This window comes from Pantoea sp. ME81, from assembly GCF_903970985.1.
Classification (GTDB): Bacteria; Pseudomonadota; Gammaproteobacteria; order Enterobacterales; family Enterobacteriaceae; genus Pantoea; species Pantoea communis.
This window is the reverse complement of the sequence record NZ_CAJCKS010000029.1, coordinates 1-44,359: the sequence shown is the minus strand read 5'-3', so window position 1 is coordinate 44,359 and position 44,359 is coordinate 1. Positions and strand designations below refer to the sequence as shown.

Annotated in this window: 45 protein-coding genes, 1 other RNA gene and 1 other annotated feature; of the genes, 25 read left to right on the top strand and 21 right to left on the bottom strand. The window is 55.4% G+C overall.

Annotated features, from left to right (window positions below):
- Positions 1 to 758 (top strand): HMP-PP phosphatase (cof, locus tag H7A81_RS07935; protein WP_182057193.1); only part of this gene is annotated, 758 nt, incomplete at its 5' end.
- Positions 759 to 792: 34 nt separating this feature from the next.
- Here the strand turns inward: cof and H7A81_RS07930 are convergent.
- A complete protein-coding gene (locus H7A81_RS07930) occupies positions 793 to 1,827 on the bottom strand; it encodes a PLP-dependent cysteine synthase family protein (protein WP_182057192.1) in 1,035 nt (344 codons plus the stop codon).
- A gap of 115 nt (positions 1,828 to 1,942) precedes the next feature.
- Here H7A81_RS07930 and H7A81_RS07925 point away from each other — a divergent pair, with 115 nt between their 5' ends.
- The 5 genes from H7A81_RS07925 to amtB all read left to right on the top strand — a co-directional run bounded on the left by H7A81_RS07925 (position 1,943) and on the right by amtB (position 7,887).
- Positions 1,943 to 2,404, top strand: a complete 462-nt coding sequence (locus H7A81_RS07925; RefSeq protein WP_034828126.1) for an Lrp/AsnC family transcriptional regulator — start codon at positions 1,943 to 1,945, stop codon at positions 2,402 to 2,404.
- A 24-nt stretch (positions 2,405 to 2,428) separates the two neighbouring features.
- A complete protein-coding gene (locus H7A81_RS07920) occupies positions 2,429 to 4,198 on the top strand; it encodes a SmdA family multidrug ABC transporter permease/ATP-binding protein (protein WP_182057191.1) in 1,770 nt (589 codons plus the stop codon).
- Positions 4,191 to 5,966 carry a SmdB family multidrug efflux ABC transporter permease/ATP-binding protein gene (locus H7A81_RS07915; RefSeq protein ID WP_182057190.1) on the top strand — a complete coding sequence of 592 codons (1,776 nt, stop codon included), beginning with the start codon at positions 4,191 to 4,193 and terminating at the stop codon, positions 5,964 to 5,966. The genes H7A81_RS07920 and H7A81_RS07915 overlap by 8 nt, the downstream gene beginning before the upstream one ends.
- A 259-nt stretch (positions 5,967 to 6,225) precedes the next feature.
- The gene (gene glnK, locus H7A81_RS07910; protein ID WP_007886947.1) at positions 6,226 to 6,564 is read left to right on the top strand and encodes a P-II family nitrogen regulator; all 339 of its coding nucleotides are present in this window, start codon (positions 6,226 to 6,228) and stop codon (positions 6,562 to 6,564) included.
- 33 nt (positions 6,565 to 6,597) lie between these two features.
- Entirely contained in the window at positions 6,598 to 7,887 is a 1,290-nt protein-coding gene (gene amtB, locus H7A81_RS07905) for an ammonium transporter AmtB (protein ID WP_038648536.1), read from the top strand.
- Between the two features lie 71 nt (positions 7,888 to 7,958).
- On the opposite strand, the gene tesB is transcribed toward amtB, so the two are convergent.
- Positions 7,959 to 8,822: an acyl-CoA thioesterase II gene (gene tesB, locus H7A81_RS07900; protein WP_058962377.1), complete on the bottom strand. Its 864-nt coding sequence runs from the start codon at positions 8,820 to 8,822 to the stop codon at positions 7,959 to 7,961.
- Positions 8,823 to 9,026: 204 nt separating this feature from the next.
- Here tesB and H7A81_RS07895 point away from each other — a divergent pair, with 204 nt between their 5' ends.
- Positions 9,027 to 9,584 (top strand): YbaY family lipoprotein, encoded by a 558-nt coding sequence (locus tag H7A81_RS07895; RefSeq protein ID WP_034828134.1) that lies wholly within the window; start codon positions 9,027 to 9,029, stop codon positions 9,582 to 9,584.
- Positions 9,585 to 9,774: 190 nt separating this feature from the next.
- On the opposite strand, the gene H7A81_RS07890 is transcribed toward H7A81_RS07895, so the two are convergent.
- Positions 9,775 to 10,086, bottom strand: a complete 312-nt coding sequence (locus H7A81_RS07890) for an MGMT family protein (protein WP_097117484.1) — start codon at positions 10,084 to 10,086, stop codon at positions 9,775 to 9,777.
- A 176-nt stretch (positions 10,087 to 10,262) separates the two neighbouring features.
- Here H7A81_RS07890 and ffs point away from each other — a divergent pair.
- Positions 10,263 to 10,359: signal recognition particle sRNA small type (gene ffs, locus H7A81_RS07885), an RNA gene on the top strand.
- A 128-nt stretch (positions 10,360 to 10,487) separates the two neighbouring features.
- On the opposite strand, the gene H7A81_RS07880 is transcribed toward ffs, so the two are convergent.
- The 3 genes from H7A81_RS07880 to H7A81_RS07870 all read right to left on the bottom strand — a co-directional run bounded on the left by H7A81_RS07880 (position 10,488) and on the right by H7A81_RS07870 (position 11,608).
- A complete protein-coding gene (locus tag H7A81_RS07880) occupies positions 10,488 to 10,706 on the bottom strand; it encodes an HHA domain-containing protein (protein WP_034828137.1) in 219 nt (72 codons plus the stop codon).
- A gap of 24 nt (positions 10,707 to 10,730) precedes the next feature.
- Positions 10,731 to 11,108 (bottom strand): Hha toxicity modulator TomB, encoded by a 378-nt coding sequence (gene tomB, locus H7A81_RS07875; RefSeq protein ID WP_034828139.1) that lies wholly within the window; start codon positions 11,106 to 11,108, stop codon positions 10,731 to 10,733.
- A 146-nt stretch (positions 11,109 to 11,254) separates the two neighbouring features.
- Positions 11,255 to 11,608 (bottom strand): hypothetical protein, encoded by a 354-nt coding sequence (locus H7A81_RS07870; RefSeq protein WP_182057189.1) that lies wholly within the window; start codon positions 11,606 to 11,608, stop codon positions 11,255 to 11,257.
- A gap of 343 nt (positions 11,609 to 11,951) precedes the next feature.
- Between H7A81_RS07870 and H7A81_RS07865 the strand changes: the two genes are divergently transcribed.
- Genes H7A81_RS07865 through H7A81_RS07855 form a run of 3 tightly spaced genes read left to right on the top strand, consistent with a single transcriptional unit; the run spans position 11,952 to position 14,344 of the window.
- Positions 11,952 to 12,608 carry a metal ABC transporter ATP-binding protein gene (locus H7A81_RS07865; RefSeq protein ID WP_182057188.1) on the top strand — a complete coding sequence of 219 codons (657 nt, stop codon included), beginning with the start codon at positions 11,952 to 11,954 and terminating at the stop codon, positions 12,606 to 12,608.
- Positions 12,605 to 13,444 (top strand): metal ABC transporter permease, encoded by an 840-nt coding sequence (locus H7A81_RS07860; RefSeq protein ID WP_182057187.1) that lies wholly within the window; start codon positions 12,605 to 12,607, stop codon positions 13,442 to 13,444. The genes H7A81_RS07865 and H7A81_RS07860 overlap by 4 nt, the downstream gene beginning before the upstream one ends.
- 21 nt (positions 13,445 to 13,465) lie before the next feature.
- Positions 13,466 to 14,344, top strand: a complete 879-nt coding sequence (locus H7A81_RS07855; RefSeq protein ID WP_058962373.1) for a metal ABC transporter substrate-binding protein — start codon at positions 13,466 to 13,468, stop codon at positions 14,342 to 14,344.
- Between the two features lie 44 nt (positions 14,345 to 14,388).
- On the opposite strand, the gene ykgO is transcribed toward H7A81_RS07855, so the two are convergent.
- From ykgO to H7A81_RS07835, 4 genes are all read right to left on the bottom strand, one after another.
- Positions 14,389 to 14,529 (bottom strand): type B 50S ribosomal protein L36, encoded by a 141-nt coding sequence (gene ykgO / locus H7A81_RS07850; protein ID WP_008103894.1) that lies wholly within the window; start codon positions 14,527 to 14,529, stop codon positions 14,389 to 14,391.
- Between the two features lie 14 nt (positions 14,530 to 14,543).
- A complete protein-coding gene (locus H7A81_RS07845; protein WP_034828149.1) occupies positions 14,544 to 14,801 on the bottom strand; it encodes a type B 50S ribosomal protein L31 in 258 nt (85 codons plus the stop codon).
- A gap of 159 nt (positions 14,802 to 14,960) precedes the next feature.
- A complete protein-coding gene (locus tag H7A81_RS07840; protein ID WP_034828151.1) occupies positions 14,961 to 18,110 on the bottom strand; it encodes a multidrug efflux RND transporter permease subunit AcrB in 3,150 nt (1,049 codons plus the stop codon).
- 17 nt (positions 18,111 to 18,127) lie between these two features.
- Positions 18,128 to 19,318: an efflux RND transporter periplasmic adaptor subunit gene (locus H7A81_RS07835; RefSeq protein ID WP_034828153.1), complete on the bottom strand. Its 1,191-nt coding sequence runs from the start codon at positions 19,316 to 19,318 to the stop codon at positions 18,128 to 18,130.
- A 142-nt stretch (positions 19,319 to 19,460) separates the two neighbouring features.
- Between H7A81_RS07835 and acrR the strand changes: the two genes are divergently transcribed.
- Entirely contained in the window at positions 19,461 to 20,099 is a 639-nt protein-coding gene (gene acrR, locus H7A81_RS07830; RefSeq protein ID WP_166933737.1) for a multidrug efflux transporter transcriptional repressor AcrR, read from the top strand.
- Here acrR and rsmS read toward each other — a convergent pair.
- The 3 genes from rsmS to priC form a co-directional block, all read right to left on the bottom strand.
- Positions 20,096 to 20,251 (bottom strand): pleiotropic regulatory protein RsmS, encoded by a 156-nt coding sequence (gene rsmS, locus H7A81_RS07825; RefSeq protein ID WP_064511361.1) that lies wholly within the window; start codon positions 20,249 to 20,251, stop codon positions 20,096 to 20,098. The two genes, acrR and rsmS, sit on opposite strands and share 4 nt — an antisense overlap.
- Before the next feature lie 12 nt (positions 20,252 to 20,263).
- Positions 20,264 to 20,509 (bottom strand): GlsB/YeaQ/YmgE family stress response membrane protein, encoded by a 246-nt coding sequence (locus H7A81_RS07820; RefSeq protein WP_182057186.1) that lies wholly within the window; start codon positions 20,507 to 20,509, stop codon positions 20,264 to 20,266.
- A gap of 174 nt (positions 20,510 to 20,683) precedes the next feature.
- Positions 20,684 to 21,196: a primosomal replication protein PriC gene (gene priC, locus H7A81_RS07815; RefSeq protein ID WP_182057185.1), complete on the bottom strand. Its 513-nt coding sequence runs from the start codon at positions 21,194 to 21,196 to the stop codon at positions 20,684 to 20,686.
- 57 nt (positions 21,197 to 21,253) lie between these two features.
- Between priC and H7A81_RS07810 the strand changes: the two genes are divergently transcribed.
- From H7A81_RS07810 to htpG, 6 genes are all read left to right on the top strand, one after another.
- Positions 21,254 to 21,634: a DUF454 family protein gene (locus H7A81_RS07810; protein ID WP_160867919.1), complete on the top strand. Its 381-nt coding sequence runs from the start codon at positions 21,254 to 21,256 to the stop codon at positions 21,632 to 21,634.
- 153 nt (positions 21,635 to 21,787) lie between these two features.
- Positions 21,788 to 22,339, top strand: a complete 552-nt coding sequence (gene apt, locus H7A81_RS07805; RefSeq protein ID WP_058962246.1) for an adenine phosphoribosyltransferase — start codon at positions 21,788 to 21,790, stop codon at positions 22,337 to 22,339.
- Between the two features lie 285 nt (positions 22,340 to 22,624).
- A complete protein-coding gene (gene dnaX, locus H7A81_RS07800) occupies positions 22,625 to 24,718 on the top strand; it encodes a DNA polymerase III subunit gamma/tau (protein ID WP_182057184.1) in 2,094 nt (697 codons plus the stop codon).
- Positions 24,060 to 24,121 (top strand) — a sequence feature (DnaX frameshifting element). Its footprint overlaps the gene before it by 62 nt.
- Positions 24,719 to 24,770: 52 nt before the next feature.
- Positions 24,771 to 25,100 carry a YbaB/EbfC family nucleoid-associated protein gene (locus H7A81_RS07795; RefSeq protein ID WP_031377860.1) on the top strand — a complete coding sequence of 110 codons (330 nt, stop codon included), beginning with the start codon at positions 24,771 to 24,773 and terminating at the stop codon, positions 25,098 to 25,100.
- The gene (gene recR / locus H7A81_RS07790) at positions 25,100 to 25,705 is read left to right on the top strand and encodes a recombination mediator RecR (RefSeq protein ID WP_007886897.1); all 606 of its coding nucleotides are present in this window, start codon (positions 25,100 to 25,102) and stop codon (positions 25,703 to 25,705) included. The genes H7A81_RS07795 and recR overlap by 1 nt, the downstream gene beginning before the upstream one ends.
- Before the next feature lie 99 nt (positions 25,706 to 25,804).
- Complete coding sequence (htpG, locus tag H7A81_RS07785; protein WP_058962244.1) at positions 25,805 to 27,679, top strand: molecular chaperone HtpG; 1,875 nt, start codon at positions 25,805 to 25,807, stop codon at positions 27,677 to 27,679.
- Positions 27,680 to 27,768: 89 nt separating this feature from the next.
- On the opposite strand, the gene H7A81_RS07780 is transcribed toward htpG, so the two are convergent.
- A complete protein-coding gene (locus H7A81_RS07780; RefSeq protein ID WP_034828181.1) occupies positions 27,769 to 28,638 on the bottom strand; it encodes a LysR substrate-binding domain-containing protein in 870 nt (289 codons plus the stop codon).
- Positions 28,639 to 28,829: 191 nt separating this feature from the next.
- Between H7A81_RS07780 and H7A81_RS07775 the strand changes: the two genes are divergently transcribed.
- From H7A81_RS07775 to H7A81_RS07760, 4 genes are all read left to right on the top strand, one after another.
- The gene (locus tag H7A81_RS07775) at positions 28,830 to 29,660 is read left to right on the top strand and encodes a DUF6024 family protein (RefSeq protein ID WP_166933745.1); all 831 of its coding nucleotides are present in this window, start codon (positions 28,830 to 28,832) and stop codon (positions 29,658 to 29,660) included.
- Positions 29,661 to 29,811: 151 nt separating this feature from the next.
- Positions 29,812 to 30,456: an adenylate kinase gene (gene adk / locus H7A81_RS07770; protein WP_034828185.1), complete on the top strand. Its 645-nt coding sequence runs from the start codon at positions 29,812 to 29,814 to the stop codon at positions 30,454 to 30,456.
- Positions 30,457 to 30,573: 117 nt separating this feature from the next.
- On the top strand, positions 30,574 to 31,533 hold the full coding sequence (gene hemH, locus H7A81_RS07765; protein WP_182057183.1) for a ferrochelatase: 960 nt from the start codon (positions 30,574 to 30,576) through the stop codon (positions 31,531 to 31,533).
- 57 nt (positions 31,534 to 31,590) lie between these two features.
- Positions 31,591 to 32,892, top strand: a complete 1,302-nt coding sequence (locus tag H7A81_RS07760; protein ID WP_034828189.1) for an inosine/guanosine kinase — start codon at positions 31,591 to 31,593, stop codon at positions 32,890 to 32,892.
- 112 nt (positions 32,893 to 33,004) lie between these two features.
- On the opposite strand, the gene ybaL is transcribed toward H7A81_RS07760, so the two are convergent.
- Both ybaL and H7A81_RS07750 read right to left on the bottom strand, forming a co-directional pair.
- Complete coding sequence (gene ybaL, locus H7A81_RS07755; protein WP_182057182.1) at positions 33,005 to 34,693, bottom strand: YbaL family putative K(+) efflux transporter; 1,689 nt, start codon at positions 34,691 to 34,693, stop codon at positions 33,005 to 33,007.
- A 220-nt stretch (positions 34,694 to 34,913) separates the two neighbouring features.
- Complete coding sequence (locus H7A81_RS07750; protein ID WP_166933751.1) at positions 34,914 to 36,110, bottom strand: MFS transporter; 1,197 nt, start codon at positions 36,108 to 36,110, stop codon at positions 34,914 to 34,916.
- Between the two features lie 162 nt (positions 36,111 to 36,272).
- Here H7A81_RS07750 and ushA point away from each other — a divergent pair, with 162 nt between their 5' ends.
- Positions 36,273 to 38,024, top strand: a complete 1,752-nt coding sequence (ushA, locus tag H7A81_RS07745) for a bifunctional UDP-sugar hydrolase/5'-nucleotidase UshA (RefSeq protein WP_182057181.1) — start codon at positions 36,273 to 36,275, stop codon at positions 38,022 to 38,024.
- A gap of 28 nt (positions 38,025 to 38,052) precedes the next feature.
- On the opposite strand, the gene H7A81_RS07740 is transcribed toward ushA, so the two are convergent.
- Positions 38,053 to 38,484, bottom strand: a complete 432-nt coding sequence (locus H7A81_RS07740; protein WP_034828198.1) for a multidrug/biocide efflux PACE transporter — start codon at positions 38,482 to 38,484, stop codon at positions 38,053 to 38,055.
- 90 nt (positions 38,485 to 38,574) lie between these two features.
- Between H7A81_RS07740 and H7A81_RS07735 the strand changes: the two genes are divergently transcribed.
- Entirely contained in the window at positions 38,575 to 39,444 is an 870-nt protein-coding gene (locus H7A81_RS07735) for a LysR family transcriptional regulator (protein ID WP_034828200.1), read from the top strand.
- Here H7A81_RS07735 and ybaK read toward each other — a convergent pair.
- The 3 genes from ybaK to copA form a co-directional block, all read right to left on the bottom strand.
- The gene (gene ybaK, locus H7A81_RS07730; RefSeq protein ID WP_058962239.1) at positions 39,441 to 39,920 is read right to left on the bottom strand and encodes a Cys-tRNA(Pro)/Cys-tRNA(Cys) deacylase YbaK; all 480 of its coding nucleotides are present in this window, start codon (positions 39,918 to 39,920) and stop codon (positions 39,441 to 39,443) included. The genes H7A81_RS07735 and ybaK overlap by 4 nt on opposite strands.
- A 319-nt stretch (positions 39,921 to 40,239) precedes the next feature.
- A complete protein-coding gene (locus tag H7A81_RS07725) occupies positions 40,240 to 41,040 on the bottom strand; it encodes a TraB/GumN family protein (protein WP_166933757.1) in 801 nt (266 codons plus the stop codon).
- Between the two features lie 71 nt (positions 41,041 to 41,111).
- A complete protein-coding gene (copA, locus tag H7A81_RS07720) occupies positions 41,112 to 43,610 on the bottom strand; it encodes a copper-exporting P-type ATPase CopA (protein ID WP_182057180.1) in 2,499 nt (832 codons plus the stop codon).
- 110 nt (positions 43,611 to 43,720) lie between these two features.
- Here copA and cueR point away from each other — a divergent pair, with 110 nt between their 5' ends.
- The gene (gene cueR, locus H7A81_RS07715; RefSeq protein ID WP_034828208.1) at positions 43,721 to 44,137 is read left to right on the top strand and encodes a Cu(I)-responsive transcriptional regulator; all 417 of its coding nucleotides are present in this window, start codon (positions 43,721 to 43,723) and stop codon (positions 44,135 to 44,137) included.
- Here cueR and H7A81_RS07710 read toward each other — a convergent pair.
- On the bottom strand, positions 44,113 to 44,359 hold a 247-nt coding region (locus H7A81_RS07710; RefSeq protein WP_182057179.1), incomplete at its 5' end, for an NfeD family protein. The two genes, cueR and H7A81_RS07710, sit on opposite strands and share 25 nt — an antisense overlap.

Here is a 44,359-nt window from a genome sequence, read left to right as displayed (position 1 = left end):
ATGAAACCATCGACACCCTGCATGCCTTGCATCAGCGCGATATCACCATTGCCTTTGCCACGGGCCGCCATCTGATGGATGTGCAGGTGGTACGTGAACAGCTCACCCTGCCGGCCTGGTTGATCACCGGCAATGGCACACGCATTCACGATCTGGAAGGTCAGCAGCTGTTTGGCTGTGATCTGTCCTCTTCTGTAGCCGAAGAGGTGATCCACACGCATTGGCAAACGCCTGCATCAATTCATATTTTCAACGATGAGGGCTGGTTCACCGATAAACCGTTGCTGGGAGCATTGGAAGCACACGTGATGAGCGGCTTCCATTATCAGCTGCGCGATTTGCGTCAGATGTCGGCGCATGAGGTGACCAAAATTTGCTTTATTGCGCCGCATGAGATGCTGCAGGCGTTAAAAGTAGAGTTGCAGCAAGCCCTGGGTGAGCGCGCCAATATCTGTTTTTCCGCATGGGATTGTCTGGAAGTTCTGCCGCTGGACTGCCACAAAGGCGCGGCGCTGGCGCATCTGTGCCAGCATCTGTCGCTATCAATGGCGGATTGTATGGCGTTTGGTGATGCGATGAATGATCGCGAAATGCTGGAGCGCGTTGGCAGCGGGTTCATCATGGGCAACGCCATGCATCAATTGAAATCGTCGCTGCCGCATTTACCGATTATTGGACATTGCGAGACACAGGCGGTGTCTCATTACTTAAATCACTGGATGAGCACACCACACCTCGATTATTCCCCCGAATGCTGAGGCTTACAGTGAACCGGACAGGATGTCCGGTTTTTTATTGCATCTCACGCAGCCACGGCTGAATATCCCCGATATGCTGCGCGACCCACTCTGGGTTGTAATAGGTGTCCGGATAACGCTCACCACTGTCGCACAGTAGTGTCACCAGCGAACCTTGCTCGCCATTTTCCCGCATGCGTTTCGCCACCTGCAGCATGCCCCAGAAGTTGGTGCCGGTTGAAGCGCCAGGGCGACGACCCAGAATTTTCTCCAGATGAAGCATCGCAGCCACTGTCGCGCCATCGGGTACTTTGATCATTTCGTCGATCACATCCGGTAAAAACGACGGCTCCACACGCGGACGTCCGATGCCTTCAATCATGCTGCCGCGATCGCTGCGCAGCGCGCTGTCACGACTATGCCAGAAATCAAAGAACACGGAGTGCTGCGGATCCACCACCAACAGACGCGTATCGTGCCCTTGATAACGGATATAGCGGCCCAGTGTGGCCGAAGTCCCGCCGGTTCCCGCGCTCATCACTACGGTATGCGGCACCGGGAAAGGCTCATGCGCCATCTGACGGAAAATACTTTCTGCGATGTTGTTGTTGCCGCGCCAGTCGGTGGCGCGCTCGGCATAGGTGAACTGATCCATAAAATGACCGTTGAGTTCACGCGCCAGACGTTCCGATTCGCTATACAGCTGACAAGGATCGGCAATGAAATGGCATTCGCCGCCGTAAAAACGGATCATTTCAATTTTGCGCTTCGCCGTGCTGGCGGGCATCACGGCAATAAATGGCAGACCCAACAAACGCGCAAAATAGGCTTCTGACACCGCCGTGCTTCCGGATGACGCCTCAATGATGGGCGTATTTTCGCGGATCCAGCCATTCGCCAACCCATACAGGAACAGCGACCGCGCCAGGCGATGCTTCAGGCTGCCACTCGGATGGGTGCTTTCATCTTTGAGGTAAAAGCGGATGCCCGGAAAATCCTCCAGCGCAAAGCGAATAAGATGCGTATCCGCAGAGCGTTGAAAATCGGCGTTAATTTCATTGATGGCGTGGCGAACCCAGGGCGTTTGCATGTGACGAATCCGTAATCATTATTGTGCACAGTGTAAGGCACTGGCAGGAAAATAAGGTTGCTTTAATCCGGGTATAATGCCCGAATAAGAGAAAATTTTTCTCCCGGAGCGCCAAATGCTAGATAAAACTGACCGCACTTTGCTGGCGATACTGCAACAGGATTGCACATTATCACTGCAGGCCTTGGCGGATGCGGTGAATCTCACTACCACGCCGTGCTGGAAACGCCTGAAAAAGCTGGAAGATGATGGCATTATTCGTGCGCGCGTGGCTTTGCTGGATGGGGAGAAGATGGGCCTTTCTCTCACCGCTTTCATGTTTGTCAAAACACAACAGCATAGCAGCGACTGGTTTCAGCAATTTGTTGCCGTGGTACAGCAGATGCCTGAAGTGATGGCATTCTATCGCATGGCCGGAGAGTACGATTATCTGCTGCGCATCCAGGTGGCCGATATGAAAAGTTACGATGCATTTTATAAACGTCTGGTGAATGGCGTGCCAGGCCTGATTGATGTGACCTCCAGTTTCGCCATGGAAGAGATTAAATACACCACCGCGTTGCCGGTAGCGCCCTGAACGGGCACAGAAAGAGAGCGTCTTGTGCGATTATTCAGCCAATTAAGTTGGTATTTCCTGCGCGAGTGGCGGCGATATCTGGGTGCCGTCAGCTTGCTAATTGTGATTGCGCTATTGCAACTGCTGCCGCCGCATGTGGTCGGCGTGATTGTTGATGGCGTGACGCAACACACTTTAAGTAGCGGCAAAATTTTCATGTGGATCGGCGTGATGCTGGTGACGGCAGTCATCGTCTATTTGCTGCGCTATGTCTGGCGCGTGCTGCTGTTCGGTGCGTCCTACCAGCTCGCGGTTGAATTACGCGAAGATTTCTATCGCCAGCTGAGTCGCCAGCATCCGGCGTTCTACTTGCGTCATCGCACTGGTGATTTGATTGCACGCGCCACCAATGATGTCGATCGCGTGGTGTTTGCCGCCGGTGAGGGCGTCCTGACGCTGGTGGATTCGCTGGTGATGGGCTTAGTGGTGCTGGTGGTGATGAGCGTGCAAATCAGCTGGGAGCTGACGCTGCTGGCGCTGATCCCAATGCCGCTGATGGCGATTGCCATTCAGAAAGATGGTTCTCGTCTGCACCAGCGCTTCAAAGTGGCCCAGGCCGCCTTCTCCAGCCTTAATGACCAAACACAGGAGAGCCTCACCAGCATTCGCATGATCAAAGCCTTTGGCCTGGAGGATCATCAATCGCAACAGTTTGCTGACATTGCGCGCGACACCGGCAAGAAAAACCTGCATGTGGCGCGAGTTGATGCACGTTTCGATCCCATCATTTATATCGCCGTGGGTTTCTCTAACCTGCTGGCGATTGCGGGTGGTGGCTGGATGGTGTGGCACGGTAGTTTGACGCTGGGTCAGCTCACCAGCTTCGTGATGTATCTGGGACTGATGATTTGGCCGATGCTGGCGCTGGCGTGGATGATCAACATCGTTGAACGTGGGAGCGCAGCATGGAGCCGCATTCGCGCGCTGTTGGCGGAAGCGCCGGCGGTGGAGGATGGGCAGAAAGTCCTGCCCGCCGACGCTGGAGATTTACAGGTCGCCATTCGTGAATTCCATTATCCCGCCAACGCAGGCGCGGCGCTGAGCCATGTTAATTTTCAACTGAAACCGGGGCAAATGTTGGGGCTGTGCGGTCCAACCGGCTGTGGTAAAAGCACGCTGTTGGGTCTGATTCAACGTCATTTCGACATCGACCAGGGTGACATTCGCTACCATAACCTGCCGCTCACGCAGCTGCGACTTGATAGCTGGCGCAGTCGGCTGGCGGTGGTGAGCCAGACGCCATTTTTGTTCTCCGATACCGTGGCCAATAACCTGGCACTGGGGCGTCCGAATGCGTCTCAGGAAGAAATTGAGCGTGTGGCGCGCATGGCCTGTGTACACGATGACATTCTGCGTCTGCCGCAGGGTTATGACACCGAAGTGGGTGAGCGTGGTGTGATGCTTTCCGGCGGTCAAAAACAGCGTATAGCCATTGCCCGCGCGCTGTTGCTGAATGCGGAAATCCTGATCCTCGACGATGCACTATCCGCGGTGGACGGTCGCACAGAGCATGAAATCCTGCACAACCTGCGGCAGTGGGGCAAAGGCCGCACATTGATCATCAGTGCGCATCGTTTATCGGCGTTGACCGAGGCCAGTGAAATTCTGGTGCTGCAACAAGGTGCGGTGACTCAGCGCGGCGATCATGACAGCCTGCTAGCGAAAGAGGGATGGTATCGCGATATGTACCGCTATCAGCAACTCGAAGCGGCGCTGGATGAAGATGAAATCGCAGAGGAGGCGAATCATGGCTAAATCGCAACGTTTGTGGCCAACCCTGAAACGCCTGCTGTCATACGGCAAACCCTGGCGAAAATCGTTGTGGCTGGCGGTTGGCATGCTGTGGATCGCGGCGGCGGCGGAAGTCACCGGCCCGGTGCTGGTGAGCTACTTCATTGATAATTTGGTGGCGAAACACCAAATGCCCTGGGGCATCGCCATCGGGCTGCTGGTGTGCTTTATTTTGCTGCAACTGCTGGCTGCGGGTTTGCACTATTTCCAGGCGCTGCTGTTTAATCGCGCGGCGATTGGTGTGGTGCAGCAGTTACGCGTGGACGTGATGAACGCAGCACTGCGTCAGCCGCTTAGCGCCTTTGATACCCAGCCGGTGGGGCAGATTATCTCGCGCGTCACCAACGATACTGAAGTGATTAAAGATCTCTACGTCACGGTGGTAGCCACCGTGCTGCGCAGTGCGGCACTGATTGGCGCAATGCTGGTGGCGATGTTCTCGCTCGACTGGCGCATGGCGCTGGTGGCGATTGTCATCTTCCCGCTGGTACTCACGGTGATGCTGATTTATCAGCGTTACAGCACGCCGATTGCACGTCGTGTGCGTAGCTATCTGGCGGATATCAATAATGGTTTCAATGAAGTGATCAACGGCATGAGCGTGATCCAGCAGTTTCGCCAGCAGGCGCGCTTTGGTGAACGCATGGGCGAGGCCAGCCGCTCACACTATCTGGCGCGCATGGAAACTCTGCGACTGGACGGTTTCTTGTTGCGTCCGCTGTTGAGTCTGTTTTCGGCGATGATCCTCTGTGGGCTGCTGATGCTGTTCAGCTTTGCCACGCCCGGGGTGTTTGAGGTCGGCGTGCTTTACGCCTTTATTACCTACCTGGGACGCCTGAACGAACCTTTGATTGAGCTCACCACGCAACAATCGATGCTGCAACAGGCGGTGGTTTCCGGCGAGCGTATCTTCGAACTGATGGATGCCACTCAACAGGGATACGGCACGGATAACCTGCCGTTGGCCTCAGGGCGTATTACCTTGCACGATGTCAGTTTTGCTTACCGCGACAATCGGGATGTACTGAGCCATATCAGCCTCGAAGTGCCGGCGCGCGGTTTTGTGGCGCTGGTGGGGCATACAGGCAGTGGCAAAAGTACGCTGGCGAATTTACTGATGGGATATTACCCGGTGACACGCGGTAGCATCGAGCTGGATGGTCGCCCCTTACCGCAGCTGACGCATGAAGCGTTGCGGCAAAGCGTCGCGATGGTGCAGCAGGATCCGGTGGTGCTGGCTGATACCTTGTTAGCCAACGTGCGGCTGGGACGCGATATCCCAGAAGAGCAGGTGTGGCAGGCACTGGAAAAAGTGCAGCTCGCCCCGCTGGCACGATCGATGTCAGAGGGCATTCATACGCGGCTGGGTGAACAAGGCAACAATCTGTCGGTCGGGCAAAAACAGTTGCTGGCGCTGGCGCGAGTGCTGGTTTCGCTGCCACAAATTTTGATTCTTGATGAAGCGACTGCCAACATCGATTCCGGTACCGAGCAGGCGATTCAGCATGCGCTGCGTGCACTACGCCAGCACAGCACGCTGGTGGTGATTGCGCACCGTCTTTCTACCATCACTGAAGCGGATCAGATTCTGGTGTTGCACCGTGGTCAGGTTGCCGAGCGGGGCACGCATGCACAGTTGCTGGCTCAACAGGGGCGTTACTGGCAGATGTATCAGCTACAGCAGGCGGGTGATGAACTCGCGGCGAGCATACCCGCGCAAGCAGAAGGGTGAATTGCACCTTTTTTGCGCAGATTTATCGGATTGTTCTGTATTGATGCACTCCTTTGAGGCTTAAAGCACCAAAGGGGTGCAATATTGCAACACCTTTCTTTTGTCCTGTTTCCAAACTGAGCCACCCATCACATAACGAAGCGCGATACAGCGCGTCCAGACCACTGAGTGCTCACCTTTTTTCATTTATGGCACAGCGTTTGCTTATATCTCCTCGTGTCCGCGAGACTCACTCAATTTATTATCTGGAGGGGAACGTATGAAGCTGGTTACCGTGGTAATCAAACCATTTAAGCTGGAGGACGTGCGTGAAGCTTTATCCTCCATTGGCATTCAGGGACTGACTGTTACCGAAGTGAAGGGGTTTGGTCGCCAGAAAGGTCACGCAGAGCTTTACCGCGGTGCCGAGTACAGCGTGAACTTCCTGCCAAAAGTTAAAATTGATATCGCGATTGCGGACGATCAACTCGATGAAGTGGTGGATGTCATCAGCAAAGCCGCTTACACCGGCAAAATTGGCGACGGCAAAATCTTCGTCGCAGAACTGCAGCGCGTTATTCGTATTCGTACCGGCGAGACCGACGAAGCAGCACTGTAACTGGGGCTCTGAATTGTGATGGGATGGAAAGAAATGAATAAAATGATGACTAAGTTGGGCCTCACCAGCCTGGCACTGTTACCGTCTCTGGCCATGGCGGCAGCACCTGCCGTTGCGGACAAAGCGGATAACGCCTTTATGATGATCTGTACCGCTCTGGTACTGTTTATGACGATTCCGGGCATCGCCCTGTTTTACGGCGGTTTGATTCGCGGTAAAAACGTCCTGTCGATGCTGACCCAGGTTGCCGTGACCTTCGCATTAGTCTGCGTGCTGTGGGTGATTTACGGTTATTCACTGGCCTTCAGCGAGGGCAACGCCTTCTTCGGTAACTTCCAGTGGGCGATGCTGAAAAATATCGAGCTGAAAGCGGTAATGGGCAGCTTCTATCAGTATATCCACGTTGCGTTCCAGGCTTCCTTCGCCTGTATCACCGTGGGCCTGATTGTGGGCGCGATTGCTGAACGTATTCGCTTCTCAGCAGTACTGATTTTTGTGGTGGTTTGGTTGACGCTCTCTTATCTGCCAATCGCACACATGGTGTGGGCTGGCGGTCTGCTGGCGCAAGACGGCGCGCTGGACTTCGCTGGCGGTACCGTTGTTCACATCAACGCAGCCGTTGCGGGTCTGGTGGGTGCTTATCTGGTGGGCAAACGTGCTGGCTTCGGTAAAGAAGCGTTCAAGCCGCACAACCTGCCAATGGTCTTCACCGGTACTGCGATTCTGTATGTGGGCTGGTTCGGTTTCAACGCCGGTTCTGCTTCTTCAGCTAACGAAATCGCAGCATTGGCTTTCCTGAATACTGTTGTGGCGACTGCAGGTGCGGTGCTGTCATGGGTGTTCGGTGAGTGGGCAATGCGTGGCAAACCTTCTCTGCTGGGTGCGTGTTCTGGCTTTATCGCCGGTTTGGTTGCTATCACCCCGGCTTGTGGTTATGTCGGTGTCGGCGGTGCGCTGATTATCGGTCTGGCCGGTGGCCTGGCAGGTATCTGGGGTGTGACCACCCTGAAGAAATGGCTGCGTGTGGATGACCCGTGTGATGTGTTCGGTGTGCACGGCGTGTGCGGTATCCTGGGTTGTATTCTGACCGGTGTGTTCGCCTCCTCTTCACTGGGCGGCGTGGGCTACGCAGAAGGCGTGACCATGGGCCATCAGGTTTGGGTTCAGCTCTTCAGCTGCGGCGTGACCATTGTCTGGTCAGGTGTTGTCGCCTTCATCGGCTTCAAACTGGCGGATATGATCGTTGGCCTGCGTGTTCCAGAAGATCAGGAACGTGAAGGTCTGGATGTGAACAGCCACGGCGAGAACGCTTACAACCAGTAAGAAATGCGCGGTAGAAGAGCAGTGCGCTAAAATTATAAAAAGACGAGGGGGCGATAATATCGCCCCTTTTTTTATGCGTCGCGTTGGCGCATGACGCCTTCCTGAACGGTGGTTGCGACCAGTGTCCCATCCTGCGTGTAGAACTCCCCACGTACAAACCCACGTGCACCTGAAGCTGAGGTGCTCACCACGCTGTATAGCAACCACTCTGAGAGGTCGAACGGGCGGTGGAACCACATGGAGTGGTCAATCGTCGCCACCTGCATGTCAGGCTCTAAAAATCCTTTACCGTGCGGCTGTAGTGCCACAGGCAGGAAGTTGAGATCCGAGGCGTAACCCAGCAGGTATTGATGAATGCGGCGATCGTCCGGCAGCTTGCCGTTGGCACGAATCCACACCTGGCGCATCGGCTCATCAACACGGCCCTTGAGCGGGTTATGGATTTGCACCGGCCGGATATCCAGTGGACGTTCAGCGAGAAACTTTTCTTTGAGTTTGAGCGGCAAATGGGCTGCCAGTTTTTGTGCCAGGTCCTGCTCCGAGGGGAGATTGTCCGGGCCTGGCACCGACGGCATGCTGTTCTGGTGCTCAAATCCGCTTTCGGGTGCCTGGAATGAGGCTGTCATGTAGAAAATGGGGTGACCATTTTGCACCGCGCTGACACGACGCGCGCTGAAGCTTTTGCCATCGCGCAGGGTTTCGACATCGTAAATGATGGCTTTTTCGCTATCACCAGGACGCAGGAAGTAACTGTGGAACGAGTGGATGATGCGCTCTTCCGGCACGGTTTGTTTTGCTGCGTATAACGCCTGACCGACGACCTGGCCGCCAAACACCTGGCGCAGGCCGAGATCTTCACTTTGGCCGCGAAACAGGCCTTCTTCGAGTTTTTCGAGATCGAGTAAATTAAGCAGGTTTTGCAGTGCCTGGCTCATAGCAGATTCCTCTGGGGGGCAATCGCGTCAGTGTGAAAGATCCGACCAGTTTCCGTCAATGATTTTGCCGTGATTTCAGCGAGCTGGCAGCGCTTTTGGGCGCAATCCGGTTTTTTGTGCCAGAATTAAGGGCATTCGGCGGTTGAAAAGCTACCCGACAATTTGTCCGCCGACAATCATAGTGTTCATAAGGAGACGACATCGATGAAACTCTGGCACGTTATTAGCGGTGTGACGCTGGCGGCAGCATTGGCTGGCTGTGCCGATCACAGTAAGCCGGTAGCCACCCCAACGCTGGGCTCCGCCGTTGCGGGGCAGCAGGCTGCGATTACGCAGCCTAATGTTAGTGGTTCGGTGTACATTCGTCAGCGCATTGCGTTGCCGCCGGATGCGGTGCTGACCGTTACGCTGTCCGACGCTTCACTGGCCGATGCACCATCGAAAGTGCTGGCGCAGCATGTGGTGCGCACTGAAGGGAAACAGGCGCCGTTCCAGTTTGTGCTGCCGTTTAACCCGGCCGATATTCAGCCGAATGCGCGTATTCTGTTAAGTGCGGCTATCGCTATTGATGGCAAACTGGCGTTCATTACCGATACTGTGAAGCCGGTGATTAATCAGGGCGGTACGAAAGCGGAACTGCTGTTGGTGCCTGTGACCAATATGGCGATGCAGACCACGCCAGGCGCGGCGACGACAGTGCCGTCAACGTCGCCAACGCAGGTGGTGCCTTCTGCTTCGGTGCCTGCGCCGACGAGTATGTGAAAATCACTCGGTGCTAGTCTGGGCGCACTGCCTGGGAAGCATGTAAAAAACTGGGACGGGGGAGTGTACGGGTAGGCAACACTGTTGCGTAAAGTCGCTGTCTCGTCCCTGATCGCTCGGCACACGCCATCCCTGGCGTGTGACGCTTTACTCCACAGTGTTGCCTGCCCGCACCTCAGCAGGGGTGCGCTTAGTACTCCCAGCGATACTTCTCTAATTCAATCTCACCGGCATCACTGACTTCGATGCCTTCGGCTTCCAGCGCATCGCGCTGGCGGAAGAGATCATCGCCTTGCAGAGAAATGCGGCCATGGCGATTGATGACGCGGAACCACGGTAATTTGCTGCCCTCGGGTAAGCGACGTAATACGCCGCCGACTTGTCGGGCTGCGCGCGGTGAACCGGCAAGCAGGGCGATATCGCCGTAGGTGGTGACTTTGCCTCTGGGGATCGCGGCAATGATTTGCCAGACGCGCTCGGAGAAATTGCTTGTGTCATTCATACACGCACCTGATTCAGCGAATAAATGGCGACTTTAACATGCCGGGAGGGCGAGAATCAGGGTTTTACTGGCGAGCTGTTCAAGAAAACAACGGTCACCCGGCCTGCGCTTGCAATTGCCAGGGGGTTACTTGATAATGCCTGCGCTCTCGAAAGAGAGCTCGTCAATGGGGGCCCTGTTGGTTCTCCCGCAACGCTAACTTGTGAACTCGGTCAGGTCCGGAAGGAAGCAGCCGCAGCAGGCGACGCGTGTGCCGGGATGTAGCTGGCAGGGCCTCCACCATTTCTACTCCCCGAAAAAATCCTCAAGAAATCAGTACACAGCGAAACGCTGGCACTCCTTTGCCTGTGAATCATTCCCTGAAGGGAAAAGATGGCGTAACGAACAGCGGGTAAAAATAGTTAGCGGACGAACTTCCAGACAGAAACCGGTACTTTGTCGTAAAGCTTATTCATCGTCAGTTCAGCGAGACGATGATCGGCCGCAGAATAAAATACCGCGAGTTCGTTGTCAGATAATTCGTACTTGTTTTTTTCAATCACCCGTTCAAGGGTGTCAATTGAGCGACAACGACGCAGTCGCATCAAATAGTCTGTTTTGGTTAAGGCTTGGTTGCTCATAAATAAACCGGTCTCACTCTGATGCTAAAAGGAATGGCTGGGTTGTTGGAGAAAAGCGCACTCTTCGGCAAACAGATTAAATAAGCGTCTTGCTGAACGTTGCCACCGTTGAAGATCCTGAGTATTGATTCCATAACTGCTAAACAGCATAAAGGTATCGTCAAGATATTCATCGATTTGCGTAATCAGCGCTTCATCTTCAACGTGCTTAATTTTGTAATTCATCGTGAAAGACGCGATATGCTCAATCAAATCGTTGAGCTGTAAATTGCTTTCCGCAGTAGGGTCATTCACCCAGCCGTGATGGCTGTCAGTCAGTGTCGCCATACTTTCGTCAAACAGGTTCTCACACAGGAATTTAAGCTGGGCAATATCATGCCGTTTTGGTGAGTATTCGTCCATCTTTTTCCCCTCCAGAGCTTGCACAGTGACCGCAGCGCGGCGAGATTTGGAAAAGCTATCAGGAAGCGATCACGAATATTAAGAATTCAGCGACTCTTTAAATATAATCCACATTCATTAGCTTTGCTCACCTCGATTACCAAATATTACAATTCGTCAGCTGGCGAGGGGCGGGTATTGTCTATCACTGAAAACACCAGTGCGCCCGGTACTATCTGGAACAAAACCTCTTCATGCTGGGTAGATGTTTCATTTAAATCCAGGCAAGGATTAAATAAATCCCACTTAAAATCGTAAAGCATTTTAAATCGATTGTTATCGTGCGGTTGAATGGAAATAATCTTAAAACTGTCGGGAACTAATTGCGCGTTTTGAGAATACCACTGTAAATCACCTGCCAGGGCTTCGGCTATTTTGAGAATATTCCCCTGGATAAGAGCCTGCAACTTCTCGCAATCGTCCTCATCCACAGCAATATCACAATGAATAATAGACTGCATTTCGCTTCCGGTAAAAAAGGAGGATGAATCTATCATTGGGGTTCTGGCCAAATATTGCAAGTTAACTCTGTGCAGAATACGTAATCGTTGCGATGGGATTTATCGCTCAATCGATTCAGATCCAGTGATAGCCACAGAGTAAGCGCCAAATGGTTAACTTTTGAAACACTTTCTCTCGGGTATCGCGCGGGGAAAATCAGGTAATATAATTGTTATGTTATAACGTTTTTTGGTCTCCCTCCATGAATCACAGTGGTTTACTCCTCTCACTTAGCGGCCGCCTGCTGGTCGCACTGCTGCTTATCGCGTTCCTGGCGCTCGCTATCTATTGGGGAATGCAGAAATGATGCATTTCAACCGCTTGCAGGGCGGCTATCAGGGACAAGCGGTGACGCCGATAGTTACCAGAGAACTGGCGGCAGGCAGTATGACGGCATTAATCGGCGCGAACGGCACCGGAAAATCCACGCTACTGAAAACCATCGCCGGTCTGTTGCCGCCGATTGCAGGGACTTGCGAATTAAAGATTTCGCCTAAGGCGCTTGGCTGGTTACCGCAGCGTAGTGAGTTAGAAACCCGTTTCCCGCTTACCGTTTATGAGCTGGTTGCGATGGGATGCTGGCCGCGCTGCGGCTGGTTTGGTGGCATCAATCGTGCGATGCGACAGGAGATCGATGCCGCACTGGATGCCGTGCAGATGCGTGATTTCGCCGATGCGCAGCCTTCAATGCTTTCCGGCGGTCAGTTGCAACGGGTGCTGTTTGCGCGCCTGCTGCTGCAGCAAAGTAAAGTCTGGCTGCTGGATGAACCCTTTAATGGCATCGATACGCAAACCGTCACGCTGTTGATGTCAATCCTCGAGCAGCAGCAGCAGGCGGGCACCACCTTATTAGTAGTGTTGCACGATCGACCACTGGTCGCGCGTTACTTCAAAGATGTGTTGTCACTTGATGATGCTGACTCCGCTCAAACTCCACTGCTGCGCAGGGTGGCTTCGTGACATTGATTCAACCGTTTATCGAATTTGGTTTTATGCGCCGTGCATTAGTGGCTTGTGTGGCATTAGCGCTGAGCGCCACGCCGCTGGGTGTATTCCTTTCACTGCGCCGTATGAGTCTGGTGGGCGATGCGCTCTCCCACGCGGTGCTGCCTGGCGCGGCGATTGGCTATCTGGTTTCCGGCTTATCGCTGGTGGCGATGGGCATCGGCGGGCTGATTGCGGGGTTAGCCGTTGCGCTGCTTTCTGGTGCCGTCAGTCGATACACCCCCTTAAAAGAGGACGCCAGTTTCTCTGGCTTTTATCTCGGCTCGCTGGCGCTGGGCGTGACGCTGGTGTCATTGCGCGGATCGAGCGTCGATCTGCTGCACGTGCTGTTCGGTTCACTGCTGGCCGTCGATAACGCGGCCATCCTGCTGGTGGGCGGCATCGCGGCTTTCACTTTGCTGATGCTGGCAGTGATTTTCCGTCCGCTGGTGATTGATGCGTTCGACCCGGATTTCCTGCGTGCGCAAGGCAAATGGAGCGCGCCGATCGTCCACGGCATCTTCCTGATGCTGGTGGTGCTCAATCTGGTTGCGGGTTTTCAGGTGCTCGGCACGTTGATGTCGGTGGGATTGATGATGTTACCGGCGACCAGCGCGCGTTTCTGGAGTCGCCATCTCGCCTGCATGCTCGGCATCGCCATGCTGCTGGCGATGATCGCCGCGCTGGTAGGTTTAATTCTTTCCTGGCACTTCTCACTGCCAGCCGGACCGGCGGTGGTGCTGAGTGCGGCCGTACTGTTTTTGCTTTCTGTTTTAACAGGACCGTGTGGCGGCCTGATGCGCCGTCGATAACTATACAATTAGGGGATACGAATGAAGAAGTTACCGTTGAGTCTGGCGATTGGCGCCATGTTGATTAGCCCACTGACCATGGCGAAAACCGTGGATGTGGTAGCGAGTTTCACCGTGCTGGCGGATATCGTTAAGCAGGTGGGCGGCGATCACGTTAACGTGAAGTCGCTGGTGCAGCCTAACGGCGATCCTCATACCTTCGAACCGACGCCACAGGATAGCCAGGCATTGGCTAAAGCCAATGTGGTATTTGTGAGTGGTTTGGGGATGGAAGGGTGGATGGATCGCCTGATCAGCGCCTCCGGTTATAAAGGCACGATTGTGGTCGCCTCCAACGGCGTCAACACACGCAAAATGGAAGAAGACGGCAAAACCGTGACTGACCCACACGCGTGGAATAGCATGCACAATGGCGTGATTTATGCCACCAACGTGATGAATGCGCTGATTAAAGCCGACCCGGAAGATGCGGCGGATATCCGCAAGAGCGGTGAAAGCTACATTCAGCAGTTGGAAAAACTGGATAGCTGGGCAAAAACGGAGTTTGCTGCAGTGCCGAAAAGCAAGCGTAAAGTGCTGACCAGCCATGATGCCTTTGGTTACTTTGGCCAGCGTTACGGTGTGAGTTTCCTGGCGCCAGTCGGTTTCTCCACGGAAGCCGAAGCCAGTGCCAGCGATGTGGCATCGATTATCAAGCAGCTGAAGGCTGAGCACATCAAGACTTACTTCATGGAGAATCAGACCGATCCGCGTTTGGTGAAACAGATTGCCAGCGAAACCGGCGCACAGCCAGGTGGTGAACTCTATCCTGAAGCGTTGTCCGAGGCGAACGGTCCTGCTGCGACTTATGTTGCTGCCTTCAAGCACAACGTCGATATCATGTTGCAGAGCATGAAGTAAAAAAAAGGCCGGGGAGCATCCCGGCCAATTATCACGACACTTTCCTACCTTTTCTTTTTTCTTCCCTGAACCGCCTTAAAGCGCGGATTCGTTTTGCAGATCACGTAAATGCGACCTTTACGACGCACGACTTTGCAATCCTTGTGACGGGTCTTGGCAGACCGTAATGAACTTAAAACCTGCATGCGTTAACTCCTGATTAATTGCCGCGCGTCAGGAAGCTGCCGAAACGCTTGTTGAAGCGTGCGGCGCTGCCTTCTTTGGTGAGATCTTTTTGCTTGCCGGTGTAGTGGACGTGGGATTTAGACGAGACATCCAGCGTCACGTACGGCAGCACTTCACCTTCGAACTCAATGGTGCGTTCGGTTTTAATGGTGGAACCGATTTTGAAATACTCATCGACAGAGGTGTCGTGGAACACCACGGGACGGTAATGAGGATGGATATTGGCTTTCATAACTGCACTCTCATGTAATGTTATAATATAACAACAGTATGAACCTGCTGAGAATTGATTGCAACCGCGATCGCAGTAGGGGTATTGAACGGGCGGGTGAAAGGCGGAGTTCTGGCAATAAAAAAGGCCGCTTGCGCGGCCTTTTCAACAGGTGAAAACTTAGTGTTTGTGCTCGACCGGATGGCCTTGCTCAATCTCCGCTTTGTTCTTACCAAAGCGGCGACGTACCACCACAAAGAACACCGGCACGAAGAAGATCGCCAACGCGGTTGCGGTTACCATGCCGCCCATTACGCCAGTACCTACGGCGTTCTGTGCGCCGGAACCGGCACCGGTACTGATGGCCAGCGGCAGAACACCGAGGATAAAGGCCAGTGAGGTCATCAGAATTGGACGCAGACGCATACGTGCTGCTTCCAGAGTTGATTCCACCAAACCTTTCCCTTCCTTCTCCATCAAATCCTTGGCGAATTCAACGATCAGGATGGCGTTCTTCGCCGACAAGCCAATGGTTGTCAGCAGTCCCACCACGAAGTAGACGTCGTTACTGAGTCCGCGCAGGGTGGTGAAGATCAATGCACCGACCACACCCAGCGGCACCACCAGCATAACGGAGAACGGAATCGACCAGCTCTCATACAATGCGGCCAGACACAGGAACACCACAATCAGCGAGATGGCGTACAGGGCAGGGGCCTGGTTACCGGACAGACGTTCCTGGTAAGACATACCGGTCCAGTCATAGCCGATACCCGCAGGCAGTTTGCCCGCCAGCTCTTCCATCAGGTTCATAGCATCGCCGGAGCTCTTGCCTGGTGCAGCCTGACCCAGAATCTCCATCGACGGTAAGCCGTTGTAACGTTCCAGACGTGGTGAACCGTACTGCCACTTCGCCGAAGAGAAGGCTGAGAACGGAACCATAGTGCCGGAGCTGTTACGCACAAACCATTTGCTGATGTCATCTGGCAACATACGCGAGTCAGCCTGGCCCATGACGTACACTTTCTTCACACGACCACGGTCGATGAAGTCATTGACGTACGAACCACCCCAGCCCGCGCCCAGCGTGGTGTTGATGTCAGACAGCGACACACCCAATGCCTGCGCTTTTTCCTGATCGATGATCAGTTTGTACTGTGGCGTATCTTCCATACCGTTTGGACGCACGCCCACCAGCGTATCCGGATGCTGGGCAATCATGCCAAACAGCTGGTTACGCGCGGCGGTTAACTTCTCGTGACCCAGGTTACCCTGGTCCGTCAGCATGAAGTCGAAGCCGGTGGCGTTACCCAGTTCGATAATTGCTGGCAGGTTGAACGGGAAGACCATCGCATCTTTGATCTGACCCAACGCCTGCATGGCGCGTCCGGCAATCGCTGGCACTTTCAGGCTGGCATCGCCACGCTCATCCCACGGTTTCAGGCTGACGAAAGCAATACCGGTGTTCTGACCACGACCCGCAAAGCCAAAGCCATTAACGGTAAATACCGAGTTAACGCTGTCTTTCTCTTTGTTCAGGAAGTAATCGGTCACCTGATCCAGCACTTTCTGCGTACGTTCCTGGGTTGCACCGGCTGGCAACTGCGCCTGCGCCAGTAACAGACCCTGATCCTCTTCCGGCAGGAAGGAGGTAGGCAGTTTCAGGAACAGATACGCCATGCCGACCACGATCACCAGGTAGATCACCAGATAACGACCGGTGCTACGTACGATGTGACCTACGCTATCGACGTAGTGGTTGGTGCTCTTATCGAACAAGCGGTTGAACCAGCCGAAGAAGCCAGTGGTTTTACCGTGATCGCCTTTCTTGATCGGTTTCAGCATGGTGGCACAGAGTGCCGGCGTCAGAATCAACGCCACCAGTACTGACAGTGCCATCGCGGAAACGATGGTGATCGAGAACTGACGATAAATAACCCCGGTCGAGCCGCCGAAGAAGGCCATCGGGATGAATACTGCGGACAGCACCAGGGCAATACCCACCAGCGCACCCTGAATCTGCTCCATCGAACGTTTCGTCGCTTCTTTCGGCGGTAAACCTTCTTCCGCCATCACACGCTCAACGTTCTCGACCACCACGATGGCGTCATCCACCAACAGGCCGATGGCGAGCACCATCCCGAACATCGTCAGGGTGTTTATCGAATAACCAAAGGCACTGATAATCGCAAACGTACCCAACAGCACCACCGGCACCGCAATGGTCGGAATCAGCGTGGCGCGGAAGTTCTGCAGGAACAGGTACATCACCAGGAACACCAGCACGATTGCTTCAAACAGCGTTTTCACCACTTCGAAGATCGAGATCTTCACGAACGGCGTGGTGTCGTACGGATAAACGGTTTTCATGCCAGCCGGGAAGAACGGCTGCAGTTTGGCCAGCTCATCTTTAACCGCTTTGGCGGTATCCAATGCATTCGCACCGGTTGCCAGTTTCACACCGATACCCGAAGCCGGTTTGCCGTTGTAGCGGGCGATGATCTCGTAGTTTTCACCACCGAGTTCAATCTTCGCCACGTCACGCAAGCGCACCTGTGAGCCATCCTGGTTCACTTTCAGCATGATGTTGCCGAACTCTTCGGTATTGGTCAGACGAGTCTGGGCAATGATTGAGGCGTTCAACTGCTGGCCAGGTACGGGCGGTGTACCCCCTAACTGACCGGCGGCGACCTGGGTGTTCTGGGTGCCCAACGCACTGATGACATCGACCGGCGTCAGCTGGTAGTTGTTCAGTTTGTGCGGGTCGAGCCAGATGCGCATCGCGTACTGCGCACCAAACACCTGCGTATCACCGACGCCAGGCGTACGGCTGATCGGGTCTTTGATGTTTGAAGCAACATAGTCAGAGATATCATTCTGCGTCATGCTGCCGTCATCACTGACAAAGCCCGCTACCATCAGGAAGCTGCTGGAGGATTTTTTAACCTGAATACCTTGCTGCTGTACTTCCTGCGGCAGCAGTGGCATCGCCAGCTGCAGCTTGTTCTGCACCTGTACCTGCGCGATATCGGCGTTGGTACCGGACTGGAAGGTCAGCGTCAGGGTTAAAGTACCGGACGAGTCACTGCTCGAGGCCATATACATCAGGCCATCGATGCCGTTCATGTTTTGTTCGATAACCTGGGTTACCGAATCCTGCAGCGTTTTCGCATCAGCACCCGGGTAGGTTGCCTGGATTTCAACGGCCGGCGGCGCAACATTGGGATATTGCTCAATCGGCAAGCTGATAATCGCAAGAGTACCTGCCAGCATAATGATGATGGCAAGCACCCAGGCAAAAATGGGGCGATCGATAAAGAACTTAGCCATGTATCAGTGGCTCCTGTTTAGGACGATGATTTAGCAGACTGTGATTCCGGTGCTGCTTTGGCATCATCTTTGACTTCTTGTGGTGTCACCTGCGCACCTGGCTTGGCACGCTGAAGACCGACGGTGATCACGCGATCGCCTTCTTTCAGGCCATCCGTTACCAGCCATTTGTCACCAAATGCCTGATTAGCGGTGATATTACGGACTTCCACTTTATTATCTGCGCCCACCACCATCGCGGTTGCCTGACCGGTTGGGGTACGGGTTACGCCCTGTTGCGGTACCAGCAGTGCGGTTGGGTTGGTGCCTTCATCCAGACGCGCACGCACAAACATCCCTGGCAGCAGGCGGTGGTCCGGGTTCGGGAAGATGGCGCGCAGCGTGATGGAGCCGGTGGTTTCATCCACGGTCACATCAGAGAATTCCAATGTGCCTGTCTGCGTGTATGCGTTACCGTTTTGCATCAATAGCGTGACGTTGGCTTTGCCGTCATTTTGTTTCAGTTGACCTGATTCCAGTTCTGCGCGCAAACGCAGGAAATCATCACTGGATTGGGTCACATCGACATACATTGGATCGAGCTGCTGCACGGTTGCCAGCGCAGTGGTTTGACCGCTGGAGACCAGAGCACCCTCAGTGACTGACGATTTACCAATGCGACCGCTGATCGGCGACGTCACTTTGGTGTAAGCCAGATTGATGCGTGCGGTTTCCACGTTAGCCTGGGCTGCCTGAACGGCTGCAGCCGTCTGTGCAGCGGTGGCCGCAGCGGTGTCATAGTCCTGCTGGCTGATGTACTTAGTACCCAGCAGCGGCTTATAACGTTTGATGGTTAACTGCGCGACGTGTGCATTGGCTTGCGCCTGTGCTAAATCGCCTTTGGCGCTGTCATAAGCCGCCTGGTAAGTTGCCGGATCGATCTGATACAGGGACACGCCTGCTTTGATATCCGTTCCTTCCTCAAAATTACGCTTCAGAATAATGCCTGACACCTGAGGGCGCACTTCTGCCACGCGGAATGCCGAAGTACGTCCTGGCAGTTCGGTGGTAATTTTCAAAGGCTCGTTTTTTAACGTCACAACACCCACTTCTGGGGGCTGCTGCTGGGCGGCTTGCTGGGATTTATTATCATCACATCCTGTTAACACAAAGCTGCCTGAAAGCATCAGGACGGCCGCCAGAGGCGCTAATCCTCTGTTTTTATTCATAAATAAACCTCTAGTGTCCGATATCAAATGATCAATGGATCACAAACCGATAAACCCATTGCTGCGTTAAAACACGGGTCGTGCTATGGTACATACATTCACAAATGTATGTAAACTTGCCAGTTTGTAAAAAAAGTCCTCTATGGCACGAAAAACCAAAGCGCAAGCACTTGAAACGCGGAACCAAATTCTGGATGCCGCTTTAGCACACTTCTCTGAACACGGTGTGGCTGCCACATCCCTGGCAGATATCGCAACAGCGGCCGGCGTCACGCGCGGTGCTATCTACTGGCATTTCAAAAATAAAGCCGATGTTCTGCATGAAATCTGGCTTCGGTGTGACGCTGGGCTTGACGATGTGGAACTTGAGTATCAGACAAAATACCCGGGCGATCCACTTTCTGTTATCCGTTCGATGTTGATCTATATCCTTGACGCCACAGCAAAGGATCCACAAAGACGCGCATTAATGGAGATTATCTTCCATAAATGTGAATTCGTTGGCGAAATGTCGACATTACAGGATATGCGTCAAAGTTTACTGCTTGAGTGTTACGACCGAATTGAATTGGTGCTACGTGAGTGTATCGAAGTGGGCCAGTTGCCCGCGGGATTGAACACGTTGCAATCGGCGCGTCTGATGTGCGGCTATATCAACGGTATGATGGAAAACTGGCTGTTTAACCCGCAGGCGTTTGATCTGGCGACAGATGCGCCGCAGTTGGTGGATGCCTTTATTGATATGCTGCGGCTCAGTCCCACCCTCTCCTCGGCGCGTTAATTAACGCCCTCTGCCGCCTGTTTCTGCTGATAATCGCGTTGGACAATCGCCAGCGCGGCTAACACGGTTGCGGTCGGCACCTGGTTCTCTTCCAGCAGTTGAATCAAATCCACTGCCAGTTTGATCTCATCGGATGCAGTTTCCAGTGACATGATCTCTCCTTATTAAATACGTAATTTTGCCGCCACCAGCAGCATCAAAATGGAACCCAGCAGTGCCCCCCCAAAGCCAGCGGGATGCAACGTCGCTAAATCACCCGTTGTAAAATAAGTCGCGATGTAACCCCCAATTAACGCACCAATCACTGCCAGTACCAGCGTCGGAACAAACCCACCCGGCCGACCGGGAAAAACCATGCGCTTGATGCAGCCAGCCACCACGCCAATCGCTATCCACATAATTAGGGTCATGATTTTCCTCCTTCATTCATAGGGGGGAGTATATATCCTAAATAATTTCAGGTGCAGGCAAGTGGCAAAGGAATGAACCCGCAGGGGCTTACTCATGCAGACACGGGGGGAATGAGCGTAGCCAACTCACCTGCCCTGTGAAGTATGACGGGTATAAAGGAAAGTGGGCGGTGATTACCGTGCCGGGCCTGACATTTCCAGTTTGTGCATCGCATGGCGACAGCGTGCCAGCCGCTCGTGCAGCACTTCGATATCGCGGATCAACTGCTGCTGCACGCTGAGGGTTTCGGCGCGCGCCAGATGTTGCTCACGTTGTTCGATCATCGCCAGCAAGCGCGTTTCATAGCCCTGATACTCTTCGCGCTTCGACTGGCGCGGATCAACGCGAGGACGCTCACGCGGGGTGCGCAGTTGCTGGCTTTGGCATTCGCGTTGCAGGGCGGCAATCTGGTTCAGCACTTTCTCCGCCAGCCACTGACGGCGTATGACGTCGGTATCAGCAGCGGTGAGCTGGGTTAAATTCTGTTCCAGCTCAGCAAGATAATCAGCGAGCCGCGTGCCTTTGCAATGGAACAGTTGGGCGTCAAAACGGGGCTGTCGGCAGGCACCATCGCGTTGCTGCGCGATTTGCTGTCGTAGCTGATCGACAATGGCGAGCAGACGTTGATGTGCGGGCGGTTGGGGCATCACTCTGATTCCGACTGTGTTAACGTAGCGCAGTTCCGATTTTATCAGGCATCAGGCATGCAACGAATTTTTCTTCTGTGTCTTGGCTGGCTGGCGATTGTGCTGGGCACGCTGGGCATTGTATTACCTTTGTTACCGACCACGCCATTTGTGTTGCTGGCCGCCTGGTGCTTTGCCCGTTCGTCACCGCGTTTTCACCACTGGCTGCTGTGGCGCTCGCCGTTTGGTCGCTACATCCGCCACTGGCAACAGCATCGCGCCATGCCGCCCGGCGCCAAAGGCCGCGCCATGTTGCTGATTGTCATCACCTTTGCCGTCTCTATTTATGTGGTTAACATGCTGTGGGTGCGGATTATGCTGGGCATCATGTTGTGCGCGCTGCTTTTGTTTATGTGGCGTATCCCGGTAGTGGCAGAAAATGCTGACAGCGGCGATTAAGTGCGGCAGGGTTGCATTTAGACAGGTATTTGCATAGATTTGGGCATCTTCGTGCGTGGCTTCCCTTTTTAAACGTCTTCGCTTAACCCGGTTTCCGGGTATTGGCGCTGTCGGATGCTGCGCGTATTAGATATTTTTCCAGGCGTAACACTTATGACCGCAACTGCTCAGCAGCTTGAACTCATCAAAAACAGCATCAAAAGCATCCCTGACTACCCTAAGCCGGGCATCCTGTTCCGTGACGTCACCAGTTTGATGGAAGATCCGCAGGCCTATGCCGCGTCGATTGCCATTCTGGTTGAACGCTATCGTGACAAAGGTATCACCAAAGTGGTGGGCACCGAAGCACGTGGCTTCCTGTTTGGTGCACCGGTGGCACTGGGTCTGGGTGTCGGTTTTGTGCCGGTGCGTAAGCCGGGCAAGCTGCCGCGTGAAACCTACAGCGAGAGCTATGAGCTGGAGTACGGTTCTGATGCGCTGGAGCTGCACAAAGATGCCATTAAGCCAGGTGATGTGGTGCTGGTGGTGGACGATCTGCTGGCCACCGGCGGTACGCTGGAAGCTACGGTGAAACTGATCCGCCGTGCCGGTGGTGAAGTGAAAGATGCTGCGTTCGTGATCAACCTGTTTGATCTGAGCGGTGAAGCGCGCCTTAACGCGATCGGCATTGATTGCTACAGCCTCGTGAATTTCCCCGGCCACTAAGGCCCTGTGCGCCGCTGGCCTTGGCCATCGCGGCGCATTTCATTGCGCGTTCCTGCCGTCGTACCCTTGTATCAATATCTGATAAATCGTACCGCTCAAGCGGATGCGCGATGACATTCAGCGCCTGCAGCGCGGGTATAGGCATATCCTGTTGTGGCTGTTAGACTACTGCCCATATAAACAGGGGTTGCGAAGCTGCATTTTTCCTCTTTGTCTTGTGGCGGAACCCGGTTCATTTAGCCGCACCGCTGTGCCAACTCAATAAATTCCAGTGATTGAATCCACATGAGCTATCAGGTACTTGCGCGAAAATGGCGTCCCCAGGCTTTCGCTGACGTAGTCGGTCAGGAACATGTGCTGACTGCGCTGGCCAACGGATTGTCACTGGGACGAATCCATCATGCTTATCTCTTCTCCGGTACACGCGGCGTGGGGAAAACCTCGATCGCCCGTTTGCTGGCGAAAGGTCTTAACTGCGAAACCGGCATCACCTCCACGCCATGTGGTCAGTGTGATAACTGCCGTGAAATCGAGCAGGGGCGCTTTGTCGATCTGATTGAGATCGATGCCGCGTCACGCACCAAAGTTGAAGACACGCGCGATCTGCTGGATAACGTGCAGTACGCCCCGGCGCGCGGTCGCTTCAAGGTTTATCTGATCGATGAAGTGCACATGCTCTCGCGTCACAGCTTTAATGCGCTGTTGAAAACGCTGGAAGAGCCGCCGTCGCACGTCAAATTCCTGCTGGCGACCACCGATCCGCAAAAACTGCCGGTCACTATTCTGTCGCGTTGCCTGCAGTTCCATCTTAAAGCGCTCGACGTCGAGCAAATTCAGCAGCAGTTAGCGCATATATTGCAGCAGGAGCAGATTGCCGCCGAGCCGCGTGCACTGCATCTGCTGGCGCGTGCCGCTGATGGCAGTATGCGTGATGCCCTGAGTCTCACCGATCAGGCGATTGCCATGGGGCAGGGCAGCGTGACGCGTGAAACCGTGGCGCAAATGCTGGGCACGCTGGATGACGAACAGCCGCTGGCGCTGATTGAAGCGCTGGTGGAGGGCCAGGGTGAACAGGTGATGGCACTGCTGAATCAGGCGGCATCGCGTGGTGTCGAGTGGGAAGCGCTGCTGGTCGAGATGCTGCGATTGCTGCATCGTGTGGCGATGGTGCAACTGCTGCCGGCTTCACTTGGCGAGGATGATGTGAATCAGGCACAGCGCTTGCGCGATTTAGCGCGCGTCTTACCGCCCGCCGATGTGCAGCTCTACTACCAAACTTTGTTGATGGGACGTAAAGATCTGCCGCTGGCACCGGATCGTCGCCTCGGCGTCGAGATGACGCTGCTGCGCGCGCTGGCGTTCCATCCGCAGGCGACCATTGCCGAGCCGGTTGCGCGACCCAGCCTGATTCCGCAGGCGGCGCCGCAAGCTGCTGCTGCATCCGCAGGCGTTGCTGCGCCGGCCTCTTCCGCTCAGGTTACTGCTCCAGCTTCGTCAGCCAACACTGCCGCGTCAGCAACGCCAGCGGCTTCCGCTCCCGCTGCCGGACCTGCAGCCACTTCTTCGGCACCTCGCACCGCCTCTGCCGCGCAGCCGCAGGTGGCGCCGCCAATGCAGGACGCACCGCCGATGGCTGATGATTACGCCGATATGCAACCGGCGCCAGAACATATGTCCGACTCCACCAGCCAGCTGTTACAGGCGCGAACGCAGTTGCTGCGTCAGGGAGCCGGCAAAGCAAAAAAGAGTGAGCCGGCAGCGCGTCCCGCGCGGCCGGCGAACCCGGCGCTGGAACGTCTTGCCAGTGTCACCGAACGCGTGCAGCAGCGTGCGTCTGAACCCGCGGTAAAAACGCCCGCGAAGCCAGAAGCCTATCGCTGGAAAGCCCAGCAAACGGTCGAGGTAAAAGCGGAGCCCATCGCAACGCCAAAAGCCTTGCGTTCCGCTCTGGAGCATGAGAAAACGCCTGAGCTGGCGCTTCGTCTGGCCGAAGAAGCCCAGCAGCGCGATGCGTGGGCCGCCGAAATAGCCGCACTGACGTTGCCAAAACTGGTGCAGCAGGTGGCGTTAAACGCGTGGAAAGAGGTGGGCGAGAACGCCGTCACGCTGCATTTGCGCAGCAGTCAGCGTCACCTGAATTCAGCGTCGGCAAAACAGGCGTTGACGGAAGCGCTCAGTCAGGCAGCCGGACAAACGGTTGAACTGACCATCGTTGAAGACGATAATCCTGCGGTGTTGACGCCACTGGAATGGCGTCAGGCCATTTATGAAGAGAAACTGGTGCAGGCGCGCCAGTCGATTGAAAGCGATACTCACATTCAGACATTGCGTCGATTCTTCGATGCCGATCTGGATGAAGAGAGTATTCGACCCGTTTGAACACCCGCTGTCGCGCGTGAGTGGCGCGCAGCCCCAGCAGAGAGAGAAGACTATGTTTGGTAAAGGCGGATTGGGCAACCTGATGAAACAGGCCCAGCAGATGCAAGACAAAATGGCCAAAGTTCAGGAAGAGATTGCCGCGCTGGAAGTGACCGGTGAATCAGGCGCTGGCCTGGTCAAAGTCACCATTAACGGTGCACATAACTGCCGCCGTGTTGAAGTCGATCCAAGCTTGCTGGAAGACGACAAAGACATGCTGGAAGATCTGATTGCGGCAGCCTTCAACGATGCAGCACGTCGTATCGATGAAACGCAGAAAGAGAAAATGGCTTCAGTGTCTTCTGGTATGCAGTTGCCACCTGGCTTCAAGATGCCGTTCTGATGCAAACCAGTCCACTGCTTGAATCTTTGATGGAGTCGCTGCGCTGCCTGCCGGGCGTGGGCCCGAAATCGGCGCAGCGCATGGCTTTTCAGCTGTTACAACGCGATCGTAGCGGTGGTATGCGTCTGGCGCAGGCTTTGACCCGCGCGATGTCGGAAATCGGCCACTGTGCCGATTGCCGCACTTTCACCGAGCAGGAAATTTGCACCATCTGCGCCAATCCGCGCCGTCAACAAAACGGCCAGATTTGCGTGGTGGAGAGTCCTGCCGATATCCACGCCATTGAGCAAACCGGCCAGTTTGGCGGCCGCTACTTTGTGCTGATGGGCCACTTGTCACCGCTGGATGGCATCGGTCCGCAGGATATTGGTCTGGATCGGTTAGAGCAGCGCCTGGAGCGTGAAACGCTGACCGAAGTGATCCTCGCCACCAACCCAACGGTGGAAGGTGAAGCCACGGCCAACTACATCGCTGAGCTGTGCGGGCAATATGGCGTTGATGCCAGCCGCATTGCACACGGTGTGCCGGTCGGTGGTGAGCTGGAAATGGTCGATGGCACCACGCTGTCGCACTCACTTGCCGGACGCCACAAGATTAAATTCTAATCACTTGCCGATGTCTTCACCGACATCGGCTTGAAATTCCCATCATCATCCCCATTTCTCTCTCAACATATGATCAACCCCGATTTAGTTGAGGTAGCAATGACCATGAAAGGACAAGAGACGCGTGGCTTCCAGTCAGAGGTAAAACAACTTCTGCACCTGATGATTCACTCCCTCTATTCAAACAAAGAGATTTTCCTGCGTGAACTGATCTCCAACGCCTCTGATGCCGCCGACAAACTGCGCTTCCGCGCCCTGTCCACGCCGGATCTGTACGAAGGCGATGGCGACCTGCGCGTGCGTATCTCGGTCGATAAGGATAATCGTACGCTGACCTTAAGCGATAACGGCATCGGTATGCGCCGTGATGAGGTGATTGAGAACCTCGGTACCATCGCGAAGTCCGGCACCAAATCCTTCCTTGAATCGATGGGCTCAGACCAGGCGAAAGACAGTCAGCTGATCGGTCAGTTCGGCGTGGGCTTCTACTCGGCGTTTATCGTTGCGGATAAAGTTACCGTGCGTACTCGTGCTGCGGGCGCGAAAGCCGATGAAGCCGTGTTCTGGGAATCGGCGGGCGAGGGTGAATACACTCTGGCAGAAATCGAGAAAGCCGATCGCGGTACCGAAATCACGCTGCACTTCCGCGAAGGCGAGGATGATTTCCTCGATGCGTGGCGCGTACGCAACGTGATCAGCAAATACTCCGATCACATTGCGCTGCCGGTTGAGATTGAGACCAAAGACGAAGAGAACGACACCACCACCTGGGAGAAGATCAACAAAGCTCAGGCGCTGTGGACGCGCAACAAGTCTGAAATCAGCGACGAAGAGTACAACGAGTTCTATAAACACATCGCCCATGATTACAGCGATCCGGCGATCTGGAGCCACAACCGTGTTGAAGGCAAGCAGGAGTACACCAGCCTGCTGTACATCCCGCAGCGTGCGCCATTCGACATGTTCAACCGCGACAGCAAACACGGCCTGAAGCTGTATGTGCAGCGCGTGTTCATCATGGACGATGCCGAGCAGTTCATGCCGAACTACCTGCGCTTCGTACGTGGCCTGATAGATTCCAACGATCTGCCGCTGAACGTCTCGCGTGAAATCCTGCAGGACAGCCGTGTCACCCAGAGCCTGCGCGCCGCGCTGACCAAGCGTAGCCTGCAGATGCTGGAAAAACTGGCTAAAGACGACGCCGAAAAATACCAGCAGTTCTGGAAAGAGTTTGGTCTGGTCCTGAAAGAAGGCCCCGCCGAAGACAACACCAATCAGCAGGCGATTGCTAAACTGCTGCGCTTTGCCACCACGCAGAGTGAAGGCGCTGAGCAGACCATTTCGCTGGACGATTACCTGAGCCGCATGGTGGAAGGGCAGGATAAGATTTACTACATCACCGCTGACAGCTATGCCGCCGCGAAGAGCAGCCCGCATCTGGAACTGTTCCGCAAAAAAGGTATCGAGGTGCTGCTGCTGTCCGATCGTATCGACGAGTGGATGATGAGCTACCTGACCGAGTTCGACGGTAAAACCTTCCAGTCAGTGAGCAAAGCGGATGAGTCGCTGAGCAAACTGGCCGATGAAGAGACCGAAGAGCAGAAGGAAGCGGAAAAAGCGCTGGAGCCGTTTGTTGAGCGCGTGAAAACGCTGCTGGGCGAGCGTGTTAAAGAGGTGCGTCTGACTCATCGTCTGACCGACACCCCGGCGATTGTCACCACCGACGCCAACGAAATGACCACCCAGATGGCGAAGCTGTTTGCTGCTGCGGGCCAGGAAGTGCCGGATGTGAAGTACATCTTCGAAATCAACCCGGAGCATACGCTGGTGAAACGCGTGGCGGATACCCATGACGAAGCGCATTTTGCTGAATGGGTTGAGCTGCTGCTGGATCAGGCGCTGCTGGCTGAGCGCGGCACGCTGGACGATCCTAACCAGTTTATCCGTCGTATGAACCAACTGCTGACGGCATAAGCCATTCAGCGCCCGCGCCGGTTGGCATCAATACCGGCAGCAGGGTTGGCAAGAGACAAAAAGGTCGGCATTGAATGCCGACCTTTCTTTTAATGCAGCGCCTGATCGCGCAGCCAATCCCGGAATAACGTTATCTCCGCATCATGCTGACGTGACATTTTCGTCATCATCCAGGTAGCGCGGTCCACACGCACAAATCCCAATGGGGCGATAAGCGTACCGTCGCTCAACTCCTGCCTGACCAGTAAGCGCGGGGCCATGATCACCCCTAAGCCATTTCTCGCCGCCTGAATGCCCAGAGTGAGATTATCGAAATGCTTACCGACCCAATAATTGCCACGCGCACCGCTGGTTTTCGCCCACTCGGCCCATGCGTGCAGTCGTGTATCGGCATGCAGCAGCGGCAGTGTGGCTAAATCCTGCTCATTGTGAAAACGCGCGGCATACTGAGGCGCGCACAGCGGGCCGATGTAGTCATCGCTGATCAGCGTAGCATCAATATCCTCATCCGGTGACTGCTCATAGCTGAGAATCAGCACATCGGTGTGTTCACTGCGCAACTGGTCGATCTCCACCAGCGGCTGAAACTGCACTTCAATATCGGGATAGCGTTGATAAAAACTGCTAATACGTGGAATCAGCCATTGCGAGAGAAAACTGGGCGCGCAAGATACGCTGAGGTGATGACGCATGCCGGTGCGAATGCTTTCGCAGGTGGTGGAGAGTTCGCTAAACGCCTTCTGACAACTCACCAGCAAGCGCTCGCCGTGTGAGGTTAATTTGACGCGCCCATTGGTACGGACGAATAAGGGCTTTCCCATCCAGCTTTCCAGCTGTCGAATCTGATGGCTAATGGCGCTGTGTGTCACATGAAGACGCTCGGCCGCCACGCTAAAACTGCTGTGCAGTGCTGCCTGATGAAAATAGTGCAGTGCACGTAACGACGGAAGCGCGGTCATACTCATCCCCTGTGTAAAAACCTAACAGGGATTGTCAGTTTATATCATTTTAATGTCCAGCCGCATTGGCCTAACCTTTCCCCCAGATTATGGCGGGTTGACGGATGGCGTTGTCTGTGTTTAACGCGGCTAATGTTCCCCCTCAATCTGCGACACACACAGCATCTTTATAATTAGAGAAATCTCACGCGATGGATCACCAACATGCTTCTGCCAGGGCGGCGGCAGCGCGCGATCGACTTCGCGGCTTGCTTTCACGTCACTATCGGCTGGAAAATTACGACCTCTTCTTTGCACCTTCTTTGCATATTTCGCGGGTGCTGCTCTCACAACTGTTTTTACGTCAGGAACAGGCGCGCAATCAAACGCGTTACGCTTCGCAATATCCGGTCAGTGAACTGAGTGTGTTACCCGCAGTGCCGATGATGGCTGGTAACATTGCGCTGGTGGAGCATGTCGACATGCTGCAGGGGCGGGTGCGCTCGCTGGCGGAGTGTCAAAGTCAGGGCGTGACCGACGCCTCGGAATCCTTTGCCACCTTGTTGCATAAACGATTAATCAGCGATGCGCGATTGTTTGTGGCGCGGCTCGATCGTCATGCGGCGTTAAGCAGTGACCTGGTGTTAATTGCATTGAAAACCTGCGATTTCAGCACGCTGGTGCGCAGCGAATTGCGGTTATTTGAGCAGGGACTGGCCTTTGGCTCGTCACTGGATCAAACCCTTGAAATGATGGAAAACAGCGACTGGCGGCCGTTTAATATCGCTAGCGTGGATAATATTACGCTTGAGGCCCCGGTTCAGCTGCAATCGATTCAGCAGCACGGCTTACCGTTCGCCCTGTTCCCCATGCCGGTCAGTCTTACCTTGCCCGACTTACCGCAGGATATGCATCTGCTTCCCGCTCATCACCGATTGCGCCTGCATGCCAACGTGCGCGGCGGTGTGAACAAAAATCAAAACGTCACGCCGATCCTGAAGAGACGTCTGAAAGAAGTGTTTAGCGTTAGCCTTGATTCTTAAAAACGGGCACTCTGCTGGTGTTTTGCGCTAAAGCAAGTCAAAGTAAAGCTTTCACCGGAAGCGCGCCCGTTTCCTTGTGGTGCGCGGGTCATAATGGTATGTTCTTGGCCTTCTCAGATTGATCAATGCGATTCGCAAGGGGAATTACGCAATGCGTATTATTCTGCTCGGGGCACCGGGCGCAGGTAAAGGCACTCAGGCTCAATTCATCATGGAGAAATACGGTATTCCGCAAATCTCCACCGGTGACATGTTGCGTGCGGCAGTTAAAGCAGGCACCGAACTGGGCCAACAGGCGAAAGCCATCATGGATGCCGGTAAACTGGTGACAGACGAGCTGGTGATTGCGCTGGTTAAAGAGCGTATCGCGCAGGAAGACTGCAAAAACGGTTTCCTGCTCGATGGCTTCCCACGCACCATCCCACAAGCTGATGCCATGAAAGACGCGGGTATCAATGTGGACTTCGTGCTGGAGTTTGCCGTACCGGACGAACTGATTGTGGATCGTATTGTTGGTCGTCGCGTGCATGCGCCGTCTGGCCGCGTGTATCACGTCACCTATAATCCTCCAAAAGTGGAAGGCAAAGATGACGTGACCGGCGAAGAGCTGACCACGCGTAAAGACGACCAGGAAGAAACCGTGCGTAAGCGTCTGGTGGAATACCATCAGCTGACTGCACCGCTGATTGCTTACTACAGCAAAGAAGCGGAAGCCGGTAACACCCAGTATCACAAGATCGACGGCACCCGTAAGGTGGCTGAAGTGAGCACGCAGCTGGCCGGTATTCTCGGTTAATGCGGATCAGGGGCCGGTTGTCCGGCCCTTTTGCAGCAATTGCTTTCCCCTCCCACGATTTCCGCTACAATTTCCCCCTGATTTTGATCCATTCGTTTTGACATCAAGGAAATACCAATGAGGCAAGAAAAGCCTGGGGTTTTGCTGGTCAACTTAGGCACACCTGATGCGCCTACAACACCTGCCGTTAAGCGCTATCTGAAACAGTTCCTTGGCGACCCGCGCGTGGTGGATACACCGCGTTGGTTGTGGTGGCCGATTCTCAATTTCGCCATTTTGCCGTTCCGTTCGCCGCGCGTGTCGAAACTGTACGCCTCGGTGTGGATGAAAGAAGGCTCTCCGCTGATGGTGTTCAGCAAGCAGCAGCGCGATGCGCTGGCGCAGCGCGTGGATATGCCGGTTGAGCTGGGCATGAGCTACGGCCTGCCAAGCCTCGACGGGGCGGTACAGCGTTTGCTGGACCAGGGTGTCACCAAACTGATTGTGTTGCCGCTCTATCCGCAATTCTCGTGCTCGACGGTGGCTGCCGTTTGGGACGGATTATCCGCCAGCTTTAAACCGCTGCGCTCCCTGCCGGAAGTAGCTTTCATTCGCGATTATGCCGAGCATCCTGCCTATATCGCAGCACTGAAGGCTTCGGTTGAGCGTTCGTTTGCGCAGCATGGCGAACCGGACCTGCTGGTGCTGTCGTATCACGGCATCCCACAGCGCTTTGCCGACGAAGGTGATGATTATCCTCAGCGCTGCAAAGACACCACCGAGGCGCTGGCTGCCGCGTTGGGCATCGCGCCACACAAAATCATGATGACCTTCCAGTCACGCTTTGGTCGCGAGCCATGGTTGACACCGTACACCGACGAAACCATGCAAGGTTTACCGGCCAAGGGCATCAAACATGTGCAGGTGATGAGTCCCGGCTTCTCCGCAGACTGTCTGGAAACCCTGGAAGAGATCAGCGAGCAGAACTGTGAGTTCTTCCTGCACGCCGGTGGCGAGAAGTTCGAATACATTCCCGCGCTCAACGCCGATGACGAGCACATCGAGATGATGGTTCAGCTGGTCAACGCACGCCGATAAAGTGCTGGCAGAGAGTGTGATATCATTCTCTGCCAGATTTCCCTTACGGCAGCCACGATGAAATTTCCCGGCAAACGCAAATCCAAACACTATTTCCCCGTTAACGCGCGCGATCCGCTGCTGCAAGCCACACCTCAAGAGCAGGAAGAGGGCAGTTGGGTGGTGGGTATCGACCAGACGCTGGTGGATATTGAAGCCAAAGTTGATGATGACTTTCTGCAACGCTACGGGCTGAGCGCCGGCCACTCGCTGGTGATCGACGATGCTACCGCAGAAGCTTTGTATAACGAGCTGATGCGCGATGCGCTGATCAGCCATCAATTTGCCGGCGGCACCATCGGTAATACGCTGCACAACTATTCCGTGCTGGCCGATGACCGTTCCGTATTGCTCGGCGTGATGTGCAACAACATCCAGATTGGCGGCTACGCTTATCGCTATCTGTGCAACACCTCCAGCCGTATGGATCTCAACTTCCTGCAAGGCGTGGATGGCGCGATTGGCCGCTGCTTCACTCTGATTGGTGAGCAGGGCGAACGCACCTTTGCCATCAGCCCGGGTTTAATGAACCAACTGCAGGCGGACAGCATTCCGGAAGAGGTGATTGCCGGGGCGTCGGCGCTGGTGCTGACTTCCTATCTGGTGCGCTGCCAGCCGGGTGAACCGATGCCAGCGGCCACGCTGCGTGCCATCGACTACGCGAAAAAACATAACGTGCCGGTGGTGCTGACGCTGGGAACCAAATACGTGATTCAGGACGATCCGCAGTTCTGGCGCGATTTCCTGCGCGATCATGTGTCGATCGTGGCGATGAACGAAGAAGAGGCGCTGGCGCTGACGGGTGAGCAGGATCCGCTGCTGGCGTCGAATATTGCGCTGGACTGGGTGGATTTGGTGCTGTGCACTGCTGGCCCTACCGGTTTGTATATGGCTGGCTTCACCGAAGATGAATTCAAGCGCAAAACCAATCATCCGCTGCTGCCGGGCGCAATTGCCGAGTTCAACCAATATGAGTTCAGCCGCGCTATGCGTCATCAGGATTGCCAGCAGCCGCTGCGCATCTTCTCGCACATCGCGCCTTATATGGGCGGCCCTGAGAAGATCATGAACACCAACGGCGCGGGCGATGGTGCTCTGGCCGCGCTGCTGCACGACATCACTGCCAATAATTTCCACCGCCAGAAAGTGCCGAACTCCAGCAAACACGCACGCGGTTATCTCACCTATTCGTCGCTGGCGCAGGTGTGTAAGTATGCCAACCGGGTGAGTTATCAGGTGCTGAATCAGCATTCACCGCGTCTGATGCGCGGGCTGCCTGAGCGGGAAGACAGTTTAGAAGAGTCGTACTGGGACAGGTAAAGCGTAAACCGATGATGCGCATCCGTTTTTGAAATTGATGCGCTAACTGTTTGACACATTTCAATCCCGTAGGGTCGCCATTAATGGCGACCTGGCCCATCACCGCACGTCGTTAAATCGGGCACTCCCGCACAATCGGGTTCTGCGCGATCTCTTCCTGCAGCACGTTCAGCATGCTGTGGGCGATCTCACGCTCGCCCATCACCACGCGATTGGCACCGCGTTCCATGATGTAATTCACTTCATCGTCGTAATGCGCGCGGGCAATAATTTCGATATCCGGACGCTTCTCACGCGCGGCGGTGACAATTTCCCCGGCTTCGTAACCGTTTGGAATGGTCAGCAGCAGCCAGCGTGCACAGTCGAGTCGGGCTAACTCCATGGTATCGACGCGTGCCGCATTGCCCAGCACCGCCTTGATCCCTTGCTCACGCAGCGCTTCAACGCGCGGACGGGAATTTTCCACCACCACCAGCGGCACATCGGCTTCCATCAGCTGCTGGCCCAGCAAGCTGCCAACGCGGCCATAACCCACAATGACCGCGTGATTACAGATATCCAGCGGAATCTGCTTCTCTTCTTCAATCGCCTCTTCCAGCGTCTGCTCTTCGATGGTTTCAGTCTTATCGAGGTAGCGCTCCAGAAGGGTAAACAGAATCGGGTTCAGCATGATGGAGAGGATCGCAGCCGCCAGCACCAGATTGCGTCCTTCATCACTCAACATGCCGAGTGAAATACCTAATCCGGCAAGGATAAAAGCGAATTCCCCAATTTGCGCCAGACTTACTGAAATGGTCATGGCGGTGCGGCGCGAGTGGCCGAGCAGCGTCACCAGCAGCCAGGCCGCGATGGATTTCCCGAGCACGATGATCGCCAGCGCGCCCAGCACCGCCAGCGGCTGCTCGATCAAAATCATCGGGTCAAACAACATACCGACCGAGACAAAGAACAGCACCGCAAACGCATCGCGCAGTGGGAGAGTATCGTGCGCGGCACGGTGGCTGAGTTCGGATTCGTTAAGCACCATACCGGCAAAGAAGGCGCCGAGGGCGAAGGAGACATCGAAGAATTCAACCGCACCGAAAGCGATACCCAGCGCCAGGGCCAGTACGGATAAGGTGAACAGTTCACGCGATCCGGTGGCGGCACTTTTTGCCAGGATCCACGGCACCACGCGACGACCGACCACCATCATCAGCACCATAAAGGCGACGACTTTGCCGATGGTCAGCATCAGGTCCCAGAACAGCAGAGAGGGGCTGGCGTTGCCTTCTTCCAGCATTCCGGCAATGGCGGGCAGCAGCACCAGCGTCAGGACCATCACCAAATCTTCAACAATCAGCCAGCCAATGGCGATCTGCCCCCGCTGGCTATCAATCAGTTGACGCTCTTCCAGCGCACGCAGTAACACCACGGTACTGGCGGTGGAGAGACAGAGGCCAAACACCAGACCGGTCATCCACGACCAGCCCATCGCCCACGACAGCCCCATTCCCAGTAGCGTGGCCACCGCGATTTGCGCGATGGCGCCGGGAATGGCAATGGACTTTACCGACATCAAATCCTTCAGCGAGAAGTGCAAACCCACGCCAAACATCAGCAGGATAACGCCGAGTTCGGCGAGCTCAGGCGCGAGGTTAGTATCGGCGACGAAGCCCGGGGTAAAGGGACCGGCGAGCACGCCAGCCAGCAGATAACCGACCAGAGGGGAGATTCGCAGACGGTTGGCAATCATTCCAAGGATAAAGGCGAGGACCAGGCCCCCGACAATGGTGGTGATCAACGGTGTGGTGTGATGCATGCCAGTCTCCTTGTGTGCAAATGTATCCGCTTGTAACAACCTAGTGTAATGCACAATCGCTAACCACGTTTAAACATTTGAGCGGTGAAAAGCGATTAAATTGAAAAATTGAGAAGAAAACGCAGCTTAAGCAGCATTTTCCTCAGTTATCTCACACTATCGGCAGGTTTTACGCAGAATGGAGGGGGGCGAGGAAAAAGCGTTGCCCCCCAAAAGTGGCTTACGCGTGGCGGTTATCAGGTAAGAAAGCGGTTAAAAGGCCGATTAAAGGCAGCCAGGCACAGATTTGATATACCCATTCGATGCTGGTGTGGTCTGCCACCACGCCGAGTACTGCAGCACCAAGCCCGCCCATGCCAAAGGCAAAACCGAAAAACAGCCCGGAAACCATACCAATACGCCCTGGCATCAGCTCCTGCGCATACACCAAAATGGCAGAAAACGCCGAGGCGAGAATCAACCCGATGATCACGCTTAACACGCTGGTCCACATTAGGTTGGCGTGTGGCAGCAGCAAGGTGAAGGGCGCAACGCCAAGAATCGATACCCAAATCACGTATTTACGACCGATTTTATCGCCAATCGGCCCGCCAATAATGGTGCCCGCAGCCACCGCGCCGAGGAAGGCAAACAGATGGAATTGCGAGGCCTGAACAGAAAGCCCGAACTTCTGGATTAAATAGAAGGTGTAGTAGCTGCTCAGGCTGGTGAGATAGAAGTATTTAGAGAAGATCAGCAGCAGCAAAATGCTGATCGCCAACGCCACTTTCTTACGCGGCAGCGGGTTAACCGGCGCAACCGTTGCCTTTGCTTTACTGGCGCGCTGCTGGTGGCTATACCAGCGGCTGACCTGCAGCAGCACGATAATGCCGAGCAGTGCCGCCAGCACGAACCAGGCAAGATGCCCTTTGCCGTAAGGGGCCACGATCATCGCTGCCAACAGCGGGCCTAACGCGCTACCAAAGTTGCCGCCCACCTGGAACAGGGATTGAGCCAGGCCATGACGTCCACCGGAGGCCATACGCGCCACGCGCGAAGATTCCGGATGAAACACCGAGGAACCGCTGCCCACCAGCGCGGCAGCGAGCAGCACCTGCGGATAGGTGCTGGAGAACGTCAGCAGCACCAGACCACACAGCGTAAAGCCCATCCCAACCGGCAAAGACCAGGGTTTTGGGTATTTGTCGGTGTAATGACCGATGATCGGCTGTAGCAGCGAAGCGGTGACCTGAAAGGTTAGCGTTATCAGACCTATCTGGACGAAGTTAAGGCTAAAATCTTTTTGCAGCATCGGGTAGATCGCCAGCAGCAGCGATTGCAGCATATCGTTGAGCAGATGCGCGAGGCTGATGGCACCTAAAATGCCAAAAGCGGTCCGTCCCGATGCGCGTGCCGGGGTTGCGATGTCACTTGCCATAAAAATCCTGAAGAGTGCGGTTATCGTTATCAGTTTGTTACTACCGCATGACTCTATAAGCCTTTAGTCTTGAGTTAAAGTGCCATCTGTGCGACACAGAAGGGTGATAAAGCACATTAAGTCCACGGCAAAGTGGAAAGACGCAGAATAAGGAGATCGGCTTTGTTGTTATTCCCGAGGAGAGGGCGCTGGCTGGCGCTGATCATGCTGTTGCTGCCGATGCTGGCGCAGGCATGGCAGACGGATCGCAGTTATCGATTCAGTATTCTGCACACCAACGATCATCACGGTCGCTACTGGACCAATGCGCAGGGCGAATACGGTCTGGCGGCGCAGAAAACGCTGATGGATAAACAGCGTTATGATGTGCAGGCCAAAGGCGGCGGTGCCTTGATCCTTTCCGCCGGAGACGTGAATACCGGCGTACCGGAATCGGATCTGCTCAATGCCGAACCCGATATTCGTGGCATGAACCTCATCGGCTACGATGCCATGGCGCTCGGCAATCACGAATTCGATAAGCCGCTCAGCGTGCTACAACAGCAACAGAAGTGGGCTAAATTTCCCTTCCTCTCTGCCAATATCTATCAAAAGGGCACCGACCAGCGTCTGTTCAAGCCGTGGGCGACCTTCAATCGCATGGGGCTGAAGATCGCGGTGATTGGCCTGACCACCACCGATACGCTGAAAATTTCCAATCCGGAAAATATTGCCAATATCGACATCCGCGATCCGGTGAAAGAGACGGAAAAAGCGGTGGCGGAACTGCGTGCCAGTGAAAAACCCGATGTGATTGTGGCGCTGACGCACATGGGCCATTACGACGATGGGCAGCACGGCAGCAACGCACCGGGTGATGTGGAACTGGCGCGCAGCCTGCCGCCGGGCACTATTAATGTGATTATTGGTGGCCACTCGCAGGACGCGGTGTGCATGGAAAAAGATAACGTCAGCGTGAAAGATTATCAGCCCGGCCAGCCTTGTCAGCCCGATCGTCAAAACGGTGTGTGGATCATGCAGGCAAAAGAGTGGGGCAAATATGTCGGGCGCGGCGATTTCACCTTCCGCAACGGCGAGTTGACGCTGGACAGCTATCAGCTGATCCCGGTGAATCTCAAGCATGAAGTGAAAAATCTGGATGGCAGCGTTTCCTGGCTTACCTGGCAGGAAGAGATCCCACCCAACAGCGCAATGATGAAATTGTTGACGCCGTATCAACTGCGCGCGGCAAAGAAACTCGACGTCACGGTTGGCAGCAGTGATGGCGTGTTCGTGGGCGAACGCGACAAAGTGCGCTTTGAACAAACCAACCTTGGGCAGCTGATTCTGCGCGCGCAGATGGCAGCGACCCAAGCGGATTTCGCGGTGATCAGTGGCGGTGGCATTCGCACTTCACTGGCCGCGGGCAAACTGAGCTGGCGCGATCTGTTGCAGGTGCAGCCGTTTGGTAATCAGGTGGTGTCAGTCATGCTGACCGGAGACGAATTACTGAAGTATCTTGCCACGGTTGCCAATATCAAGACCAACTCCGGTGGTTTCGCGCAATTCAGCAATATCAGTCTGGTGGCAGATGGCAAAGCGGTGAGTGAGGTGAAGATCAATGGCGAGCCGCTGCAAAAAGACAAAACCTATCGCATGGCCACCAACAGCTTTAATGCCAGCGGCGGTGATGGTTATCCCAACATCGAAGCGCATGCGGGCTTCAGCAATACCGGACTGCGCGATGCAGATGTGCTGCGCGATTTTGTCACGGCGCACTCACCGCTGAAAATCGCCGACTATGCGCCAACCGGCATCGTGCATTTGACGGAGCAGCAGGTACAGGAGCGCGACAAAGCGCAGGAAAAACCCAGGAAGCGCAGCTACCCGCAAGCCATTTTGGCGTGGATCTGGCCGCGTGCGCTGCACAATTAAAAACGGCGCCCGATTGGGCGCCGTTGTTTTATGCCTGACAGGATTTCTGCGTCAGCCAGCGCTGGCGCAATTTATCCCACATCCAGTTATAAGCCATGGTATAGGGCAGGAAGAACAGGAAGAACGCCACTTCCAGCATGAAGGCTTCCAGCAGCGTGATCTTCAGCATCCAGGCGGCAATCGGCAAGCCGATAACGATAAAGCCCCCTTCAAAGCCCAGCGCGTGGATGGCGCGCAGGCCGAGGCCGCGTTTTCTCTGCGGCGGCCAGATGCGATCAAAACCGGTGTTATAGATCATGTTCCACAGCATGGCGACCGTTGACAACATAATCGCCAGCGCGCCCATCTGAAACAGCGGCTTTTCCATAATCCAGGCGGCCAGCGGAGCCACAGTGAGAATCGCCAGCACTTCAAATCCTGCAGCATGATAAAAACGTTCTTTCAGCGAACGGGTACGCATATAAACCTCCTTTTGGGTAACGCGACACATTTTCTCACCGCAAAATGCTAAGATAAAATGATTACCTATCGATAAAAGCGATGGTTCACCATGAAATACTCCCCGGAATCCCTTGAGGCCTTTGTCCAGACTGTCGCCAGCGGCTCGTTTTCTGCGGCGGCGCGTGCGCTGGCCAAAAGCCAGTCCACCATCAGCAGCGCCGTGGCGAATCTGGAAGACGATCTCGGTTTCACCCTGTTTGATCGCAGCGGTCGCCAGCCGGTACTAACCGAGCAAGGACAGCGCGCACTGGCGCAGGTACAGCAGATTCTGGCGGCCAGTCAGCGGTTGGATGAGCTGGCGGTGCGGCTGTCACAGGGCGTGGAACCGCGACTCAGTCTGGCGATTTCTGATTTCTGGCAGGCCGATCATCATGAAAATCTGCTCAACCGCTTTGAAGCGCGTTATCCGGATATTGAATTTGAATGCATGATTGCTGAGGACGCGGACGCGCTGGACCTGCTGCAGGCCGGTCGCGTGCATCTCGGCGTGGTGCGTGCGCAGCCGCAACTGCCGCCTGATTTAGCGGTGGCGCGTTTACAGGTGGGGGCGGAAATGGCGATCTATCTGCATCAGGAGCATGTGCTGGCGCAGTCAAAACAGGTGAGTGAAGCACAACTCGGTGAATTGCGTCATTTACGGCTTAATACCTGGGTGCAAAACCGTGAACCCTTGCCTGCTGGCCGAGTGTGGTCGGCGCCTTCTTATTTATTGCTGCTGGAAATGGCGGAGCAGGGATTTGGCTGGAGCGTATTACCGCGCTGGCTGGTGGAGCAGTTTGGTCATCAGGTGTTGAAAGAGTTGCCGGTGCCAGGCTGGCCACAGCGCATCGCGGTGGATGTAATCTGGTCGCGACGCAATCCGCCAGGTCCTGCCGGGCGCTGGATGATTGATCAACTCTGCGCCCAGCAGCCGGATTAATCGCGGCGCGCCACGTCGGCCAGTGTGGCATCCAGCAGTCGTGCCAGGTCATGCGCCGCCAGTTCTATATCCAGCCCGCGCTTACCGCCGGAGACAAAGATGGTGGCAAATTCTGCAGCCTGCTGATCGATCACCGTTGGCAGACGTTTTTTCTGCCCCAGCGGGCTGATGCCACCCACCAGATAGCCGGTGACGCGCTGTGCCAGTTGCGGGTCGGCCATATCCGCTTTTTTGGCGCCCAGCGCCTTTGCCACTTTTTTCAAATCGAGCTGCGAGGAGACCGGTGTCACGGCTACCGCCAGCGCTTTGGCATCGCCGTTGAGCGCCACGAGCAGGGTTTTGAACACCTGGCGTGCATCGAGATTGAGCTTACGCACCGCCTCATCACCAAAATTTGTTTCGTGGCTGTCATGCTCATAAGGATGAAGGGTAAAGGCGACCTTTTGTTTTTCCAGCAGTTTTACGGCGGGTGTCATGTTCTGTCCTTGCTACGAAAATTCTTATTTCAGTTTTGGTGAATAATACTGGCGAAATTCTGAACTTTGCGCGAAAATTGGCCCGCGCCAGCAATGCTGGTGATAACCAAAATCATAAACAAATTCCTCTTTGACGGGCCGATAGCGATATTGGCCTTCTTTTTTGCCTGCAATTCACTGCTTACTGCTCATCCGCTATGCCAACCATCCGCCGCGCATCCGGCAAAGCACATTTCCGCACAATCAGAGAGACTCACGTCATCGATCTGATCGCTTTCAGGACATGAGGATGCATAAGGTCTTGCGGTGACGGCATTTGTTACGATTTCAACAATCCTGGCAGGTTATCCTCGCCATACAGATGCAGCGCACCCACGGCCACCACATAGCGGCCTTTCGGCAGCGCCTGCAATAACTCGCGCCAGTGCTGATTGCGATTGCGCATCAGCGTGTCATTGAGATCGCTGCTAAAGGTGGTCGGCAGGGCCACCGGTTGCTGCGTGGGCGGTGCATCCAGCCACCAGCTGATCATGGTTTGCAGCAGGCGGGCGTTGGTGTGCCAATGCTCCAGCGTGTCCAGTAACAGCGATAAACCCTCCTGCGGTAGCGACTTCAGCAGTGCGATCTGGGTTTCCGGGCCTTCCAGTTCAATAATGCGCTTATTAGCCGATTTCGCCGCCATCAGCAGTTGGTAATCAATGCCATATTGCGGCCGTAACCCCAGACGCTGCGCCTGTTGTGCCTGCAGCATCAAGGCGATTTGCCAGAACGGCAGCGTGTCGAACACTGCCATGGAAAGCGAAAGCTCATCGCACAGCACATCCAGTCGCTGCAACACCTCTGCATCCAGACGCATTGCCAGCGGTGCACAGGCATCATCATTGCTGAAGGGCGATGCACCCTGGGTAATATCCGCTTCGACAATCAGTGCGTCGGCCTTGCTCAGCTGACGCAGCAGACCGGCGGGCAAAGGCTGCATATCGCGCGTGCCCATATGAATACTGCCCGCCAGATGCAGGCGTCGATCGCCCAATTTGATATCCATTGCCGGCCAGGTATAGCGTGCCGGGAAGAGGCTGGCGGCCATCTGCTGGAAGCTGTGCCACAGACTGCGTCTCATGCCCTGTCCTTTTGAAGTCAAAAATCCATGCTAGCGATTTCAGTCACTGAAAAACAGGGCAGAGAGGGCGATTAGCGTTTTGCTGGCTTAAAGCGCAACAAACGATTCGCGTTACTCACCACGGTAATCGAAGACAGCGCCATCGCCGCGCCCGCCACGATTGGGCTAAGCAGCAAACCCGTGAACGGGTAGAGCACGCCCGCCGCAATTGGAATCCCCAGGCTGTTATAGACAAAAGCCCCGAGCAAGTTCTGGCGCATATTACGCAGTGTCGCGCCTGCCATCGCCAGCGCATCGGCAACACAGTGCAAATCGTTGCGCATTAACGTCATGGCGGCGGTTTCGACGGCCACATCGCTGCCGCCACCCATCGCAATCCCCACATCGGCCTGCGCCAGCGCGGGCGCATCGTTGATGCCATCGCCGACCATCACCACTTTGCGCCCCTGCTGCTGCAACTGCGCAATCGCCTGCGCTTTGCCTTCGGGCAGCACGCCCGCGATCACTTCATCAATACCGGCTTCGGCAGCAATCACCTGCGCGGTTTTTTGGTGATCGCCGGTCAGCATGATTAACCGATAGCCCAACAGGTGCAGGCGCTGTAACGCCTCCGCACTTTCCGGGCGCAGGCTGTCACGCAGGGCGATCAGGCCGAGCAACTGACGATGATCGGCCAGCAGCACTGGCGTAGTGCCTTGCGCGGCGAAACGGTCGATATCTTGTTGTGCGGCGCGGTAATCAATCTGTTGTTCATCCAGCAGTGCCTGATTGCCGAGCAGCAGCGTTCTGCCCGCCACTTTAGCGCTCACGCCTTTGCCGCGTATTGTACGAAATTGCTTATTCGGCTCATCGCTGAGATCGGGTGCTGCCGCCAGAATCGCTTTCGCCAGCGGATGGTTCGAACTTTGTTCCAGTTGCGCCGCAGCGCTCAGCACCTGCTGACGATTCCAGTCGCCATAGACCAGCACATCGCTCACCTGCGGGGTGCCGCGTGTCAGCGTGCCGGTTTTATCAAACACGATGGTATCGACTTCGCTGGCACGCTGCAGCGCATCAGCATCGCGCACCAGCACGCCCAGTTCTGCCGCGCGACCGACGCCGGCAATCACCGACATTGGCGTCGCCAGTCCCAGTGCGCACGGGCAGGCGATAATCAGCACCGTGGTGACAATCACCAGCGTGTAGGCCAACTGTGGCTGCGGGCCGACCAGATACCACACCAGACCCGCCAGCAGGGCAATCGCTACCACCACCGGCACAAACACCGCTGAGATGCGATCGGCCAGGCGGCCAATGTCCGGTTTGCTGCTTTGTGCCTGGCGTACCAGATTGATGATCCGCGCCAGCGTGGTGCGGCTGCCGGTGGCGCGTGCCACGAAGCGCAGCGTGCCATCCTGCACCAGTGTCCCGGCATAGACTTTATCGCCGGGCTGTTTCGCCTGTGGCACCGCTTCACCGGTCAACATTGCTTCATCAAACCAGGCTTCGCCGCTGTCGACTTCGCCATCCACCGGCACGCGATCGCCGGTGACCAGCTTCAGCAGCATGCCGGGCTGGACCTCGCTCAACGGCATCAGCGTTTCGCCCTGTTCACCGATCACACGCGCCTGCGCAGGGGTGAGATCCAACAGGCGTTCGAGGGCTTTGGATGCCCGCTGGCGTGCTCGCTGTTCCAGCGCATGGCCGAGGTTTATCAAACCGACGATCATCACGCTGGCTTCGAAATAGAGATGTCGTGCCTGCATCGGGAAAAATTCTGGCCACAGCGCCACGCTCATCGAATAGAGCCAGGCGGCGCCAGTGCCGAGGGCCACCAGCGTATCCATGGTGGCGGTGCCGTGAAGTAAGCTGCGCCACGCACTGCGATAGAAATGACCGCCAGCGATCACCATCACCAACAAGGTGATCACGCCGAGCGTGCGCCATAACGTTTGGTTGGCGTCACTCAGCATCATATTGTCGCCGAGCATGCCCCAGATCATCATGGGCACGCCGAGCAGCAGCGCCAATGCCGCCTGCCAGCTAAAGCGGCGCATCGCCTGCTGTGCGCTGACCTGCTGGCGTTCACGCCGCGTCTGTTCATCGTCGATCACTTCAGCGGAATAGCCCGCCTGATCCACTGCGCCAATCAGCGCCTCGGCTTGCGCATCGCCTAACACCAGCGCACTGCGCTCTCCGAGGTTGACGCGGGCCTGACTGACACCAGGCACTTTCTGCAACGCCTGTTCCACCCGGCTCACACAGCTGGCGCAGCTCATGCCGCCGATCAGCAAATGGTGAGCAGGAAGGTTTTCTTCTGCCGGTTGCGACACCGTTGTCAGCGCCTCCGGCGGCGGCTCTGTTGCTGTCAACGGCTCAGGCTTTGGGCTGTCTTTCACCGCCGCGTGATAGCCGGCCTGTTCAACGGTCGCAATCAGATCGCTGGCGCTGGCGGCACCGGTAACGCGCGCTTCCTGCTGCGTAACTTCCGCCTGTTCCACATCGTCGCGCTGCTCCAGCGCTTCTTTCACCCGTTTGACGCAGTGGCCACAGGACAAACCGTCCAGCGCCAGTAATTGTGTGTGTGACATCTTAAACTCCTTAAACGAGAGGTTTGACTGTCTGCAAACTTTGCATTAGTTATAGAGCCTAAACCTTCCATTCAGGGGAAGGTCAAGCGGTCATGAGGTGAAGACAAAAGATGAACATCAGCGATGTGGCAAAAAAAACCGGGCTAACCAGCAAGGCGATCCGTTTTTATGAAGAGAAGGGCGTGGTGACGCCGCCGTTGCGCAGTAATAATGGTTATCGCAGCTATGCCGCGCATCATATTGATGAGCTGAATCTGCTGCGTCAGGCGCGTCAGGTCGGGTTTACGCTGGACGAGTGCCGCGAACTGGTGACGCTGTTCAACGATCCCGCACGCCACAGCGCGGATGTCAAAGCGCGCACCTTGCAGAAAGCGGATGAAATCGCTGCGCACATCGAAGAATTGCATGCAATGCGCGCGCGACTGCTGGAACTTGCTGAAGCCTGCCCCGGCGATGACAGTGCCGAGTGCCCGATCATCAATCATCTGGCGGGCTGCTGCCATCAGGGCGAAGGGAAACGCGGCTGAATCTGCAGCGTGATACCCACCACACCGGTGACGATCACGGGCGTTCCGGCGGGCAAATCTTCTGTCGCCTGCACTCGCCAACTGCTGTCGCCTATGCGCACATGGCCTAACCCATCTTTAAGGGTGTTATCAAGGGTCAGGTGCATCCCGATCAGCTGCGATCCACGTTGATTCAAGGTGTTGGGCTGCTGAGCAACCTCGCGGTAGCGCATCCAGCGATAC

Coding starts and splice junctions, on each gene's coding strand:
- H7A81_RS07930 (WP_182057192.1), bottom strand. CDS start 1,827: ATGCAAACGCCCTGGGTTCGCCACGCCATCAATGAAATTAACGCCGAT.
- H7A81_RS07925 (WP_034828126.1), top strand. CDS start 1,943: ATGCTAGATAAAACTGACCGCACTTTGCTGGCGATACTGCAACAGGAT.
- H7A81_RS07915 (WP_182057190.1), top strand. CDS start 4,191: ATGGCTAAATCGCAACGTTTGTGGCCAACCCTGAAACGCCTGCTGTCA.
- glnK (WP_007886947.1), top strand. CDS start 6,226: ATGAAGCTGGTTACCGTGGTAATCAAACCATTTAAGCTGGAGGACGTG.
- amtB (WP_038648536.1), top strand. CDS start 6,598: ATGAATAAAATGATGACTAAGTTGGGCCTCACCAGCCTGGCACTGTTA.
- tesB (WP_058962377.1), bottom strand. CDS start 8,822: ATGAGCCAGGCACTGCAAAACCTGCTTAATTTACTCGATCTCGAAAAA.
- H7A81_RS07895 (WP_034828134.1), top strand. CDS start 9,027: ATGAAACTCTGGCACGTTATTAGCGGTGTGACGCTGGCGGCAGCATTG.
- H7A81_RS07890 (WP_097117484.1), bottom strand. CDS start 10,086: ATGAATGACACAAGCAATTTCTCCGAGCGCGTCTGGCAAATCATTGCC.
- H7A81_RS07880 (WP_034828137.1), bottom strand. CDS start 10,706: ATGAGCAACCAAGCCTTAACCAAAACAGACTATTTGATGCGACTGCGT.
- tomB (WP_034828139.1), bottom strand. CDS start 11,108: ATGGACGAATACTCACCAAAACGGCATGATATTGCCCAGCTTAAATTC.
- H7A81_RS07870 (WP_182057189.1), bottom strand. CDS start 11,608: ATGCAGTCTATTATTCATTGTGATATTGCTGTGGATGAGGACGATTGC.
- H7A81_RS07865 (WP_182057188.1), top strand. CDS start 11,952: ATGATGCATTTCAACCGCTTGCAGGGCGGCTATCAGGGACAAGCGGTG.
- H7A81_RS07855 (WP_058962373.1), top strand. CDS start 13,466: ATGAAGAAGTTACCGTTGAGTCTGGCGATTGGCGCCATGTTGATTAGC.
- ykgO (WP_008103894.1), bottom strand. CDS start 14,529: ATGCAGGTTTTAAGTTCATTACGGTCTGCCAAGACCCGTCACAAGGAT.
- H7A81_RS07845 (WP_034828149.1), bottom strand. CDS start 14,801: ATGAAAGCCAATATCCATCCTCATTACCGTCCCGTGGTGTTCCACGAC.
- H7A81_RS07840 (WP_034828151.1), bottom strand. CDS start 18,110: ATGGCTAAGTTCTTTATCGATCGCCCCATTTTTGCCTGGGTGCTTGCC.
- H7A81_RS07835 (WP_034828153.1), bottom strand. CDS start 19,318: ATGAATAAAAACAGAGGATTAGCGCCTCTGGCGGCCGTCCTGATGCTT.
- acrR (WP_166933737.1), top strand. CDS start 19,461: ATGGCACGAAAAACCAAAGCGCAAGCACTTGAAACGCGGAACCAAATT.
- rsmS (WP_064511361.1), bottom strand. CDS start 20,251: ATGTCACTGGAAACTGCATCCGATGAGATCAAACTGGCAGTGGATTTG.
- H7A81_RS07820 (WP_182057186.1), bottom strand. CDS start 20,509: ATGACCCTAATTATGTGGATAGCGATTGGCGTGGTGGCTGGCTGCATC.
- priC (WP_182057185.1), bottom strand. CDS start 21,196: ATGCCCCAACCGCCCGCACATCAACGTCTGCTCGCCATTGTCGATCAG.
- H7A81_RS07810 (WP_160867919.1), top strand. CDS start 21,254: ATGCAACGAATTTTTCTTCTGTGTCTTGGCTGGCTGGCGATTGTGCTG.
- apt (WP_058962246.1), top strand. CDS start 21,788: ATGACCGCAACTGCTCAGCAGCTTGAACTCATCAAAAACAGCATCAAA.
- dnaX (WP_182057184.1), top strand. CDS start 22,625: ATGAGCTATCAGGTACTTGCGCGAAAATGGCGTCCCCAGGCTTTCGCT.
- H7A81_RS07795 (WP_031377860.1), top strand. CDS start 24,771: ATGTTTGGTAAAGGCGGATTGGGCAACCTGATGAAACAGGCCCAGCAG.
- recR (WP_007886897.1), top strand. CDS start 25,100: ATGCAAACCAGTCCACTGCTTGAATCTTTGATGGAGTCGCTGCGCTGC.
- htpG (WP_058962244.1), top strand. CDS start 25,805: ATGACCATGAAAGGACAAGAGACGCGTGGCTTCCAGTCAGAGGTAAAA.
- H7A81_RS07780 (WP_034828181.1), bottom strand. CDS start 28,638: ATGACCGCGCTTCCGTCGTTACGTGCACTGCACTATTTTCATCAGGCA.
- H7A81_RS07775 (WP_166933745.1), top strand. CDS start 28,830: ATGGATCACCAACATGCTTCTGCCAGGGCGGCGGCAGCGCGCGATCGA.
- adk (WP_034828185.1), top strand. CDS start 29,812: ATGCGTATTATTCTGCTCGGGGCACCGGGCGCAGGTAAAGGCACTCAG.
- hemH (WP_182057183.1), top strand. CDS start 30,574: ATGAGGCAAGAAAAGCCTGGGGTTTTGCTGGTCAACTTAGGCACACCT.
- H7A81_RS07760 (WP_034828189.1), top strand. CDS start 31,591: ATGAAATTTCCCGGCAAACGCAAATCCAAACACTATTTCCCCGTTAAC.
- ybaL (WP_182057182.1), bottom strand. CDS start 34,693: ATGCATCACACCACACCGTTGATCACCACCATTGTCGGGGGCCTGGTC.
- H7A81_RS07750 (WP_166933751.1), bottom strand. CDS start 36,110: ATGGCAAGTGACATCGCAACCCCGGCACGCGCATCGGGACGGACCGCT.
- H7A81_RS07740 (WP_034828198.1), bottom strand. CDS start 38,484: ATGCGTACCCGTTCGCTGAAAGAACGTTTTTATCATGCTGCAGGATTT.
- H7A81_RS07735 (WP_034828200.1), top strand. CDS start 38,575: ATGAAATACTCCCCGGAATCCCTTGAGGCCTTTGTCCAGACTGTCGCC.
- ybaK (WP_058962239.1), bottom strand. CDS start 39,920: ATGACACCCGCCGTAAAACTGCTGGAAAAACAAAAGGTCGCCTTTACC.
- H7A81_RS07725 (WP_166933757.1), bottom strand. CDS start 41,040: ATGAGACGCAGTCTGTGGCACAGCTTCCAGCAGATGGCCGCCAGCCTC.
- copA (WP_182057180.1), bottom strand. CDS start 43,610: ATGTCACACACACAATTACTGGCGCTGGACGGTTTGTCCTGTGGCCAC.
- cueR (WP_034828208.1), top strand. CDS start 43,721: ATGAACATCAGCGATGTGGCAAAAAAAACCGGGCTAACCAGCAAGGCG.